Annotated in this window: 51 protein-coding genes and 1 pseudogene (2 of these 52 running past the window's edge); 26 read left to right on the plus strand and 26 right to left on the minus strand. The window is 71.4% G+C overall.

The genetic code is table 11. The annotated features are described in order from the left end of the window. The 4 genes from ACFYRY_RS03410 to ACFYRY_RS03425 form a co-directional block, all read right to left on the minus strand. Positions 1-886, minus strand: partial view of a 2-oxo acid dehydrogenase subunit E2 gene (locus tag ACFYRY_RS03410; protein ID WP_389139485.1) — the 5' portion only. Its footprint begins 596 nt before the window's first position; 886 of the gene's 1,482 nt are visible here — the first part of the coding sequence; the start codon lies at positions 884-886; its stop codon lies off the left edge, out of view. Next, positions 883-1,908, minus strand: coding sequence for an alpha-ketoacid dehydrogenase subunit beta (locus ACFYRY_RS03415; protein WP_389139486.1), 1,026 nt, complete (start codon positions 1,906-1,908; stop codon positions 883-885). Before ACFYRY_RS03415 ends, ACFYRY_RS03410 begins: the two co-directional genes overlap by 4 nt. 4 nt (positions 1,909-1,912) lie before the next feature. Beyond that, on the minus strand, positions 1,913-2,923 hold the full coding sequence (locus ACFYRY_RS03420; RefSeq protein WP_389139488.1) for a thiamine pyrophosphate-dependent dehydrogenase E1 component subunit alpha: 1,011 nt from the start codon (positions 2,921-2,923) through the stop codon (positions 1,913-1,915). Positions 2,924-3,029: 106 nt separating this feature from the next. After that, complete coding sequence (locus ACFYRY_RS03425) at positions 3,030-3,533, minus strand: VOC family protein (protein ID WP_389139490.1); 504 nt, start codon at positions 3,531-3,533, stop codon at positions 3,030-3,032. A gap of 248 nt (positions 3,534-3,781) precedes the next feature. Here ACFYRY_RS03425 and ACFYRY_RS03430 point away from each other — a divergent pair, with 248 nt between their 5' ends. From ACFYRY_RS03430 to ACFYRY_RS03445, 4 genes are all read left to right on the plus strand, one after another. Continuing rightward, entirely contained in the window at positions 3,782-5,056 is a 1,275-nt protein-coding gene (locus ACFYRY_RS03430) for an aromatic ring-hydroxylating dioxygenase subunit alpha (protein ID WP_389139492.1), read from the plus strand. Continuing rightward, a complete protein-coding gene (locus tag ACFYRY_RS03435; protein WP_389139494.1) occupies positions 5,053-5,877 on the plus strand; it encodes an SDR family NAD(P)-dependent oxidoreductase in 825 nt (274 codons plus the stop codon). The genes ACFYRY_RS03430 and ACFYRY_RS03435 overlap by 4 nt, the downstream gene beginning before the upstream one ends. A gap of 121 nt (positions 5,878-5,998) precedes the next feature. Further along, on the plus strand, positions 5,999-7,735 hold the full coding sequence (locus tag ACFYRY_RS03440) for a PEP-utilizing enzyme (RefSeq protein WP_389139496.1): 1,737 nt from the start codon (positions 5,999-6,001) through the stop codon (positions 7,733-7,735). A gap of 89 nt (positions 7,736-7,824) precedes the next feature. Beyond that, a complete protein-coding gene (locus tag ACFYRY_RS03445) occupies positions 7,825-8,175 on the plus strand; it encodes a putative quinol monooxygenase (RefSeq protein WP_389139498.1) in 351 nt (116 codons plus the stop codon). A 118-nt stretch (positions 8,176-8,293) separates the two neighbouring features. Here ACFYRY_RS03445 and ACFYRY_RS03450 read toward each other — a convergent pair whose 3' ends face one another. From ACFYRY_RS03450 to ACFYRY_RS03465, 4 genes are read right to left on the minus strand one after another with little or no spacing between them, the layout of a single operon-like run. Further along, entirely contained in the window at positions 8,294-9,337 is a 1,044-nt protein-coding gene (locus ACFYRY_RS03450; protein ID WP_389139499.1) for an NADP-dependent oxidoreductase, read from the minus strand. Between the two features lie 4 nt (positions 9,338-9,341). Further along, a complete protein-coding gene (locus ACFYRY_RS03455) occupies positions 9,342-9,560 on the minus strand; it encodes a transposase (protein WP_389139501.1) in 219 nt (72 codons plus the stop codon). 3 nt (positions 9,561-9,563) lie between these two features. Further along, complete coding sequence (locus ACFYRY_RS03460) at positions 9,564-9,884, minus strand: 2Fe-2S iron-sulfur cluster-binding protein (RefSeq protein WP_356766770.1); 321 nt, start codon at positions 9,882-9,884, stop codon at positions 9,564-9,566. Continuing rightward, positions 9,881-11,287, minus strand: coding sequence for an SRPBCC family protein (locus ACFYRY_RS03465; protein WP_389139504.1), 1,407 nt, complete (start codon positions 11,285-11,287; stop codon positions 9,881-9,883). Before ACFYRY_RS03465 ends, ACFYRY_RS03460 begins: the two co-directional genes overlap by 4 nt. 438 nt (positions 11,288-11,725) lie before the next feature. On the opposite strand from ACFYRY_RS03465, the gene ACFYRY_RS03470 reads away from it, so the two are divergent. From ACFYRY_RS03470 to ACFYRY_RS03485, 4 genes are all read left to right on the plus strand, one after another. Beyond that, on the plus strand, positions 11,726-12,868 hold the full coding sequence (locus ACFYRY_RS03470) for a substrate-binding domain-containing protein (RefSeq protein WP_389139506.1): 1,143 nt from the start codon (positions 11,726-11,728) through the stop codon (positions 12,866-12,868). Between the two features lie 144 nt (positions 12,869-13,012). Next, on the plus strand, positions 13,013-14,512 hold the full coding sequence (locus ACFYRY_RS03475; protein WP_389139507.1) for a sugar ABC transporter ATP-binding protein: 1,500 nt from the start codon (positions 13,013-13,015) through the stop codon (positions 14,510-14,512). Position 14,513: 1 nt separating this feature from the next. Continuing rightward, positions 14,514-15,662, plus strand: coding sequence for an ABC transporter permease (locus ACFYRY_RS03480; protein WP_389139508.1), 1,149 nt, complete (start codon positions 14,514-14,516; stop codon positions 15,660-15,662). Position 15,663: 1 nt separating this feature from the next. Next, positions 15,664-16,707, plus strand: a complete 1,044-nt coding sequence (locus ACFYRY_RS03485; RefSeq protein WP_389139510.1) for an NAD(P)-dependent alcohol dehydrogenase — start codon at positions 15,664-15,666, stop codon at positions 16,705-16,707. Positions 16,708-16,835: 128 nt separating this feature from the next. Here the strand turns inward: ACFYRY_RS03485 and ACFYRY_RS03490 are convergent, their stop codons facing one another. The 3 genes from ACFYRY_RS03490 to ACFYRY_RS03500 all read right to left on the minus strand — a co-directional run bounded on the left by ACFYRY_RS03490 (position 16,836) and on the right by ACFYRY_RS03500 (position 19,841). Beyond that, complete coding sequence (locus tag ACFYRY_RS03490) at positions 16,836-17,624, minus strand: ThuA domain-containing protein (RefSeq protein WP_389139512.1); 789 nt, start codon at positions 17,622-17,624, stop codon at positions 16,836-16,838. A gap of 3 nt (positions 17,625-17,627) precedes the next feature. Further along, a complete protein-coding gene (locus tag ACFYRY_RS03495) occupies positions 17,628-18,392 on the minus strand; it encodes an SDR family NAD(P)-dependent oxidoreductase (protein ID WP_389139514.1) in 765 nt (254 codons plus the stop codon). A 207-nt stretch (positions 18,393-18,599) separates the two neighbouring features. Continuing rightward, positions 18,600-19,841, minus strand: a complete 1,242-nt coding sequence (locus ACFYRY_RS03500; RefSeq protein WP_389139516.1) for an acyl-CoA dehydrogenase family protein — start codon at positions 19,839-19,841, stop codon at positions 18,600-18,602. 309 nt (positions 19,842-20,150) lie between these two features. Between ACFYRY_RS03500 and ACFYRY_RS03505 the strand changes: the two genes are divergently transcribed. The 4 genes from ACFYRY_RS03505 to ACFYRY_RS03520 all read left to right on the plus strand — a co-directional run bounded on the left by ACFYRY_RS03505 (position 20,151) and on the right by ACFYRY_RS03520 (position 24,673). Further along, on the plus strand, positions 20,151-21,689 hold the full coding sequence (locus ACFYRY_RS03505; protein ID WP_389139518.1) for an AMP-binding protein: 1,539 nt from the start codon (positions 20,151-20,153) through the stop codon (positions 21,687-21,689). A gap of 37 nt (positions 21,690-21,726) precedes the next feature. Continuing rightward, entirely contained in the window at positions 21,727-22,332 is a 606-nt protein-coding gene (locus tag ACFYRY_RS03510) for a histidine phosphatase family protein (protein WP_389139520.1), read from the plus strand. Positions 22,333-22,385: 53 nt separating this feature from the next. Beyond that, complete coding sequence (locus ACFYRY_RS03515) at positions 22,386-23,573, plus strand: acetyl-CoA C-acyltransferase (protein ID WP_389139521.1); 1,188 nt, start codon at positions 22,386-22,388, stop codon at positions 23,571-23,573. Positions 23,574-23,665: 92 nt separating this feature from the next. Continuing rightward, positions 23,666-24,673, plus strand: coding sequence for a PDR/VanB family oxidoreductase (locus tag ACFYRY_RS03520; RefSeq protein ID WP_389139523.1), 1,008 nt, complete (start codon positions 23,666-23,668; stop codon positions 24,671-24,673). A gap of 49 nt (positions 24,674-24,722) precedes the next feature. Here the strand turns inward: ACFYRY_RS03520 and ACFYRY_RS03525 are convergent, their stop codons facing one another. Next, positions 24,723-25,724 (minus strand): LacI family DNA-binding transcriptional regulator, encoded by a 1,002-nt coding sequence (locus ACFYRY_RS03525; RefSeq protein ID WP_389141044.1) that lies wholly within the window; start codon positions 25,722-25,724, stop codon positions 24,723-24,725. Between the two features lie 232 nt (positions 25,725-25,956). Here ACFYRY_RS03525 and ACFYRY_RS03530 point away from each other — a divergent pair. The 5 genes and pseudogenes from ACFYRY_RS03530 to ACFYRY_RS03550 form a co-directional block, all read left to right on the plus strand. Further along, positions 25,957-26,079, plus strand: a pseudogene (locus ACFYRY_RS03530) (2-keto-myo-inositol dehydratase); the annotation flags it as partial. A gap of 105 nt (positions 26,080-26,184) precedes the next feature. Further along, a complete protein-coding gene (locus tag ACFYRY_RS03535) occupies positions 26,185-27,612 on the plus strand; it encodes a sugar porter family MFS transporter (RefSeq protein WP_389139525.1) in 1,428 nt (475 codons plus the stop codon). A gap of 32 nt (positions 27,613-27,644) precedes the next feature. Beyond that, positions 27,645-28,664: a Gfo/Idh/MocA family protein gene (locus ACFYRY_RS03540; RefSeq protein WP_389139527.1), complete on the plus strand. Its 1,020-nt coding sequence runs from the start codon at positions 27,645-27,647 to the stop codon at positions 28,662-28,664. Further along, entirely contained in the window at positions 28,661-29,527 is an 867-nt protein-coding gene (locus tag ACFYRY_RS03545) for a sugar phosphate isomerase/epimerase family protein (RefSeq protein ID WP_389139529.1), read from the plus strand. Before ACFYRY_RS03540 ends, ACFYRY_RS03545 begins: the two co-directional genes overlap by 4 nt. Positions 29,528-29,592: 65 nt before the next feature. Continuing rightward, positions 29,593-30,597, plus strand: coding sequence for a sugar ABC transporter substrate-binding protein (locus tag ACFYRY_RS03550; protein WP_389139531.1), 1,005 nt, complete (start codon positions 29,593-29,595; stop codon positions 30,595-30,597). 68 nt (positions 30,598-30,665) lie between these two features. Here ACFYRY_RS03550 and ACFYRY_RS03555 read toward each other — a convergent pair whose 3' ends face one another. Further along, positions 30,666-31,607 (minus strand): aldo/keto reductase, encoded by a 942-nt coding sequence (locus ACFYRY_RS03555; RefSeq protein WP_389139533.1) that lies wholly within the window; start codon positions 31,605-31,607, stop codon positions 30,666-30,668. 46 nt (positions 31,608-31,653) lie between these two features. Between ACFYRY_RS03555 and ACFYRY_RS03560 the strand changes: the two genes are divergently transcribed. Both ACFYRY_RS03560 and ACFYRY_RS03565 read left to right on the plus strand, forming a co-directional pair. Further along, complete coding sequence (locus ACFYRY_RS03560) at positions 31,654-33,084, plus strand: PLP-dependent aminotransferase family protein (protein WP_389139535.1); 1,431 nt, start codon at positions 31,654-31,656, stop codon at positions 33,082-33,084. Positions 33,085-33,225: 141 nt separating this feature from the next. After that, positions 33,226-34,113 carry a universal stress protein gene (locus ACFYRY_RS03565; RefSeq protein WP_389139537.1) on the plus strand — a complete coding sequence of 296 codons (888 nt, stop codon included), beginning with the start codon at positions 33,226-33,228 and terminating at the stop codon, positions 34,111-34,113. A gap of 55 nt (positions 34,114-34,168) precedes the next feature. Here the strand turns inward: ACFYRY_RS03565 and ACFYRY_RS03570 are convergent, their stop codons facing one another. From ACFYRY_RS03570 to ACFYRY_RS03590, 5 genes are all read right to left on the minus strand, one after another. Beyond that, positions 34,169-35,194, minus strand: a complete 1,026-nt coding sequence (locus tag ACFYRY_RS03570) for a 6-phosphofructokinase (RefSeq protein ID WP_389139538.1) — start codon at positions 35,192-35,194, stop codon at positions 34,169-34,171. Positions 35,195-35,332: 138 nt separating this feature from the next. Next, positions 35,333-35,737 (minus strand): molybdopterin dinucleotide binding domain-containing protein, encoded by a 405-nt coding sequence (locus ACFYRY_RS03575; protein WP_389139540.1) that lies wholly within the window; start codon positions 35,735-35,737, stop codon positions 35,333-35,335. Between the two features lie 91 nt (positions 35,738-35,828). Beyond that, a complete protein-coding gene (locus ACFYRY_RS03580) occupies positions 35,829-36,500 on the minus strand; it encodes an enoyl-CoA hydratase-related protein (RefSeq protein ID WP_389139542.1) in 672 nt (223 codons plus the stop codon). 41 nt (positions 36,501-36,541) lie between these two features. Beyond that, on the minus strand, positions 36,542-37,144 hold the full coding sequence (locus ACFYRY_RS03585) for a TetR/AcrR family transcriptional regulator (RefSeq protein WP_389139544.1): 603 nt from the start codon (positions 37,142-37,144) through the stop codon (positions 36,542-36,544). Between the two features lie 327 nt (positions 37,145-37,471). Further along, positions 37,472-39,115, minus strand: a complete 1,644-nt coding sequence (locus ACFYRY_RS03590; protein ID WP_389139546.1) for an NAD-dependent malic enzyme — start codon at positions 39,113-39,115, stop codon at positions 37,472-37,474. Between the two features lie 198 nt (positions 39,116-39,313). Between ACFYRY_RS03590 and ACFYRY_RS03595 the strand changes: the two genes are divergently transcribed. Then, positions 39,314-41,266, plus strand: coding sequence for an SMI1/KNR4 family protein (locus ACFYRY_RS03595; RefSeq protein WP_389139547.1), 1,953 nt, complete (start codon positions 39,314-39,316; stop codon positions 41,264-41,266). A gap of 365 nt (positions 41,267-41,631) precedes the next feature. Further along, positions 41,632-42,690 (plus strand): PucR family transcriptional regulator, encoded by a 1,059-nt coding sequence (locus ACFYRY_RS03600; protein WP_389139549.1) that lies wholly within the window; start codon positions 41,632-41,634, stop codon positions 42,688-42,690. 132 nt (positions 42,691-42,822) lie between these two features. Here the strand turns inward: ACFYRY_RS03600 and ACFYRY_RS03605 are convergent, their stop codons facing one another. Continuing rightward, the gene (locus tag ACFYRY_RS03605) at positions 42,823-43,413 is read right to left on the minus strand and encodes a TetR/AcrR family transcriptional regulator (RefSeq protein ID WP_389139551.1); all 591 of its coding nucleotides are present in this window, start codon (positions 43,411-43,413) and stop codon (positions 42,823-42,825) included. Between the two features lie 125 nt (positions 43,414-43,538). On the opposite strand from ACFYRY_RS03605, the gene ACFYRY_RS03610 reads away from it, so the two are divergent. From ACFYRY_RS03610 to ACFYRY_RS03620, 3 genes are all read left to right on the plus strand, one after another. After that, positions 43,539-44,186 carry a peroxiredoxin-like family protein gene (locus ACFYRY_RS03610; RefSeq protein WP_389139553.1) on the plus strand — a complete coding sequence of 216 codons (648 nt, stop codon included), beginning with the start codon at positions 43,539-43,541 and terminating at the stop codon, positions 44,184-44,186. 151 nt (positions 44,187-44,337) lie between these two features. After that, on the plus strand, positions 44,338-45,564 hold the full coding sequence (locus ACFYRY_RS03615; protein WP_389139555.1) for a lactonase family protein: 1,227 nt from the start codon (positions 44,338-44,340) through the stop codon (positions 45,562-45,564). 382 nt (positions 45,565-45,946) lie between these two features. Beyond that, entirely contained in the window at positions 45,947-47,329 is a 1,383-nt protein-coding gene (locus ACFYRY_RS03620; protein ID WP_389139556.1) for an MFS transporter, read from the plus strand. Between the two features lie 106 nt (positions 47,330-47,435). On the opposite strand, the gene ACFYRY_RS03625 is transcribed toward ACFYRY_RS03620, so the two are convergent. The 4 genes from ACFYRY_RS03625 to lnt all read right to left on the minus strand — a co-directional run bounded on the left by ACFYRY_RS03625 (position 47,436) and on the right by lnt (position 52,735). Further along, complete coding sequence (locus ACFYRY_RS03625; protein WP_389139558.1) at positions 47,436-49,646, minus strand: GAF domain-containing protein; 2,211 nt, start codon at positions 49,644-49,646, stop codon at positions 47,436-47,438. A gap of 75 nt (positions 49,647-49,721) precedes the next feature. Continuing rightward, complete coding sequence (locus ACFYRY_RS03630; protein ID WP_389139560.1) at positions 49,722-50,522, minus strand: 3-hydroxybutyrate dehydrogenase; 801 nt, start codon at positions 50,520-50,522, stop codon at positions 49,722-49,724. A gap of 54 nt (positions 50,523-50,576) precedes the next feature. Then, positions 50,577-51,056: an NUDIX domain-containing protein gene (locus tag ACFYRY_RS03635; RefSeq protein ID WP_389139561.1), complete on the minus strand. Its 480-nt coding sequence runs from the start codon at positions 51,054-51,056 to the stop codon at positions 50,577-50,579. A gap of 68 nt (positions 51,057-51,124) precedes the next feature. Continuing rightward, the gene (gene lnt / locus ACFYRY_RS03640; protein ID WP_389139563.1) at positions 51,125-52,735 is read right to left on the minus strand and encodes an apolipoprotein N-acyltransferase; all 1,611 of its coding nucleotides are present in this window, start codon (positions 52,733-52,735) and stop codon (positions 51,125-51,127) included. A gap of 226 nt (positions 52,736-52,961) precedes the next feature. Here lnt and ACFYRY_RS03645 point away from each other — a divergent pair, with 226 nt between their 5' ends. Continuing rightward, on the plus strand, positions 52,962-54,038 hold the full coding sequence (locus ACFYRY_RS03645) for an O-antigen ligase family protein (RefSeq protein WP_389139565.1): 1,077 nt from the start codon (positions 52,962-52,964) through the stop codon (positions 54,036-54,038). A 15-nt stretch (positions 54,039-54,053) separates the two neighbouring features. On the opposite strand, the gene ACFYRY_RS03650 is transcribed toward ACFYRY_RS03645, so the two are convergent. After that, positions 54,054-54,590 carry a hypothetical protein gene (locus ACFYRY_RS03650; RefSeq protein WP_389139567.1) on the minus strand — a complete coding sequence of 179 codons (537 nt, stop codon included), beginning with the start codon at positions 54,588-54,590 and terminating at the stop codon, positions 54,054-54,056. A 69-nt stretch (positions 54,591-54,659) separates the two neighbouring features. Beyond that, positions 54,660-55,445 (minus strand): glutamate racemase, encoded by a 786-nt coding sequence (locus ACFYRY_RS03655; protein WP_389139569.1) that lies wholly within the window; start codon positions 55,443-55,445, stop codon positions 54,660-54,662. 16 nt (positions 55,446-55,461) lie between these two features. Here ACFYRY_RS03655 and ACFYRY_RS03660 point away from each other — a divergent pair, with 16 nt between their 5' ends. Next, the gene (locus tag ACFYRY_RS03660; RefSeq protein WP_389139570.1) at positions 55,462-56,682 is read left to right on the plus strand and encodes a glycosyltransferase; all 1,221 of its coding nucleotides are present in this window, start codon (positions 55,462-55,464) and stop codon (positions 56,680-56,682) included. A 4-nt stretch (positions 56,683-56,686) separates the two neighbouring features. Here the strand turns inward: ACFYRY_RS03660 and ACFYRY_RS03665 are convergent, their stop codons facing one another. Further along, positions 56,687-56,736 carry the final stretch of a TerD family protein gene (locus ACFYRY_RS03665; RefSeq protein ID WP_389141046.1) on the minus strand. Its footprint extends 1,216 nt past the window's final position, so the window shows 50 of its 1,266 coding nt (coding positions 1,217-1,266); the start codon falls outside the window, past its right edge; it ends in the stop codon at positions 56,687-56,689.

Here is a 56,736-nt window from a genome sequence, read left to right on the forward strand (position 1 = left end):
AACCGTGCGTCAGCTGCGCCATCTCCTGGAGGCTGGCGTGCATTCGGCGGGCGATGGTGCCCCGCATCCCGGTGAGCGGGATGACGTCCCCGGGCTGCGGCGATGCGGGGGCCTGGCGGGCCTTGGCCGGGGTCGGCGCGGGTGCGGCCGACGGTGTGGCCGTCGGTGTAGTGGCCGTCGGTGTGGCGGCGTCGAGATCGGCCCGGCGGATCCGGCCGCCCGCCCCCGTGCCGCGTACGTCGGCCAGGTCGATGCCACGTTCCTTCGCCAGTTTGCGGACCAGGGGCGAGGCGGGGGTCACCGAGTCCGCCGGCAGGGAGGCGGGCGGCTGTGGCGCCGGGATCAGCAGGTACTCCTCCACGTCCTCGGAGACGATCCGGCCGCCGGGCCCGGTGCCGCGTACGGCGGTGAGGTCCACGCCGGTGTCGGCGGCGACCCGCCGGGCGTTCGGCGAGGCCAGGAGGCGGGCCCCCGAGCCGTTGAGCCCGGTCGCGCCGTTGAGCCCAGTCGTGTTGAGCCCAGCGGTGCCGTTGAGCCCCACCGTGCTGTTGAGCCCCGCCGTGCCGTCGGGTGACGGCGTCACGGAGGGAACGTCCCCAGCGGTGGGCGCCGGTGCGCCCCCCGTGCCGGGCGGCGGTTCGCCTTCGGCCAGCAGCCAGCCGATGAGTGCCCCGGCCGGGACGGTGGCCCCGGCTGCGACCACGGGGTGGAACACTCCCCCGGCCTCCGCCTCGACATCCACGTCGACCTTGTCGGTGGCCAGCCGCAGCAGGGCGTCGCCCTCCGCGACGGCGGCACCGGCCGGCACGAGCCACTCGTCGATCGTGCCTTCCTGCATGGTCAGGCCGATCTTCGGCAGCAGAACCTCGACCGCCACGTCGGTCACGACCTTTCGAGGAGACGGCGGCAGCCCTGCGCGATGCGGGCCCGGTCGGGCACATAGGCCTTCTCAAGGACCGGCGAGAACGGCACCGGGGAGAAGGGGGCGCCGATCCGCAGGACGGGCGCGTCCAGGTAGTCGAAGGCCGCGTCCTGGATCTGTGCGGCGATCTCCGCGCCGAGTCCTCCGAAGGTGACGGCCTCGTGCACGACGAGCACACGGTTGGTGCGTCGCGCGGAGGCGATCATCGTCTCGGTGTCCAGGGGCTGCACGGTACGGGGGTCGATCACCTCCACCTCGATGCCCTCGGCGGCCAGTTCCCCGGCCGCCGCGAGGGCCTCGCCCACCATGCGACCAAGGGCGATGACGGTGACGTCGGAGCCCTGCCGCGCGGTGTGGGCCTGGCCGAGCGGGATGCCGTAGATCTCCTCGGGCACCTCGGCCTTGCTGCCCAGCAGGACCTTGTTGAGCATGACGACGACCGGGTTGTTGTCCCGGATGGCGGAGACGGTCAGGCCCTTGGCGGTGTACGCGTCGCACGGCATCACGACCTTGAGGCCGGGCACGTGCGCGAGCCAGGCCTCAAGGCTCTGGCTGTGCTGGGCGGCGGCGCCGAGACCCGCGCCGGAGGCGGTGGTGATGGTCAGCGGCACCGAGACGGAGCCGCCGAACATGTACTTCATCTTGGCGGCCTGGTTGACGATCTGGTCCAGGCAGACACCGATGAAGTCCATGAACATGAGGTCGACGACGGGGCGCAGGCCCCGGGCGGCGGCGCCCACGCCCAGGCCGACGAGCGCGGCCTCGGAGATCGGGGTGTCGATCATGCGGCGCGGGCCGAACTCGTCGAGCAGGTTGTCGAACATGCGGAAGACACCGCCGTAGCCGGCCACGTCCTCGCCGGCGACGAAGACGTTCTCGTCCTCGCGCATGGCCTGCGCCAGGCCCTCGTTGAAGGCCTTGACGTAGGTGAGCTGGCGGGCCGTGCCGACGGGGGCGACGGGGGGCGCTTCGGAGATGGTGGTCATGCGGTCACCCCGAGTAGACGTTGAGGAGCAGGTCTGCGGTGTCGGGCAGCGGGCTGGCCTCCGCGTACGCGATGGCCTCGGCGATCTCGTCGCGGGTGCGCTGCCAGGTGTCGTCCAGTTCGGCGCGGGTGGCGGTGCCGTCGGCGAGGGCGCGGGCCTCGAGGAGGTCGATCGCGTCGCGAGCCTTCCACTCCTCGACCTCCGCGTCCGAGCGGTAGGGGTGACGCAGTCCCTTGACGCCCTGGTGGTCGTAGTAGCGGTAGGTCTTGGCCTCGATGAACATGGGGCCCTCGCCGGCCCGGGCGCGTTCGACGGCCTCGACGGTGGCCTGGTGGACGGCGACCGCGTCCATGCCGTCGACGATCACGCTGGGCATGCCGTAGGCGGCGGCCCGGTCGGCGACGTCGGTGATCAGCATGTGCTTCGACTGCGGGGTGAACTCGGCGTAGCCGTTGTTCTCGCAGACGAACAGCACCGGCAGGCGCAGTATCGCGGCCATGTTGGCGGCCTCGTGGAAGCTGCCGATGTTGGTGGCGCCGTCACCGAAGAAGGTCACGGCGATGTTGTCCTCGCCCCGGTACTGGGCGGCGAAGGCGGCGCCGACGGCGATCGGGATGCCGGCGCCGACGATGCCGTTGGCGCCGAGCATGCCGAGGGTGACGTCGTTGATGTGCATGCTTCCGCCGCGGCCGAGGCAGGCGCCGGTGACGCGGCCGTACAGCTCGGCGTACATGTGCCGGAAGCTGACGCCCTTGGCCACGGCATGGCCGTGTCCGCGGTGTGTGGAGGTGATCTGGTCGTCGTCGCGGAGGGCCGTCATGACGCCCGCGGCCACGGCCTCCTGACCGACGTAGAGGTGCAGGAAGCCCGGCAGCTTGCCGGCCTCCATGAGTTTTCCCGCCTCGGTCTCGAAGAGGCGGATGCGCACCATGCGTTCATGCAGATCCCTGATGACCTGCGCTGATGCCTGGTTCGCGGCCGGATCGGCCGACTTCTTCGATGCCCTGTGAGCCATCGTCCGCCCCTTCGCCCCGAGCGAGGTGATCCCAGCAGTCCGACTTTCTTGTGCCGGTCTACAGTAACCAGCAGGAGGTCACCTTACTGAAGTCAGTCTCTAATTACTACGTCTCGGACGGACCCGGCTCCCTCTCGTCGCCGCGCTCGTCGACCAGCTCCAGCACATTGCCCTCCGGATCCGCCCAGAAGCTGATCCGGCGACCGCGCGCCCGCACGACGACCGGGTCCGACAGCGACCGGGCGCCACCGGCCGCCAGGGCCGTCACGACCGGACCGAGGTCATCCAGAGGGAAGGTGAGATACGACAGACCCCGGCGCGCCGTCAGCGGTACGACCGAGTCACCGGGCGCCGAGCCGGCCTGAGGCAGGACCAGCTTGACGCGCCCCCCGGCCGGAACCTGAAGCCACACGACGAGCAGCTCCCCGCCCAGCCCGGCCGCGGCGGCGATGGACGCCGGGACGCGGGAGCGGTGCACCTCGACGCAGCCGAGCACCTCGCGGTAGAAGCGCTCCATCCGTTCCAGGTCGCGCACGACGATCCCCGCCTCGAACGGCGCGGTCAGGTGCGCCCGCACATCGGACACCGGGTCCGTCAAACCGCCTGCCATCACACCACCTCCACATCGAGCGTGCGGACATCACACGTCGACAACTGGAGGCGGTCAATAGAAAGATCACTGCCCGCGTCGAGCTTCGTACGCGGCGAAGGTGAGGTGACCTGCGGGGCTTCGAACGGCCGACTTCCGCACTTTCTATTGACAGACAACACTAACCCCTGTTGTCGTGTCGCTCACAGCCCAGCTACCTCAGCAGAAGCCCTTCACCAGCTGACGGCTGGAAGGATTGTGAGGACATCGTGGTCCAGACCAGTTCACCCGAGACCCGGGCGGACGACGCCGAACGTCAGCCGCCCGCGGCGCCGGAATACTCCTCGTGGATCAGCCAGGACCGGTCGAGCGACCCGGCGTCCGTGGCGATGCGCCAGGAGGCCGCCGAGCTCGTCGAGCGCGTCATGGAGCACTACCGAACCAACACGACACACGAGGCGGACGGTCAGTGGACCGAACCCGTCGCGCACTATCTCGACGCCGACCGCTGGCAGCGGGAGATGGACGCCGTCCACCGCACCGTCCCCCTTCCGCTCGCCATGTCGGCCGAGCTTCCGGGGCCGAACACCTACAAGGCGCTGGACGTGCTCGGTCTTCCGGTCCTGATCACCCGGGACCGGCAGGGCGTCGTGCACGCGATGATCAACGCCTGCCGGCACCGCGGTGCCAAGATCGTCGAACCCGGCTGCGGCGTGTCCAAGCGGCTCACCTGCCCGTACCACTCCTGGTCGTACGACCTGGCCGGGGAGCTGCGGGGCGTGTACGCGGAGAAGACCTTCGGCGATGTGCCCCGCGAGGGGCGCGGCCTGGTGCGGCTGCCGGCCGGGGAGCGCGCCGGGATCGTCTTCGTCTCGCTGGACCCGGCGGCGGAACCCGACCTCGACGAGTGGCTCGGTGAGCTGCAGCCGCTCCTGGAGGGGCTGCGCCTCGCGGAGTGCCACCACTACTCGACCAAGGAGCTGACCAGCCCCAACTGGAAGGTCACGCTCGACGGGTACCTGGAGACGTACCACTTCGCCTCGCTGCACCCGAAGACGGTGTTCGAGACGAACCTCTCCAACATGATGGCCCATGACACCTGGGGTCCTCACCAGCGCATCGCCCCCGCTCTGCGCCCCATCGCGCAGGCCATCGAGCTGCCGCCGGACCGGCGCGACCCCGGAGACTGCGTGGGGGCCATCTACTGGCTCTACCCCGGGCTGGCGATCGCCGGGGGCTGGCGACACAAGATCGCTGTCTCCCTCGTCCTCCCCCGGACGGCCACCGAGTCGGTCACCCAGCAGATCATCCTGCTGCGCGAACCGGCGGTCACCGAGGAGGAGCGCGACGCCGCCGACAGGTTCGGCGATTGGTTCTACGAGGTGGTCCGCGACGAGGACTACGCGACCACCTACGGAGTCCAGCAGGGGCTGAAGGCCCTCGACGGGACCGACTTCGTCTTCGGACGCAACGAGCCCGGACTCCAGCACTTCCACCGCACCGTTCATCAGCACCTGGACCAGGACGACAGATCCGCCAGGTGACCGACCGACAAGACGCGCAGGAGAACAACATGGTGGCTACGGGCAGCCTCGACGGACGTGTCGCGGTGATCACGGGTAGCACACGCAGCATCGGACGCGCCATCGCCGAGGCCTTCCTGGCCCAGGGCGCCACGGTCGTCGTCAGCGGCCGTTCCGAACTCAAGGGCAAGCAGGCCCTGGAGGAGATGGACGCCGGGGACCGGGCGGTCTTCCACCCCTGCGACGCCAGCCGCCAGGAGGACATCGAGGAGCTGGCGGACTTCGCCGCGGAGCGCTTCGGCCGGCTCGACATCTGGGTCAACAACGCCGGCGGCAGCACCGGCTTCGCGCCCGTCCACCAGCTCAGCGACGAGGCCTGGCACGACGCCCTCAACCTGAACCTCAACGCCTACTTCTACGGCACCCGCCGGGCGCTGCCGAAGATGCTGGAGGGCGGCTGGGGCCGCATCATCAACATCTCCTCCGTCGAGGGCAAGCAGGCCAACAAGCCGGCGATCAGCCACTACATCACCAACAAGCACGCCATCCACGGCCTGACCAAGGCCACCGCCTTCGAGTACGGCACCCAGGGCATCACCTGCAACGCCATCTGCCCCGGCGCCGTCGACACCGACCTGATGCGGGCCGCCGGCCCCGCCGCGGCCGAGGCCGAGGGCATCAGCTACGAGGTGTGGCTGGGCCGCTTCGCCGAGCACGCCGCCACCAAGCAGATCACCACCGTGGAGCAGATCGCCGCGGTCGCCTCGCTGCTCGCCGGCGACGCGGGTGCGGGCATCACGGGCACGCTGATCAGCGTCGACGGCGGGACGGCACAGTGGTAGGGAGCGGCGCGGTGGTAGGGAGCGGCGCGGTGGCAGAGACCGGCGCAGCCGTCAGGACAGGTGTGGTCGCCAGGACACGCGTGGTCGTCAGCACCGGCACGGACAGCGGGAGAGCCTCGGCATGAAGAGCTGGATCACGGACTGGCAGCGCAGTGAGCGTCTGCCCCACTACACCCGCGCCAACGCGGGCGAGACCCTGCCGGAGCCGGCCAGCCCGCTGGGCTGGTCCCTGGTGTGGGGGCGCGGTCTGCACGGCTGGCGCAACGGCTTCGTCGGTTTCGGCATCTACCGCGAGGAGGAGGTGGCCGGTCCCCGGCCCCCCTTCGTCGGGATGTTCGGCGGCTACTTCTATCTGAACCTGTCGCACATGCGGCTCTTCGGCATCCGGATGGGCCAGACCGCCGACCAGATCGACACCGCCTTCGTCGGCCAGCGCTCCGACACGCCGGTGTACGTCGCGCACCCGGAGGACCAGGACGGCGAACTGACGGCGAAGGCCGGGGCGACGGTCCAGCGGATGCTGGGACAGACCAACTTCCCCGAGGCCGACGCCGATCAGGAGCGGCTGCGCCGTGTCCGCCGCGAACGGCCCGACCTGGGGCTGCTGTCCGACGCGGAGCTGGTGGCGCACGCCCGCTCACTCCTCGACGAGGTCGAGACGACGTTCCAGCGCCATGTCGAGTCGTCGCTGCCCGCCTCCGTGGGACCGGCGATCCTCGGACCGCTGTGCGCGAGCCTGGACCGTCCCGGCGCCATGCTGGACCTCATCGCGGGGCTCGGTGACGTCGACTCCGCCTCCCCCTCCACCGGGCTGTGGAACCTGTCCCGGCAGGTGGTCGCCTCGGCCGAGCTCACCGCGCTGTTCGACCAGGGGCCGGCCGCGGTGCAGCGGGCACTCGCCGGGGCGAGCGGGGACGTGAAGGCGTTCCGTGACTCCTTCGACGAGTTCCTGGCCGACTCCGGCGACCGCGGACCCAACGAGTGGGACATCCACGCACTGTCCTGGGAGGCGGCGCCCGTCCAGGCGCTGGCCCTGGTCGACCGTATCCGGCACAGCACGGACGACGACTCCCCGGCCGAGCGGCACCGCCGGCTGACCGAGCGCCGTACGCGAACGGCGGCGGAGATCCGCTCGGCGCTCCCCGAGGACGCGCGGCCGATGTTCGACGCGGGCATGCACGCCTCGCAGGTGTGGATCCCGGCCCGCGAGCGCACCAAGGCCAACTGCGTGTCCGTCATCAACGAGATCAGGATGGCGCTGCGGGAGCTGGGCCGCCGAGGAGTCGAGGCCGGGCTCTTCACCGCGCCCGAGGACCTGATGATGCTGCTGGACACCGAGCTCGACGACTATGTCGCCGACCCCGCGGGCTTCGCTCCCGTCATCGCCCGGCGGCTGGTGGAGTACGCCGGTCTGCGTGAACTGGAACCGCCGTTCTTCATCGCGGCGGACGCGCAGACCGAGATCGACACGTGGCCGCGACGCAGCGAGGAAACAGCCACGGCCGCCGAGGAGAGCGAGGTGCTGACCGGCGTCGGCGGCAGCCAGGGCGTCTACACCGGCAGGGTGCGGGTGGTCACCGACCCGGCCTCGTGCGAGGCGCTGGAGCCGGGCGAGGTACTGGTGGCCCCGATCACCGACGCCGCCTGGACCCCCCTGTTCCTGGTCGCCGGGGCCGCGGTGGTGGATGTGGGCGCGCTCAACAGCCATGCCGTGGTGGTCTGCCGGGAGCTGGGCATTCCCGCCGTCATCTCGGTCGAAGGCGGTACCCGACGGCTGCGGGACGGCATGGTCATCACGGTCGACGGCAGCAAGGGCACCGTCGTCGTGGACAGCGTCCCGGCGGCACTCGGCATCTAGAACGGCCCCGGGCCCGTCGCTCTTCCTGACAGAGGGCGACGGGCCCGCGGGCATGGCCCCCCACGGGCATGACCTCGGAAAGGACCACCGTGGCAGAGGAACACGCAGGAGACCGCGCGGAGGGAATCGCGGAGGAAATCATCGTCGCCGGCTGGATGGACTACGAGCCGACGGACCGCGACACGATGCTGGGACACCTCGTCGAGGTCGGGAAGCACACCCGTGCCCAGGAGCCCGGCTGCCTGGACTACGCCATGACGGCCGATTCCACCGACGAACGCCGGATCCGGGTGTACGAACGGTGGGTGTCCCAGCAGGCCCTGGACGACCACTTCAGCACGGCGCACATCAAGGACTTCCGCGCGGCCACGACCGGACTGACCCGGGTGGGGGTCTCCCTGGAGACCTTCAGCGTGGCGGCGGCACGTTCCATGCGGTAGGCGTCGGCGCAAGCAAGACACACAATCCGCGCGAGCAAGCCACACGGGAGGGGGGCGTCGGCCAAGGGAATCGCGGCCGACGCCCCCCTCCCGTACGGCCGTACTCGGGCCCCTCGAACTACCCGCGGCTGTACGGGTCTTCGGCCAGCCGGACCAGCATCTTGCCGACGTTGCCTCCGGCCAGCAGGGCCAACAAAGCCTGAGCCGCGTTGTCGAGGCCGTCGGTCACCGTCTCACGGGCGGTGATGCGGCCCGATCGCAGCCAGTCGGCGACCTTGTTCTCGAACTCCGGCCGCAGGTCCTCGTGGTCGCGGACGATGAAGCCGCGCAGGGTCAGCCGCTTGAGAACCGCCTGGATCAGCTGGTTGAGGTCGGCGGTGTGCCGCTCGCCGCCGAACTGCGACATCATGCCGCACAGCGCGACCCGGCCGCCCGGCCGCAACGCGTGCAGGGCGGCGGCGAGTTGCTCGCCGCCGACGTTGTCGAAGTACACGTCGACTCCGTCGGGCGCCAGCCGGGCCAGGGCGTCACGTACCGGCTCGGCGCGATAGTCGGCGGCGGCGTCATAGCCGAACTCCTTCACCAGCAGGGCGCACTTGTCCGGCCCTCCGGCGGTCCCGACGACGCGCTCCGCGCCCAGCAGCCGGGCGAACTGTCCGGCGGCGCTGCCCACCGCCCCGGCCGCCGCCGACACGAGGACGGTGTCCCCCGGGCGCACTCCGGCGATCCGCGTGAGCCCCACGTAGGCGGTGAAACCGGTCTGCCCGAGCAGCCCCAACCACGTGGGCAGCGGGGCGAGTTCGGGGTCGATCCGGCCCGCGGCGTCGGTGTCGGCGGCATCCAGCACGGCCCACTCGCGCCAGCCGAGCTGGTGGCGTACGAACGTGCCCGGCGGCACGGAGGGGCAGCGGCTGTCCTCCACGACGCCGAGCGCCCGGCCGTCGAGCGGCGATCCGGGCGTGAAGTTGTGCGTGTAGTGCTTCTCGGTGCTCTCCAGCCGCCCGCGCATCGACGGGTCGACGCTCATGTAGAGGTTGCGGACGAGCAGCCGGCCCGTGCCGAGCGGTGGGAGCGGGCGCTCCTCCACGGCGAAGTCGCCGGGGGCCGGCTCTCCCTCGGGACGGCGCACCAGGCAGACCACCCGGGTGGTACGGGGCGGCACCGGCTCACTCCTGCGGCGGGCGGACGCTGCGCCGCTGGGCGAGGCGGCCCACCCAGCCGGCCATCTGGAGGTCGGCGTGACGCAGTTCACCGGACTGCCAGCGGGCCTGGAAGTCGAAGACGCCCTGCGCCCCGGTCTTCGGGTCGGTCACCTCCACCATCCCGTCCTCGGTGAGCCGGTACACGTGCCCGGTCAGCGGATGGATCACTTGCTTGGTGCTCACGGCTCACTCCTGCGGTCTGCGGCGCACGCCGCGTTTGGTGACGGTCACCGGGCCGTCGACCCGGAGCCGGCAGGCGAGCCGGGTCAGGCCGTCCACCGGTCTGCGCAGGGCCTCGATGCCCTCGCGCTCCAGCGGGCCCACGGGGGAACAGTTCTCCGCGCCTTCCTCGACCTCCACGAAACAGGTGCGGCAGGTGGCCTTGCCGCCGCAGACGGTGGGCCAGCGGTAGCCGAGCCGCTGGGCGGCGCTGAACAGGTCCTCGCCGTCGCGCACCTCCAGCTCCACGCCGGACGGCCGCACCGCGACCCGGTGGGTCACGGTCACCGGTTCATCCAGTGGTCGAGCGTCTGATTGAAGTGCCGGATGCGGCTCTCCTGGTAGTTGGACAGGGTGATGCCCGGCTTGCGCATCGTCTTCAGGCCCTGCTGGACGTAGGGAAGGTTCTCGCAGTCCTGGTCGAAGACGGGGCCGAGCACACCGAGTTCCGGGATGTCGGCGAAGAGCATGTCCTCGGGCACCCAACGGATCTTGACAGGGGGCGGCATCTCGCCGGGGTTCTTCGGGGCGGACATGAAGATGATCTCGGCGGTGCAGGAGTCGGGGTCGAGGCCGTTGGGCTTGAACCGGTAGATGATGTTGGACTTGGCGCCGCCCCAGGGATTGAAGTTGGGGAACAGCAGGTAGTTGATGGCGTCCAGCAGTTCGGTGTCGGCGGTCTGCGAGAAGTCCTGGTGCGAGGTGGCCGCGAGCTGTGCGCGCATCCGTTCCGCGAGGACCTGGCGGGCGGTGCCGCCGGGCGGGATGGCGGGCAGTTCGTCGCCCTCCCCCATCACCAGGTCACGTCCCTGGGCCGCCGCGTAGAACGCCCGAGAGTCGTAGAACGTCTCCAGCACGTCCTCCTCCGTGACCGAGTCGGCCACATGGGGGCTGGGGGCGCCCTGGATGTTGATCATGCGGTTCCAGTGGGGCTGGTCCGCCATGACGTCGTACTGGGAGTTGGCGTCGGCGAGCCAGGGCAGCATCTGCGGGTGCGTGGCGATCACATGGAAGGACTCGATGAACGCGTCCTGGGCGATCTTCCAGTTGCAGGGCAGCACCTTGGCGATGTGCAGCGACTTGTAGCGGTCCTGGAGCGGCCAGATGTAGTACTCGTCGAAGGTGCCGCGGTAGCTCTCGAAGGACTCCGCGTAGGGGTCCATGGTGATGAAGACGAAGCCGCGCCAGGTGGCCACCTTCGCCTCCGGAAGGGCGAACTTCTCCGGGGTGACATGCGGGAAGTCCCAGGCACAGGGCGGCGTCTGCATGGTTCCGTCGAGGTTCCAGGCGAAGCCGTGGAACGGGCAGCGGAACTCGCCGACGTTGCCGCCGCCGGTGCGCAGTTTGCGGCCGCGGTGCAGACACGCGTTGACGTAGGCGCGGATCTCGTCCGGCGCCGTGCGCACGATGATCAGTGAGTCGTCGCCGATCTCGTAGATCTCGTGGTCGCCGACCTCGGGGATCTCGCTCTCCAGGCAGGCGAACTGCCATGCGCGGCGCCACACCTGCCGCATCTCGCGCTCGGCCCACTCGCGGGAGGTGAAGCGGGTGGTGTCGATGTCCTCGCTGCCGAGGTAGTCGTTGTTGTCGAACCTCAGCGCGGCGGGAACCGGCCGGCTGTCCCGGTCGAGGTAGTCCTGGACGCTGGGCCCGGGGCACCGCGCCGTGCCCGACTCCGACGTTTCGTCCATCTTCTCTCCTCCGGCAGAAACTTTAGATCGAGTGTAGTTACCTGTCCGGTCCGGGAGCAACACTCACGACACCGTCCGGACACCGCGGAACCCGATGAGGCGAGAGATCGGCATACCTCACCATGAATTCGTCGCGCCCAACCCCTCCCCAAGCCCGGAGGAGCGTGTCACACTCCGTCGCACCCGAGGCTGTATAGCCTCACAAGTTTCTCTCCGACCTGGGGTGGTGTCCGACCCCTCTGGGCCACAGTGCCGTCCGATCGCATCGGCGGCCCGCGCCGTACCCCACGACGGCGATCCACTCAGCCCGACCGATCAGCTGTGCGTGCCGTCCCGGACGGGCGGCACAGGATCCGCCTGTAGAGAGCCGGCCGCCGCGAACGCGGGAGCGACGCGGGCCGCGGCAGCGCAGGCGCCACACCACGGGAGTACTCAACGATGAGTTCCAGACCCGGACGCGCGGTCCGTCGCGCGCTCACCGCGCTCGTCCCCGTCACCGCCCTGTTCACCCTGGCGGCCTGCGGCAACGACACGACTCCGGCCGCCGATGCCGCCAAGGCCGCGGCTCCGGACTCCCCCGGCCTGGCCGCGGCCCGCAAGGCGGTGCAGAAGTACTCGGCGCACCCGGACAAGATCCCGGTCACCGAACCGGTGGGGAAGAAGATCCCCGCCGGCAAGAAGATCGACTTCATTCTGTGCGGCGTGCAGTCCTGCCAGGACCTGGCCGACTTCTTCACCGAGGCGGCCAACCAACTCGACTGGAAGGTCAAGGAGCTCGCCACCCAGGGCACACCGGAGTCCGTCCAGGCCGCCTACGACCAGGCGGTGCGCGACAAGCCGGACGCCGTCGTCGCCTCCGGATTCCCGCGCGCGGTGTACGCCAAGCAGCTGGCGCAGCTCAAGGCGGCCGGTATTCCGGTCATCCAGTCGAACGCCGACGACGTGGTCGGCGACGGCATCTCGCTGCTGAAGAACGGGCCCAAGGACGTCGCCGTCCAGGGCGAGATGCTCGCCTCGTGGGTGGTGGCCGACAGCGGCGCCAAGGCCGACACGGTCTACTTCGACCTGCCCGCCTACACCATCCTCAAGCCGGTCAAGGACACCTTCGCGGCCAAGTACAAGGAGTGGTGCGCGGGCTGCGCGCTGGACACCGTCGACGTGCCGATCACCTCGATCGGCAAGGACATGCCGGACCGGGTGGTGTCGTACCTCCGCTCGCACCCGAAGGTGACCCACGTCGTCTTCTCACTGGGGCTGCTCAATGTGGGCGTCCCGGCGGCGCTGAAGACCGCCGGCGTCACCGGCAAGCACATCGCCGTGAACGTCGGTGACGGGCAGAACTACCAGTACATCCAGAGCGGCCTCAGTGACGCCGCGATGGCACTGAACTCGCACGAGACCGCCTGGCTCCAGGTCGACGCGCTGGCCCGCCACTTCACCGGCCAGTCCATGGACGTGGACCAGAAGGCGGTGCTGCCCAACATGCTGATCACCAAGGACAACCTCCCCAAGGTGCTCGGTGACTTCCCCCTCGTCGAGAACTACCAGGCGCAGTTCGAGGCGCTCTGGGGCCTGAACTGACCGACCCCGCGTGCCGCCGGCAGTGTGCCGGCGGCACGTCATTCGACGGATGGAGCAGCGGTGCACGCTGACACGTCAACGGAGAGGACCGGGCCACCCGAGTCAGTGCGCGGGGCGGCCGGGGCCGAGGCGAGGGACCGGCCCGTGCTGCGGGTGTCGGGGCTGTCGAAGCGATTCGGCGGAACCCAGGCGCTGCGGGACGTCGACCTGGACATCGCGCCCGGCGAGATCCACGCACTGATCGGACCCAACGGCTCCGGCAAGTCCACCCTCATCAAGATCCTCGCCGGCTACCACCACGCCGAGCCGGGTGCGGTCGCCGAACTCGACAGTGAGCCCTTCGACCTGGGGCAGGTCACCGGTTCACGGCACGACCTGCTCCGCTTCGTCCATCAGGAGCTGGGGCTGGTCGGCGAGTTGAGCGCCACCGACAACCTCGCTCTCAGCCGCGGCTTCGCCCGTACCGCCTTCGGCAACATCCGCTGGTCGGAGATGGAACGGCGGACGACGGCCCTGGTGGAACGGTTCGGCCTGGGGATCGACGTACGCCGTCCCCTGTCGAGCGCCACTCCCGTGCAGCGGGCGGTGGTGGCCATCGCCGCCGCCCTGCAGGGCTGGGAGGGCCGGCGCGGCGTCCTGGTCCTCGACGAGCCGACCGCCGTGCTGCCGCCGGGGGAAGTGGCTCAGCTCTTCGACATCGTGCGGGAGATCCGCGACGCCGGTGCGGGCGTGCTGTACGTCTCGCACCGCATGGACGAGATCTTCGCGCTGGCCGACCGGGTCACCGTGATCCGCGGCGGACGCCGGATCGCCACCCGTCCGGTCGCCGAACTCACCCCTCGCTCGCTGGCGGAGCTGATGGCGGGCGAGGAGATGGAGACCGAGCACCGTCCACAGCCGTCCTCGGACCCCACCGAGACCGTCCTGGAGGTCCGTGACCTGTGGGCCGGCCCTCTGCGCGGAGTCGGTTTCACGCTGGCCCGGGGCGAGCGACTGGGGATCACCGGCCTGGTCGGCTCCGGCCACGAGGCCGTGCCGTACGCGGTGTGCGGAGCGTACGGCGGTCCCGTGCGCGGCCAGGTGCGGGCACCGGACAGCTCCCGGCGCTGGGTCGAGGCGCGGGACGCGCGCGGTCTGGGCATTCCGCTGGTCCCCGCGGACCGGGCCGCCGAGGGCGTGATCGGTGACTTCTCGGTCGGGGAGAACCTCACCCTCCCCCTGCTCGACCGGCTGCGCGCGCGAGCCGGACGGCTGCAGCGGCGCCGCGAGGCCTCGCTCGCCGAGGAATGGATCCTGCGGGTCGGGGTGCGCACGGCGGGCCGCGGCGCCCGGATCACCACGCTCAGCGGCGGCAACCAGCAGAAGGTCGTCATGGCCCGCTGCCTGGCCCAGCAGCCCGCGGTGCTGGTGCTGTGCGAACCCACGGCGGGCGTCGACATCGCGACCCGCCTCCAGCTGTACGACCTCATCGAGCGTCAGGCCGACGACGGCATGGGCGTGATCGTGTCCTCGTCCGACACCGAGGACCTGCTCGCGCTGTGCACCCGCGTCCTGGTGGTACGGGACGGCCGGATCGTACGGGAGATCAGCGGCCGGGACATCACCGAAGCCGCGCTGCTCCACGCCATGGAAGGAACCGAGTGACATGACATCCACCCCGACCCGGGCCGCGCAGCTCCGGCAGGCCGGACCGGACGAGCCCGCGGGCCCCGCCGTGGGGACACCGGGCGCGCTCGGCCGGCGGGCGGTGGCCGCGCTGTCCTTCCGCAACATCGGCGCCGTCTACGTGTGGCTGCTGATCGCCGTAATCTTCTCCGTGTGGGCCCCGGACACGTTCCCGACCGTCACCACGGTCAAGCAGGTCCTGAACGGCAACGCCGTGGCCGGGCTGGTGGCGCTCAGTGTCGTACTGCCGCTCGCCGCCCGCGTGTTCGACCTGTCGGTCGCCTACACCATGTCCCTCACCAGTGTGCTGACCGCCCACTTCCTGGTCTCCACAGGCCTGGGACCCTGGACGGCGATCGCCCTGGCGATGGCCGCGGCCCTGCTCGTCGGGGTGGTCAACGGACTCGTGGTGGTGGTGCTGAGGGTCGACTCGTTCATCGCCACCCTGGCGACCGGCGCACTGATCCAGTCACTGATCACCATGGTCACCAACGACAGCTCGATCACCGGCGTGCAACTGCTGGCCAAGCCGTTCTCGAGCATCGCCCAACTGGACGCCGACGGCATCACCCTGCCGGTGCTGTATCTGCTCCTCGCCGCCATCGCCATCTGGTTCCTGCTGGAACACACCGCGACCGGGCGGCGGTTGTACGCGACCGGCTTCAACGCCGACGCGGCACGTCTGCAGGGGGTGCGCACCGACCGGCTGCGCTTCCTGACGCTGGTGACGTCCGCGCTGCTGGCGGGTTTCGCCGGAGTCGTCTTCGCCTCCTCGGTGGGATCCGGGTCGCCCAGCGCCGGCACGCCGTATCTGCTCTCCGCCTACGCGGCGGCCTTCGTCGGAGCGACCCAGCTGCGCGCGGGCCGCTTCAATGCCTGGGGCACGGTGATCGCGGTCCTTCTGCTCGGCACAGGCATCACCGGGCTCGGGCTCGCCACCAGCGCGCAGTGGGCCGCGAGCCTGTTCACCGGCTCGGTGCTGATCGTCGCGCTCGTCCTCACCGGCGGGCGGATCGCCCTGCCGACCGTGCTGCGGCGCCGGAGACCGCCCCAGCACGGCGCCGGTCCCGCGACGGACGGCTCTGTTCCTGTGCCCGTACCCGTACCCGTACCCGACAAGGAGGCCTGACGTGAAGGCGGTTCAGTATCGCAAGGTGGGCGCCGCGCCGGAGGTCGTCGAGGTTCCGGTGCCCGAGCCGGGTCCGGGCCAGGTACTGCTGAAGGTGACGGCGGCGGGGCTGTGCCACTCGGACCTGGCGGTCATGAGCTGGCCCGAGGAACAGTTCCCGTATCCGCTGCCCCTGACGCTCGGTCACGAGGGTGTCGGCACCGTCGTCGCGCTGGGCAGCGGCGCCACGGACGTGGCGGAGGGCGACGAGGTGGCGGTGTACGGCCCGTGGGGCTGTGGCCGCTGCCGCAAGTGCGCGGAGGGCAAGGAGAACTGCTGCCCGCACGCCGCCGGGCTCGGCATCATGCCGCCCGGCCTGGGTTCTCCGGGCGCTCTCGCCGAGTACATGCTGGTGGACTCCTCCCGCCATCTGGTGCCGCTGAACGGACTGGACCCGGTGCAGGCCGCCCCGCTCACCGACGCCGGGCTGACTCCGTACCACGCGATCCGCACCTCGCTGCCCAAGCTCGTGCCGGGCGCCACGGCGGTCGTGATCGGCGTCGGCGGCCTGGGCCATCTCGCCGTACAGCTGCTGCGCGCCCTGACCTCGGTCCGGGTGGTCGCCCTCGATGTGAGCGCGGAGAAGCTGGAACTCGCACGCGCCGTCGGCGCCCATGAGACGGTGCTCTCCGACGGCGCCGCCGCGTCCCGAGTGCGCGAGCTGACAGGCGGCACGGGTGCCGAGGTGGTGCTGGACTTCGTGGGCGCCGAGGCGACCCTCGCGGTGGCCGCCGCGTCGGTGGCGACGGAGGGCGATGTGTCCGTCGTCGGCATCGGCGGCGGCACCCTCCAGGTCGGCTTCGGCGGCGGTCTGCCCTTCGAGGTGTCCGCCTCGGCCCCCTACTGGGGCAGCCGCCGGGAGCTCATCGACGTGATCGACCTGGCACGAGCGGGCCTTGTCTCCTCCCACGTCGAGACCTTCTCGATCGAGGACGCGCCGCTGGCGTACGAACGCCTGCACGCCGGGGAGATCAACGGCCGCGCGGTGGTGCTGCCGCACGGCTGAGCGGGGACGCCGGCTGTATGTATTCAGCCCCTCCGGCGTTTGAGGAGCGGGGTCTGGGGCGGAGCCCCAGAAGGACGGGACGGGTAGGGGCGGCGGGGGCGAAACCCCCCGCGGCACCCGGTGTTCACTCAGCTGCTGCCCGCCGGACTCCGTACACCCACGACCCTCTCCACACACCGCCGCAGCACCGTCAGGAACTCCGGCGTCTCCCAAGGCCCCCGGTCCACGCGCCCGGTGTCGTCCACACCCAGGTCCTGCACGTCGTACCGGCCCCGGCAGTGGCCGAGGGTGAAGTAGCAGACCTCGCCCAGACCACGCCGCTTGAGGTACAGCACGGGACGGGGCGCGTCGTCGAGCGCCGCCGTGTCACCCTCGGCGAACCCGCGGCACGGCCCCGTGTACTCGGCGTGCAGCAGCACCTCCAGCGCCCCGTGCAGCTCACACACGTACAACTCGTCGGCCACCGTGAACGGTTGGATGCCCTCGACGAGCGGATGGTCCGGCCGGGTCACCCGTACCTCGTACGGTTCGATCGGCGGGTGCGCCAGGAACTGGCTGCCGAGCACCCCCGCCAGGTCCCCGAGCAGCCGCGGGGTGGTGAACACCCGTGGCCGGCCGGCGGCCGGCGCCTCGATCACCGAGTTGGTGCCGTGCAGGGCGAGCCAGCGCCCGCCCCGCTCCACGAACCGTGTCAGCGCGGCCCGTTGGGACGGGCGGGGCCGCACGTCGCAGGTGTAGGTGACCAGCAGGTCGGCCCGCTCCAGGTCGGGCAGGCAGTCGTAGTCCTGGTGGACGGTGGTGCGGACATGGGGATGGCCGCCCAGCAGGTCCAGCAGACGCAGCCGCGCGAAGTCGAAGTCGTGCCATCTGCCGCCGCAGACCAGTACGGCGTCCAGGCGGCCGGCCGGGCCCGCCACGGCTCAGTACTGGACGCGGGTCAACAGCCCGCCGTCCACCACGAGGTTGACACCGACGCAGAAGGATCCGGTCACGCCCAGCAGGAACGCCACCGCCGCGGCCACGTCCTCCGCGGTGCCGTAGCGGCCGATCGGCAGCTTGGCGAGCACCTCCTCGTACACCTCCGGACGGCTGCTGCGGATGGTCTCCCAGGCGCCGCCGGGGAAGTCGATCGGGCCGGGCGAGACCGTGTTGACCCGGATGCCCTTCGGGGCGAGGGCGTGCGCGAGGGCGGAGGCGTGCTGGACGACGGCGGCCTTCATGGCGGAGTACGAGTTGGCTCCGGCCGGGCGGGCGGTGTCGGAGGCGTTGGTGGTGCCGATGGCCACGACCGCGGCCCGCTCGGAGGCCTCCAGGTACGGCAGGGCCGCCTCGACGAGTCCCGCGAACGGGATCAGGTCGCCGCGCAGGCTGGCCTCCCACGACTCGGGCCCCTTGACGTTGCCCGCCGACACGTTGGACACCAGCAGGTCCAGGCCGCCGAGTTCACCGGCCGCCCGCTCCACGAAGCCCGCGAGCGCGGCCGGGTCGGTGACGTCGACCGGCTCGGCGAACACGGTCGCGCCCTCGCCGCGCAGCTCCGCGGCGGCCTTGGCGAGGGCCTCCTCGCCGCGGGCGCACAGGGCCAGTGCGCAGCCCTCGGCGGCCAGGGTCGTGGCGATCGCCCGGCCGATGCCCCGGCTCCCACCGGTCACCAGCGCCTTCGCGCCTGTCAGTCCCAGATCCATCGTTTCTCTCCTCAGTGCTTTGGTTGTGCGGGGTGCTCAGTGCCTCTGCTGTGCGGGGCGTTCAGTGCCTCTGCTGTGCGGGTGCTCCGTGCCTCTGCTGCACGGAGGCTCAGTGCTTCTGGTGCGGGCGGGATCGATGCCTCCGGTGTCGGAGTGTGTCCGGAGCCGGGAGTGCGTCCCGTGTCGGGAGTGCGTCAGGAGTCGCGTTCAGTTGCCGGACAGTTCGGAGAACGGCACCCGGTCGACCCGCGGCTCCCCCGGCAGCTTCAGCACCCGCTCGCCGATCAGATTGCGCTGGATCTGGTCGGTGCCGCCGGCCAACCGGTAGCCGGGGGCCCCGAGCAGGTGTTCCGTCCACGCGAAGGTGCCCGGCTCCCCGGTGTCGGCGCCGATCCGGGCGCCCATCAACTCCGCGGCGACCTGCCCGGTTCGGGTGAGCAGATCGGATGCCATGAGCTTGGTCAGCGAGGCCTCGGGACCCGGCCGCCCGCCGGCCGCACTCGCCCGGGCGACACGGTCCACGGTGGCCGCCCGCAGCACGCCGCGTACGTACAGGTCCGCGAGCCGCTGGCGTACCAGGGGATCCCCATTCCGGTGCAGCGAGCGGGCGACGGCGAGTACGTCGTCGAAGGTGCCGCCCTTGCGCCGGTTCCCGGAGCCGGAGGCGGTGCGCTCGAAGGCGAGGGTGGCGTTGGCGACCTCCCAGCCCTGGCCGGGGCGTCCGATCCGTAGCTCGTCGGGGACGCGGACGCCGCTGAGGAAGACCTCGTTGAAGGAGGCGCCGCCGCTCATCTGGCGGATGGGCCGGATCTCCACTCCCGGGCTGTCCATCGGAACCAGGAAGGCGGTGATGCCGGCCTGCTTGACGACGTCGGGATCGGTGCGGGCGAGCAGCAGGCCGTGGTCGGCGAACTGGGCGCCCGACGTCCACACCTTCTGGCCGTCGATCACCCAGTTCTCGCCGTCCGGCCGCGCGCGGGTGCGCAGCGCGGCCAGGTCGGACCCGGCGCCGGGTTCGCTGAAGAGCTGGCAGGCCAGCAGATCCGTACGGAGGAAGGCGCGGGCGTAGGTCCCGCGCTGCTCGGGTGTCCCGAAGAGGGAGACGGCCATGGCGACCAGCCGCACCGTGACACTGATCAGCTCGGTGGAGGGCGGTACGTCGAACGCCGCCTCCTCCTGGGCGAAGACGGCAGCGTGGGCTGCGGTCAGGCCCTGGCCGCCGTTCTCCTTCGGGAGGGTGAGGGCCTGGTAGCCGGCGTCGTGCCGGGCTCGCTGGTAGGCGCGGCAGCGGTCGAGCAGCCGTCGTTCCTCGTCGTCCGGGAGGTTGTGGAAGACGGCGAGATCGGCGGCGGTGTGCCCGGTGGTCGCGGCGGGTTGCCGGTGTTCCAGCACGGTGGCCAGCCACTGGCGGACCTCGTCCCGCCACTCGTCCACCTTCGGTTGGGACATGGCGACCTCCTCGGCACACGTGTCCGAACTCATCGGACGGAACGCATCGAACGGCACTCAGAACGGCACTGATCAGCGGACCCCGAGCAGAGGCCACTTACCAGATCGCCGCTTCAGTAACACGAGCCCTACATGGAGGCCCGCACCTGTTCAACAAGGGAGAGTGCCTCCGACTCGGATCAGAGTGTTCCGTACTTTCTTGATAAACGCTACAGTCTTGGCGTCGACTCTCCCACCCGTCGGCCGATGGGCAGACGGGTGGCCCGCTGGAGCCGGGGAGAGGACGAAACGAGGAGCGCCGGAGGATCGATGTCCCTACAGCCACTCGACGTGCGTGCCCGCGAGCTGCCGGACGCGAGCGCCCTGGCCGACGACACGGAGAGCCTGTCCTGGTCCGGGCTGGCCGATCAGATGGCCCGCCTGACCGGCCGGCTGCTGGAGGTCGCGCCCGGGCCGCAGGACCGCGTCGCCGTCCTCGGCGACAACGCCGTGGCGACGATGGTGGCCCATCTCGCCGGGCTGCGGGCCGGCGTCGGCACGGTGGCCGCGTCCCGGCAGCTGACCGCCCGCGAGCTGGTCGACCTGCTGGCCGACGCGGGCGCCAGGGCGGTGATCAGCGGCCCGGCGGGCGAGTCGGCCGCCCGGCAGGCCGGCGCCGAACTCGGTCTCCCGGTCGTGGTGCACGGGACGCCCGCCAAGGACGACGCCCTCGACTGGGCCCAGTGGCTGGCGGGCGCCGAGCCGGTACCGGTGCCCGTCGGCCGCCCGGCCCGGCCGCCGCTCGTCTACACCTCGGGCACCACGGGACGGGCCCGCGGCACGGAGGTGCGCTGGGTGCGGGGCCCGGTGACTGACAGCGCCGCCTACCTGGAGGCGGTGGCCGCCCGCCCCGGCTTCCCGCCGGGTCCCCATCTGGTGTGCGGGCCGCTCCAGCACAACGGGCCCCTCACCGCGCTGCGCCACCTCGCGGCGGGCCGACCGGTGGTGATCCTCGGCCGGTTCGACGCGGAGACGTTCCTGCACCAGGTGGAGCGCCGGCGGGTGACCTCGTCGGTGATGGTGCCGACCCACTTCACCCGGCTGCTCGCCCTGCCGGAGGAGACACGCGCCCGCTACGACGTCTCCAGCCTGATGCAGGTCGCGCACACCGGTTCCGCCTGCCCGCCGGAGGTCAAGAGGGCGATGATCGACTGGTTCGGTCCGGTGCTGACCGAGTCGTACGGGGCCAGCGAGGCGGGCACGGTGGCGCGCATCGACAGCACCGAGTGGCTCGAGCACCCCGGTTCGGTGGGGCGCGTCCAGCCGCCCTTCGACGTCCTGGTGACCGGCGACGACGGTCGTCCGCTGCCCGCCGGGGAACTCGGACTGCTGGCCTTCCGGGCGCCGGAGGGCCGCGGCGTGCGCTACCACGCGGACGAGGAGAAGACCAAGGCCGCCTACGTCGCGCCGGGCGTCTTCACCCTCGGCGACATCGGCTACGTCGACCCGGACGGCTACATCTTCATCACCGACAGGGCCTCGGACGTCGTGGTCTCCGGCGGGGTGAACCTGTACCCGGCGGAGAGCGAGGCGGTGCTGGGTGAGCACCCGGCCGTGGCCGAGGTGGCGGTCATCGGCGTGCCCGACCGGGACTTCGGCGAGTCGCTGCGGGCCCTGGTCGTGGTGACCGACGGGAGCGCGCCGACCCACGAGGAACTGGACGCGTTCTGCCGCGAGCGGCTGGCCGCGTACAAGTGCCCGAAGTCGTACGAGGTCGTCCCCGAACTCGTCCGCAACGCCATGGGCAAGCTCGACAAGCGCGCGATGCGCCGCCCCTACTGGAACTCCGACCGGACGATCGCCGGCTGAGTCCGGCCCGCCCGTCCTCCCCTGCGAAGGATCATCCATGACGGAACTTCTGCTCGTCCGGCACGGCCTGCCCGTCGCCGGCGTGTTCGACCCGGGACTGTCGCCCGAGGGCACCGCCCAGGCCGAGCGCCTCGCCCCGTGGCTGGCGGACGAGGGCCTCGACGCCCTCTACACCAGCCCGTTCCAGCGGGCCCGACAGACGGCGGCGCCGCTCGAACGACTGACGGGCATGACGGCGACCGTGCTTGACGACCTGCGTGAGTGGGACACCGACGTCTCGCACCCCTACACACCGCCGGAGCAGATCAACGCGGACGACCCCCGGTCGGTGGCGCTCTCCGAGGGGCGGTACGAGGACTTCGTACCGGACCTGGACTGGGACGCCTTCCGGGGCCGGGCGGTGCGGGCCATGAACACCATGCTGGACGCCCATCCGGGGCAGCGGATCGCGGCCGTGTGCCACGGCGGCATCACCAACACCTATCTGGCGACGGTGCTCGAGATCCCCCGGATGTTCTGGTTCCACCCCGGCTACACCTCGGTCAGCAGGGTGCGCCGCATGCCCGGCGGACGGATCGTGCTGCACTCCGTGAACGAGACGGCCCACATGGTCGCGGTGCGCGCCGTCGACCCGGTCGGCTGACCTCCCGTTCCCGCCGCCCCTTCCCCATCGACACCCTTCAGGAGGCACCGGACATGCCCGGTTCCGTCATCGTCGCCGGAGCGAGAACGCCCATCGGCAAGCTCCTGGGCGGGCTGAGCAGCCTGTCCGCCGCCGACCTCGGCGCCCACGCCATCGGCGCCGCGCTGGCCGCTGCGCGGCTCGACCCGGCTGCCGTGGAGGCCGTCGTGATGGGCCATGTCGTCCAGGCCGGCGCCGGTCCCAACACCGCCCGGCAGGCCGCCGTGAGCGCCGGCATCCCGTTCGCGGTACCGGCGAGCACCGTCAACAAGCTGTGTCTGTCCGGGCTGCACGCCATCGCACTGGCCGACCTGATGGTCGCCTCCGGACGCCACGAGGTGGTCGTGGCGGGCGGGATGGAGTCCATGTCCGGCGCCCCGCACCTGCTGCGCGGGTCCCGCACCGGCTGGAAGTACGGGGCGGCGACCATGGAGGACGCCCTCGACCGGGACGCCCTGATCTGCGCCTTCGACGGGGTGTCCATGGGCGCGGCCACCGAGCGCTACCAGCGGCCCTTCGCGCTCAGCCGTGCGGAGCAGGACGAATACAGCGCCCTGTCGCACCGGCGGGCCCAACTCGCCCAGGAGTCGGGCGCGTTCGCCGCCGAGATCGCGCCGGTCACGGTGGCCGGGCGCCGGGGCGAGACGGTGGTGGAGGCCGACGAGGGCATCCGGCCGCAGAGCACCGCGGAGAGCCTGGGCCGGTTGGCGCCCGCCTTCTCGGCCGAGGGCACGATCACCGCGGGCAACGCCTCGCAGCTGTCCGACGGGGCCGCGGCCGTCGTGGTGATGAGCGCGGACCGTGCCCGCCGGGAGGGGCTGACCCCGCTCGCGGAGATCGGCGCCTACGGCACCGTGGCGGGCCCCGACCCCTCGCTGCTCGTCCAGCCGGCCGGTGCGGTGCGTGACGCGCTGGCACGCGACGGCCGCCTGAAGGCAGCCGACCTCGACCTCTTCGAGATCAACGAGGCGTTCGCCGGTGTGGCCCTGGCCTCCATGCGGGAACTCGGCGTCCCGCTGGAGAAGGTGAACGTCAACGGCGGCGCGATCGCCCTGGGCCATCCGGTCGGCATGACCGGCGCCCGGCTCGTCCTGACCCTCGCCCAGGAACTGCTCAGGCGCGGGGGCGGCACCGGCGCGGCCGCCCTGTGCGGCGGCGGCGGTCAGGGCGACGCGCTCCTGCTGCACGTACCGCGCGTCTGAGCGGCCCCGGCTCCGCGCACGCCGCGCCGGCCGGCCACCACCGCGGCGACCGCCGCCCACATCCCACCCGTACGAGACTCAGGTTGACGCACATGACCAGCCAGCCGCTCCAGGCCCCCCGGGCCGTTGACGTTCCCCGGTCCACCCCGACGGACCGCGACGAGGCAACCCTCGTCGTGGACGCCCGCGTTCAGGCCGCCGACGGTGTCGTGTCCCTGGTACTGCGCCGCCCTGACGGCGGCCCGCTGCCGGCCTGGACGCCGGGCGCACACATCGACCTGCTGCTGGACAACGGCCTCGTCCGCCAGTACTCCCTGTGCGGAAATCCCACCGACCCCGCGGTCTGGCAGATCGCCGTGCTGCGTGAACCGGAGAGCCGCGGCGGTTCCTCGTACGTCCACGATCGTCTCGTGGAGGGCTCGGCCCTGCGGGTGCGCGGGCCGCGCAACACCTTCCCGCTGCGCGCGGCCGAGCGTCATCTCTTCATCGCGGGCGGGGTCGGCATCACCCCGATCCTGGCGATGGTGGAGGCCGCCGAAGCGGCGGGAGCGGACTGGCGACTGCTGTACGGCGGGCGCACCCGCCGTTCCATGGCGTTCCTGGACCGCCTCACGCCCTACCAGGACCGGGTGCTGATCCGCCCGCAGGACGAGTACGGCCTGCTGGATCTCGCCACCTTCATCGGGGCGCCCCGCGACGGCACGCTGGTGCATGCCTGTGGTCCCGAGCCGCTGCTGCGTGCCACGCAGGAGCAGTGCGCCGGCTGGCCCACCGGGACGCTGGGCGTCGAGCGGTTCGCCCCGGCCCCGCCGACGTCCGAAGGCTCCCCGTCGAACGCCTTCGACGTGGTGCTCGCCCGGTCGGGACGTACGCTCACCGTGCCGGCGGACCGGTCGGTGCTCGAAGTGGTGGAGGACGCCGGTGTCCCGGTTCTGTTCTCCTGCCGGGAGGGCACCTGCGGCACCTGTGAGACGGACGTGCTGGACGGTACGCCGGACCACCGGGACTCGTTGCTCGACGAGGACGAGCGGGCCGCCGGTGACACCATGCTGATCTGCGTCTCGCGTTCCTGCGGCCCCCGGCTGGTGCTCGACCTGTGACCACGGACTGATCCCACGGCCGTGTTAGCACCACGCGGCTGAGAGGTCCTCAGGCCTGGGACTCCCGGGCAGGACCGCTGGTTCCCCTGACCACCAGTTTCGGGTCCAGCACGGCCTCCCGCGGTGCCGTGTCCCCGCCTTCCAGCCGCTCCACGGCGAAGCGCACCGCGTGCTCCGCCATGAGGAACGCGTCCTGGCGCACCGTGGTCAGGCCGATCGGCATCAGGTGGGACAGATGACTGTCGTCGTAGCCGACCACCGACATGTCCCGGGGAACGTCCACCCCCGCCCGCGTCAGCGACATCAACAGGCCCCACGCACACCGGTCGTTGCCCGCGAGGACCGCGGTCGGCAGGGGTTGCCCGCGGTCACGCTCCGCCAACAGCGCCTGACCCGTCTCGATACCCGACTGCTCGGTGTGGTCACCGGGGATGACCCGCGCCTCGGACTCCAGCCCGTGGCGGCGCATCGCGGCCCGGTAGGCACGCCGCCGCTCGGCCGACCCGGGGCCCCGGCCGCCGTCGACGTGCACGATCCGACGGTGCCCCAGCTCGACCAGGTGGTCCATGGCCTGCCGCACACCCTTGCCCTCGGCGGAGTGCACGAAGTCGACGTGGGCGTGGGGCACTCGGCGACTGACCGACACGGTGACCGTGCGGCGCCCCAGCCCGTCGAGGTAGGCGGCCTCCGCGTCGGGGCCGAGCAGGATCACCGCCTCACACCGGTGGCCGAGGAGTGCCTCGATCGCCTTGGCCTCCTCCCGGCTGTGGGTCGCCGCCGAGAGCAGGACGTCGTATCCGAGCCGTTCGGCCTCGGGGTAGATGCCGGCGATGAGGTCCGAGTGGAAGGTCTGGTGCACGGTGAACATCACGCCGAGCGTGCGGCTGCGGCCCCGGGCGAGCAGGCGGGCGGCGTTGTCGGGGTGGTAGCCGATCTCGTCGGCCACCCGCAGGACCCGTTCGCGGGTCTCCTGGCTGGCCCCCGGCCGGTCACGGAAAACGATCGACACGAGTGCCCTGGACACGCCCGCCTTCGCGGCGACGTCCGCCATCGTGGGCCGTTGCTTGGCTGACACATCCACCAGTGACCCTCACCCTTCGACGCGCCCCACCTTACGGCCGACCGCGAAATCCCCCGGCAACAAGCTATTGACATGACATTTGGACAGGGCTCATCGTACTTGCCTAGAGCGCGCTAGTAGAGCGCGCCAGGGCAGAAACACCCTCCTCCCACTGAAGCCACGTCCGACTGAAGTCCCCGCCCCTCCTGGCAAAGGACACACCATGGCAACGGCGCCATCCTCCCTCCGCACCATCGCGGGCAACCTGTGCCTGGGCTCCGCCCCCGACTCCTGGGGCGTCTGGTTCCCCGAGGACGAGCACCAGGTGTCGTACACCCGGTTCCTCGCTCCCGGTGTGCCGCTTCCCATCGCGGTCAGCACCCGTGAGCACCTGGTCAGCCGCGGGCTGACGGGTACCCGACGCCCGACTCTCGACCGCTAGGAGGCGCCCATGGATGTCAGGGACGACACGACTTCGGCCCGTACCACTTCCGCACCCGATGACACCCCGCCGGCGGTCTCCCGGCGGCTACGCCTCATCACCGTCATCGCCACCTTCGGCGGGCTCCTGTTCGGCTACGACACCGGCGTCATCAACGGCGCCCTGCCGTACATGACCGACGACCTCGGTCTGACCCCCGTCACCGAGGGCATGGTCACCAGCTCCCTCCTCCTCGGCGCGGCCCTGGGCGCGGTCACCGGTGGGCGGCTCTCGGACGCGCGCGGACGGCGTCGTACGATCCTCGTCCTCGCCGTGGTCTTCTTCGTCGGCGCGCTCGGCTGCACGCTGGCGCCGAACACGGCGGTCATGGTGGTGGCCCGCTTCGTGCTGGGTCTCGCGGTCGGCGGTGCCTCGGTGACCGTGCCCGTCTACCTCGCCGAGGTCTCCCCCGCCGAGCGGCGCGGCGCACTGGTGACCCGTAACGAACTCATGATTGTCAGCGGCCAGTTGCTCGCCTTCACCTCCAACGCGATCATCGCCCGGATCGGCGGCGAGTCCGGCGGTGTATGGCGCTGGATGCTCGTCCTCGCCACCGTCCCGGCCGTCGTGCTCTGGTTCGGCATGCTGGTGATGCCGGAGAGCCCGCGCTGGCTGGCTTCGCAGATCCGCTACGGCGAGGCCCTCGACGTCCTGCGGCAGGTCCGGTCCCGGCAGCGGGCCGAGGCCGAGATCGCCGAGGTGTCCGCGCTCGCCGTCAAGGAAGGGCGGGAGAAACTCGGCGGCTGGCAGGACCTGAGGACCACGCCGTGGCTGCGCAGGCTGATGTTCGTCGGTTTCGGGATCGCCATCGTGCAGCAGATCACCGGCGTCAACACGATCATGTACTACGGCACCCAGATCCTCACCGACGCCGGTTTCGCCGCCGACAGTGCCCTCACCGCGAACATCGCCAACGGCGTCATCTCGGTGCTCGCCACCTTCGTCGGCATCTGGCTGCTGGGCCGCGTCAACCGCCGACCGATGCTGATGACCGGTCAGATCGGTACGACCAGCGCCCTGTTGCTGATCGGAGTCTTCTCCCTGGTACTGCCCTCAGGTGACGGCCGCGCCTACGCCGTGCTCGCCATGACGGTCACCTTCCTCGCCTTCCAGCAGGGCGCGATCTCACCGGTGACCTGGCTGATGCTCTCGGAGATCTTCCCGATGCGGATGCGCGGCTTCGGGATGGGCGTCGCGGCCGTGGTGCTGTGGCTGACCAACTTCGCGATCGGGCTGGTCTTCCCGTCCCTGGTGTCCGGTATCGGGATCTCCAACACGTTCTTCCTGTTCGTCCTGGCGGGCGTCGTCGCCCTGACCTTCGTCAACCGCTGCGTCCCGGAGACCAGGGGCCGCTCCCTGGAAACCCTCGAAGCCGAACTCCGCGCCCGTTTCTCCTGATTCTCCTGATTCTCCTTCCCCAAGGATTCGACATGACCGTACGTGTAGGTGTCATCGGCGCCGGAATGATCGGCCAGGACCACATACGACGACTCACCGACGTCGTCACCGGGGCCACCGTCACCGCGGTGACCGACATCGACCAGGCCCGCGCCGCCGAGGTCGCCGCCCACGTCGGCGCCGCCGCCCCGCCGACCGGGGACGACCTGATCGGCTCCCCCGACGTGGACGCCGTCCTGGTCACCTCGTGGGGCCCCACCCACGCCGGACACGTGCTCACCGCCGTCGCCGCCGGCAAGCCCGTCTTCTGCGAGAAACCCCTCGCCACCACCGCCGAGGACTGCCTGCGCGTCGTCGAGGCCGAACGCGCCCGCGGCCGCCGCCTGGTCCAGGTCGGCTTCATGCGCCGCTTCGACACCGGCTACCGCCAGATGAAGGAGGTCCTCGCCTCCGGCGCCCTCGGCAACCCGCTGATCGTCCACTGCGCGCACCGCAACCCCACCGTCCCGGACACGTACACCTCACGGATGGCCGCGCAGGACACAGCCGTGCACGAGATCGACGTGCTGCGCTGGCTGCTCGACGACGAGATCGTCTCCGCCCAGGTGATCGCCCCGCGTGCGACCCGCAAACGGTTCGAGCACCTCCAGGACCCGCAACTGATGTACTTCGAGACCGCGAACGGCGTCCGCATCGACCTCGAGGTCTTCGTCAACTGCCAGTACGGCTACGACATCCAGTGCGAGACCGTCGGCGAGGAAGGCCTGGTGCGGCTGCCCGACCCGGCCACCGTCGCGGTCCGCGGCGCCGGACGTCACGGCACCGCCGTGCCGCAGGACTGGAAGGCCCGCTTCGTCGACGCCTTCGACACCGAGTTCCGCGAGTGGATCGCCTCCGTCGAGGCAGGCGCCGAGCCCACCGGCCCCTCCGCCTGGGACGGCTACGCCGCCACCGTCATCACCGACGCCGCCGTCCGCTCCCTGGAGTCCGACGGCACCGTCGTCACCGTCGACATGAAGCCCCGACCCGCCCTGTACGGAGGCACCGCGTGAAGATCGCCCTCGACCCCTTCATGTTCCGCGCCCTGCCCATCGACGCGATGGTGCGCACCGTCGCCGAACTCGGCTACGAGTACATCGAGTTGTCGCCCCGCGACGACTTCATGCCGTTCTTCCTGCACCCGCGCGCGGACGACGAGCGGATCGCCGAGCTGAAGACCGCCCTGCGCACCCACGGCGTCACACTGTCCTCCGTCCTGCCGCTGTACAAATGGTCCTCCCCCGACGAGACCGAGCGGCAGGCCGCCGTCCGCTACTGGACGCGCATGATCGAGATCGCCGCCGACCTCGGATGTCCGCTGATGAACTCGGAGTTCAACGGCCGCCCCGAGCGAGCCGCCGAGAGCGAGGCCGCGTTCTGGCGCTCGATGGAGGAGCTGCTGCCGCTGTTCGAGCGCGAGGGCATCGCCCTCAACCTGGAGGCCCACCCGGACGACTTCTGCGAGGAGAACACCCCGGCCGTGGACCTCGTCCGCGCGATCAACAGGCCCTGGGTCAACTACCTCTACTGCGCCCCGCACTCCTTCCACCTCTCCGGAGCGGATCCGACGGCGGACATCGCGGCGATGATGCGCTACGCGGGCGACAAGCTCCAGCACGTGCACATCGCCGACTCCTTCAACCACAAGGGTTCCTCCGGCCTGCGGTACATCCTCAACCCGCCCGGCACCACCGCCCGTATCCACCAGCATCTGGACATCGGCCAGGGCGAGGTCGACTGGGACGCCTTCTTCGGCACCCTGCGCGAGCTGCGCTTCGACGGCGTCGCCACCGCCTGTGTCTTCGCCTGGGAGGAACGCGCCCGCGAGTCCTCCGCTTTCATGCGCGACCGCATCACCAAGGAACTGGCCGCCTGACCTGGACGCCGTTCCACCCCATCCAGCACTGACCACCCTGACCAGCACAGTGAGGTGCGAGGGACATGCACAGACACCACAGATCCGTCACCCTGTCCGCGGTCGTCGTCGCCGGCGTCCTGCTCGCCACCGGCTGCTCCAGCAGCTCCGGCGGGAAGAAGTCCGAGGACGGCGGAGCCGCCGCTTCAGCGGGCAGGGCCTCCACTCCCCGCATGACCGTGGCCATGGTCACCCACGCCTCCCCCGGCGACACCTTCTGGGACCTCATCCGCAAGGGCGCCCAGGCCGCCGCCGCCAAGGACAACATCAAGCTCGTGTACTCCAGCGATCCCAACGCCGGAAACCAGGCCAACCTCGTGCAGAACGCCATCGACCAGAAGGTCGACGGCATCGCGCTCACCGCCGCCAAGCCGGACGCCATGAAGGACGTGGTCGCCAAGGCGAAGGCGGCCGGCATCCCGGTGGTCGGTTTCAACTCCGGGGTGGACGACTGGAAGAAGCTCGGCATGCTCGAGTACTTCGGCCAGGACGAGAACATCGCGGGCCAGGTCTTCGGTGAACGCCTCAACAAGCTGGGCGCCAAGCACGCCCTGTGCGTGATCCAGGAGCAGGGTCAGGTCGCCCTGGAGGCCCGCTGCGCCGGCCTGAAGAAGGGCTTCAGCGGCAGGACCGACATCCTCTACGTCAACGGCACCGACATGCCGTCCGTGAAGTCGACGATCACCGCCAAGCTCACCCAGGACTCCTCCATCGACCAGGTGGTCACCCTCGGCGCACCGATCGCGCTCACCGCCCTGCAGTCCCTGTCCGACTCGGGCAGCAAGGCCGAAGTCGCGACCTTCGACCTGAACAGGGAGCTGGTCAAGGCCGTCCAGGACGGCACCATCGAGTTCGCCGTCGACCAGCAGCCCTACCTCCAGGGCTACCTCGCCGTCGACTCCCTCTGGCTCTACCGGAGCAACGGCAACGTCAGCGGCGGCGGCACCGCACCCGTCCTCACCGGTCCGGCCTTCATCACGAAGGACAACGCCGCCAGCGTCGCCGAGTTCGCCGCGAAGGGCACCCGGTGACGAGTGTGACCAGCCAGACCTGGCCGGCGGTGACCTCACCGCCGGCCAGAGGTAGGTGGGTGGACCGGTCAGGCCGCGGAGTCGAGCCGTTCGCGCTGCTCGGCGGTCAACTCCAGTGACACTCCCGCGATCGCCTCGTCCAGCTGCTGGACCGTGCTGACGCCGACGATCGGCGTGGCAGCCGGGTTCCCCCCGGTCAGCCACGCCAGCACCACCCGGTTGCGGTTGGTGCCGGTCTCGGCGGCGATCTCGTCGAGCGCCGCGAGGCGACGGGCGGTGCCGGGGTGGTCGTACTCCGTCGGCAGGGGCTTGTCCACGCGGGTGTAGCGGCCGCTCAGCAGCGGTGTGTAGGCCCACAGAGCCATGTCGGGGTGGTGCTCCAGATAGTGGAGCACCTCGTCGGTGACCGCACCGAACCGGTGCACCACGGTGGGCCGGGTCTCGGGGCGCGGTCGCAGGTAGGTGTGGTGCTGCTGCACCGCGGTGAAGCCGGCGCCGCCCTGGGCCCGCGCGATCTGACGGGCCCGCTCGATCTGCCAGACAGGGTAGTTGGAGCAGCCGAGGCGGCCCACGGTGCCCGCGGACACCAACTCGTCGAGGGCGGCGACCGTCTCGTCCAGCGGTACGGCCGGATCCGGCTTGTGGGCCCAGTACAACTCGACGTGGTCCGTGCCGAGTCGGCGCAGGCTGCCCTCGATCCCGCTCTTGACGGCCCCGGCCGACAGACCTTCCGCCGTCTCCGGGAACCGGCCGGCCTCGGTCGGCTCGCAGCCCACCTTGGTGCTGATCCTGACGCGGTCACGGACACCCGGACGGCTCGCCAGCCAGCGCCCGAGCAACATCTCGCTCTGCCCACCGAAACCGGTCGGGTCCGCCCAGAACGAATAGCAGTTGGCGGTGTCGATCCAGACGCCTCCGGCGTCCACGAAACGGTCGAGGAGCTCGTACGATCGGCGCTCGTCCTGAACCGTGCCGAACAGCATGGCGCCAAGAACCAGGTTTTCCTTCATGCGCCTCACGGTATGCGGATTCGGATTGGCGGTACGCTCCAATCCCGTGGCTGATTCCCAGACCAATCTCGCGTGGGCGACACTGCTGGACGTCAGTCCGCCGGAGCGCGGCCGACGGCGCCTGCACGATCGTCTGGCTCACGCGCTGCGGACCTCGATCCGTGACGGCCGGCTGGCGGAGGGCGCCGCCGTGCCGCCGAGCCGGGCGCTCGCCGAGGAGCTCGGCTGTTCCCGTTGGGTCGTGACGGAGGCGTACGGGCAGCTCATCGCGGAGGGCTACCTCAGTGCCCGAGTGGGCTCGGCCACGCGTGTCTCGTGGTCACCGGAGACCGCGCCGCAGCACTCTCGGGTACGGCCCGCACCGGCGCGGGCACCGGTCCGGTACGACCTCGCGCCCGGCCTGCCGGACCTGCGGGCGTTTCCGCGCCGCCGCTGGGCGGACGCCGTCAGAACGGTCACCGGCTCGGCCGTCCACTACGACCTCGGCCTGCCCGACCCCACCGGACACGTGGTGCTGCGTACCACCGTCGCGCAGTACCTGCGGCGCTCACGCGGCGCGGACACGCACACCGAGTCCGTGTCGGTGTGCGCCGGCGTCACCGACGGTCTGGTACGCGCCTGCCGAGCGCTGCGTGCCGAGGGGATCGCCGATCTGGCCGTGGAGGAACCGGGCTGGGGGCGGCTGCGGACCGCCGCGACGAGCGCCGGCCTGCGCGTGCACCCGGTGCCGGTGGACCACGACGGCCTCCGCGTCGACGACCTGGCCCGTACGCCGGCCCGGGCCGTCGTCGTCGGCGCGGCGCACCAGTTCCCCACCGGCACGGTCCTGTCCCCGGCACGCAGGGCACGTCTGGTGCGCTGGGCCCGCGAGGTGGACGGCTTCGTCATCGAGGACGACTACGACGCCGAGTTCCGCTACGACCACCACCCGGTCGCGGTCATGCAGGGGATGGATCCGAGCCGCGTCCTGCTCCTCGGTTCGGTCAGCAAGACACTGTCGCCGGCCCTCGGACTGGGCTGGCTGGTCGCTCCTGCCGCGATGACCGCGGCGCTGCGGGCAGCGAACCCCGTCGCCACCGCGCCACCGGTGCTGGACCAGCTCGCGCTCGCCACCTTCATCGACCGCGGGTGGTACGACGCCCACCTGCGCGCGTCGCGACGGCGGTTCCGCTCCCGCCGCGACCTGCTGGTGCGGACGCTCTGCGCCCAGGTTCCGCAGGGCCGGGTCTCCGGCACCGCCGCCGGGTTGCACATCGTGCTCCATCTGCCGGACGTCACCGACACCCGCGAGGCGGTCCGGTCCGCGACCGCCGTCGGGCTGCGCCTGGCGGACCTCGACGACTACCGCACCGAGCCGTCGGAGAAGCGCGCGCTCGTCCTCGGGTACGGCAACATCAGCGACACGGAGATCCCCCCGGCCGTGGCGCTGCTCGGTGAGGCGTTGCGTTCTGCCGCGGGTAAGCGGGTCAGCGGCTGAGCGGGTGAGCGGGCGATTGCGGTCGGGTCCTGGCAGCCGCGTCCTCTCCGGGCGCCGGAACGGTCCTGGTGGAACAGTGGGAGACGGGAGCGACGGGCCGTGTGGCGCCCCCGAGGTTCGGGCCGGGCGAAGGAGGCCGCGATGAGTCAACCTGTGCTGGCAGGTGTGGACGGGTCCGAACGCAGCTCGGCGGCGGCCGACTGGGCGGCCCATGAGGCCGTCCTGCGTGGGGTTCCGCTGCTGCTGTTCCACGCCTCGGTGGCGCTTCCCGGGAACACCGTGCCGGGCCCGGCCCTGGACAGGCTGCGTCACGTGGGTGCCCGGATCCTCCAGCGGACGGTCGCCGATCTCTGCGAGCGCCACCCGCACCTCGACGTGCGGGCCGAGCAGGCCGACGACGCCCCGGTCGCGGCTCTCCTCGGCGCGGCTCGCGAGGCAGGGCTCCTGGTCGTAGGTATGCGCGGAACGGGCGGTTTCCCGGGTCTCGCGGTCGGCTCGGTGGCCCTGCGGATGGCGGCCGCGGCCCCGTGCCCGGTCGTGCTGGTCCCCCACCGGCCCGGCACCTTCGGAGCGGGAACCCGCACGGCACGCGACACCGCCCAGGTCGTGCTGGGGTTCGACGCACATCGTCCGGTCGGTGAGGCCGCGGACTTCGCGTTCTGGGAGGCCGAGACACACACGGCGGGTCTGCGCGTGGTCCAGGCATGGGTCGTGCCCGCCGAGTCGGTGTCACCGCGGATCCTGGTGGTGACCGAAGAGGACCGCGCGACATGGGAGGACCAGGAGGTTCTGCGGCTCTCCGACGCCCTGCGCGGGTGGCAGGACAAATACCCCCGTGTGACGGTCCGCACCGATGTCATGCTGCTTCACCCCGCGGAAGCGCTCCTGAACACGTCCCGGAGTGCGGACCTGCTCGTCGTGGGCCGCCGCACCGACCCCCGGGCGACCGAAGGGCGGCTGGGCCCGGTCACGCACGCCGTCCTGCATCATGCCCGCTGCCCGGTGGCGGTCGTCCCCCATGCCGGCTGACGGCTGCCCTGGTCAAAGGCCGGGTGGGTGGCCCGGTGACCACCGTCGGCCCCGGTCAGCCGAAGAACACCTCGAACTCGTCGTACAGCGCCGGATCCACCACCTTGTTCTCCGCGGTGGCATCGGCGAGGGGGTACCGGACGATCCGGGTGCTCTGCAGGGCGACCATGACGCCGAAGTCACCGTCCTTGACCGCGTCGATGGCGTGCAGCCCGAAGCGTGTGGCCAGCCAGCGGTCGAAGGCGCTCGGGGTGCCGCCGCGCTGGACGTGCCCGAGGACCGTGGTGCGGGCGTCCTTGCCGGTACGGTCCGAGATCTCCCGGGCCAGCCATTCACCGATGCCGGACAGCCGCACATGCCCGTACTCGTCCAGCGACTGGTCCTTGACGACCATCTGTCCCTCCTTGGGAACGGCCCCCTCGGCCACCACCACGATCGGCGCATAATTGATCTTGAACCGGCTCTTCACCTGCTCACAGACCTGATCGATGTCGAACGGCCGCTCCGGGATGAGGATCACGTTGGCGCCGCCCGCGATACCGGCGTGCAGGGCGATCCATCCGGAGTGCCGCCCCATCACCTCCACCACCAGGCTGCGCATGTGTGACTCGGCCGTGGTGTGGAGCCGGTCGATGGCCTCGGTGGCGATGCCGACGGCGGTGTCGAAGCCGAAGGTGTAGTCGGTGCCCGAGACGTCGTTGTCGATGGTCTTCGGCACGCCGACCAGGCGGATCCCGTGCCTGCTCAGCTCGGTGGCCACGCCCAGCGTGTCCTCGCCGCCGATCACGACGAGCGCGTCCACGTCGTGCGAGGCGAGGGTGTCCCGCACGCGGCGCAGTCCGTCCTCGTGCTTGAACGGGTTGGTGCGGGAGGAACCGAGGATGGTCCCGCCTCGCGGGAGGATCCCCCGCACGCCGGCGATGTCCAGCGGCCTGACGTCGTTCTGGAGCAGACCGAGCCAGCCGTCCCGCACGCCGACGAAGTCGAAGCCGTACTCCTGGACGCCTTTGCGTACGACGCTGCGGATCACGGCGTTGAGGCCGGGACAGTCACCGCCACCGGTCAGCACTCCGACCTTCATGGGCTTCCTCCCATCCGCTGAACGCCCCGCGTGCCTCCAGCGTCCCTCGGTTCCAACCGCAGTGGCCACTCGGCGGTCCGCGGCCCGGCGCCCCGCCGCCGGGGGCTTCGCGGCGCGGTCAGTCCCTGAGGGCCTCGATCAGTCCCTGAGGGCCTCTATGCGGGCAGGCACGTGCTTGTGCCACGGGGTGCCGGCGATCGGGTCGCGCCAGCGCAGGTCGGTGAGGGTGTTCAGGGCGACGCCGGTACGTTCGGTGGTGCCGTCCGCGGTGGGGAGGTCCAGGCCGAGGCCGTTGGGCAGGGCGGCGTGTCCGGGCTGCATACGGTCGTCGACCTCGACGGTGGCCTGGGCAGTGCCACGCCCGGTGGTGATCTGCGCCCGGGCGCCGTCGGTCAGGCCGAGTTGCTCGGCGTCGTGCGGGCTGATCCGCAGGGCGCCGTCGGGGTCGCGCTTGCGCCAGGTGTTGTCGCGGAAGATGGCGTTCGCGGTGAACGCCCGGCGCTGTCCGGCGGCCAGCACAAAGGTCCGGGGCGGGTGCGTCATCTGCTCGTCCTCCTCATCGACAGCCGTGTGGCTGTGTCGACAACCGTCCGGCTGTGCTGGTCGGTCCCGCTTGCGCACGCGCCGGACGGAGTCAGCCGAGAGAGGTGTCCGCGTCCCGCAAGGCGTCCAGAGCGGGTGCGTACATACGGGCCTTGATGGTGCCGAGGGTGTCGCCGGCCTTTCCGACCTGGGCCTGGGCGATCTCGACGGCGGTCCGGCGTACGGCGTCCTCGTCCACCGCGCGGTCGACGAGGGCTGCGGCGAGGGCGTCCTGGCCTCCGTAGCGGCTGGCCGTGGTCATGGCCTCGTGCGCGGTCTGCGGGGTCAGCCGGGACTGGATCAGCGCGGACATTCCCGGGGTGAAGGGGATGTTGATGTCGGCCTCGGGCAGGCACCAGTAGCCGCGGTCGGCCCGCATCACACGGAAGTCGTGTGCGAGGGAGAACATCGCGCCCGCCGCGAAGGTGTGCCCCTGCAGGGCGGCCACGGTGATCACGGGCAGCGACAGCATCCGCGCGAGGAGCGCGTGGACGTCGGCGACATACTCTTTCTGCTGGTCGGCGTGGGCGAACAGCCATTCCAGATCAAGGCCGTTGGAGTAGAACTTCCCGGTGGCGGCGGTCACCAGAGCACGCGGCCCGTCCGCCTTCTCCACCTCGTCCAGCGCGGCATCGACGGCGGTGAGCCAGTCGGGGTGGAAGCGGTTCTCGCCATCTCCGAGGTCGAGGATGAAGACGTTGTCCTGGCGGTCGAGTGTGGGCATCGCCGTTCCTTGTGGTGTCAGGGTGATCGAGTGACAGGTGGTCAAGGCCGTGGAGCCGGGCCGGTGTCGAGCAGGGCATGGGTCAACAGGTCATGGATTTCGGTGGCGGCCGCCTCCAGCGGGGCGGCGCTCCGTTCGGCCCGGCACATGATCACCGCGCCTTCGACCGCGGCGATGACAAAGGCGGCCAGCCGCTTGCCCCGCGCCTCGGGCAATCCGTGCCGGACGAACATGGTGGCGAGCGCCTCCTGCCAGCGTCCGAAGACCGCGGCTGCGGAACGGGCCAACTGGGGAGCCTCGTCGTTGGTTTCCACGGCCACCGCCACGATCGGGCAGCCGGCCCGGAACTCGCTGTCGACGAGCTGCTCGCGCCACATGGAGAAGAAGGCGTCGATCGCCTCCACCGGGTCGTCGGCCTGCGTCATGTTCTCGATCAGACCGCCTATGAAGTCACCGGCGAACGCCACTGCCTCATCGAGCAACTGCGCCCGTCCGCCGGGAAAGTGGTGGTAGACCGAGCCGCGCGGGGCACCACTGTGCCCGAGCACGCGATCGATGCTGGTCGCGCTCGCCCCGTGCTCACGCAGCAGCAGCGCGGCACTGAGCACCATTCGATCGCGGCTGCCGCCCTTGCGCGGGCTCATACGCCCGACACCCCGTCGACTGCGTACCCGACGAGCGCGCGCCCGGACAGCGGACTGTCGCCCATGTTGTGCGCCTTCCTTGCACGAATGAACTGCACCATGAAGCTACCAAGCGGTAACTTATGCTATATGGCATAGGTCATGCAAGGGCTCGGCGGCACGCCCGCGGAAGGGTTCGGCAGCACGTCCGGGGAAGGGGTTCGGCGGCACGTCCGCGTCGGTGCCTCCTCCGCGGAACGGGCCGGATTCGCCCCGGATCGGCGACCGGACGAAGTCCGGGCACCGATCACTGGGGGAATGTCCGCGCGCGGACGGCAGGTCTGGCAGTCACTGTCCGTACCTGGGGCTCCATTGGGCCGCCTCGACAGCCGCGCGCAGTTCCTCCTGCGTGGCCTTCGGGGCGACGCCGTCCTCCACCGCCGCCGTCGCCGCGGCCAGCGCGATCTCCCGGGCCGCGTCCCGCATGTGCCGCAGGGGCGGCAGCAGCGGCGCGGGGACATCACTGTCATCCGGCACGAACCGGGCTGCGCAGTCACCCACCGCGCGGGCGGCGGCCACCATCATCCGGTCCGTGACCCGGGTGGCCCGGCACGCGGTGACCGCCAGGCCGATGGCAGGAAACACGTACACGTTGTTCGCCTGCGCGACCGGCACCTCGCGGCCGTCGACCGTGACGGGCGGGAACGGGGAGCCGGCGGCGACCAACACCTTGCCGTCCGTCCAGCGCACCAAGTCGGCAGGGTCGGCCTCGGCGTGGGAGGTCGGGTTGGAGAGCGGGAAGATCACCGGGCGGTCGCAGGAGGACGCCATCCGCCGCACGATCTCCTCCGTGAAGGCGCCGTGCGCGGTGGACAGCCCGATCAGCACGGTCGGCTCCACCCGGTCCACCACCTCGGCCAGGCTGTACGACTCCTGCTCGTCGTCGCGGGCGTACACCCGCTGCTCGTCGGTCAGTCCGTCACGATTACCGGTCAGCAGCCCGTCGATGTCCACGAACCAGAAGCGGGAGACGGCCTCCTCCTCCGGCACGCCGTCGTCGACCAGAGCGATGCGGATCATGTCGGCCACACCGACCGCGGCGGAGCCCGCGCCGAGGATCACGATCCGCTGGTCGGCCAGCCGGGTCCCCGCCACCCTCGTCGCCGTGGTCAGCGCACCGAGCGCGACGGCGGCGGTGCCCTGGATGTCGTCGTTGAAGGTCAGCAGCCGGTCGCGGTAGCGGGTGAGAATGCGCCGGGCGTGCGCCGTCGCGAAGTCCTCCCACTGCAGCAGCGTCCCCGGCAGCTCAGCCTCCACGGCCGCCACCAGCGCCTCCACCAGCTCGTCGTACTCGGCCCCGGTGACCCGGCGCTCGCGGCGGCCCAGGTAGTGCGGGTTGTTCAGCAGCTCCTCGTTGTCCGTCCCGGCGTCCAGCAGGATCGGCAGCGTACGAGCGGGATGGATGCCGCCGATCGCCGAGTAGAGGCTGAGCTTGCCGATGGGAATGCCCATGCCGCCCACCCCCTGATCACCCAGGCCCAGGATGCGCTGGCCATCGGTGACGACGATCACGTCCACGTCGTCCTGCGGGCGGTTGCGCAGGATCTCCCGGAAGCGGTGCCGGTCCTCGTACGAGAGGAACAGTCCGCGTGGGCGGCGGTAGATCTCGCTGAAGCGGCGGCACGCCTCGCCGACGGTCGGGGTGTAGACGACCGGCAGCATCTCCTCCAGGTGGCGGGTGACCAGCCGGTGGAACAGCACCTCGTTGGTGTCCTGGAGCTGGCGCAGGTAGATGTGCCGGTTCAGCGGCTTGTCGTAGCCGAGGAACGCCGCGTACGCCCTGTCGGCCTGGTCGTCCAGGGTCTCCACGGCAGGCGGCAGCAGCCCGTCGAGACCGAGCTCTGCCCGCTCCGCCGCGCTGAACGCGGTCCCCTTGTTGCGCAGAGGGTCATACAGAAGTGCGGTGCCTTGGCGGGATTCGTTCACTGTCATGCCGTCTCGCCTGCCCCGCATGCGGTGGCGCTCACGCCAAGCCATGTGCAAGGCATCGGCAAGGAACGGTCACCCTGCCGCCACCCTCTGCCGGACGCGGGCCCGGCCCCTCAGCACCCGCGCCGCCTCCCGCACATCGACCCGTTGGCGGCGGCAAGCGGAGGAGCGCTGTCAGTGGCGGGTGGCAGCATCGGACGCATGACGGACACCACGGCATTCGACTGGCGGTCCTTCCTGCTCAGGTGGAGCGAGGAGTGGGCGGATTCCCTGCCGGACGGCGAGACGCAGGCTGAGGACGACGAGGCCGCACGGCGGGCACGGTGGCTGGGGTTCCCGTCCGCGTCCGAGGAGCGGATCGCAGCCATGGAGGAGCGCCTCGGTCTGCGGATGCCCCCGTCGTACCGGGAGTTCCTCAAGGTCAGCGACGGGTGGCGGCACGCGGGCGGGTTCGTGTGGCTGCTGGCGGGGACAGAGGACGCGCGCTGGCACAACGACGAGTCGGGGCTCGGGGTCATGTTCGAGGAGTACCTGGACGAGGATGCCGGGCCCGAGGAGCGGCGGGAGGCGGACATCTGGCGGCGCGGACTTCAGCTCGACGTCGAGTCCGACGCCACATACGTCCTGATGGACCCCGAGGACGTGGACGAGGACGGCGAGTGGGCCGTGTACACGTGGGCGAGCTGGCGGGCGGCGCCACCCGAGCGGCACGCGAACTTCCTCGAGTTCATGCGGGACATGCACCGGGAATTCCACAGCCTGCGGGCGCACCGGAGCGACGGGGAGCCGGCGTTCGCCAACGACACGACGCGGAAGCTGGACGCCCAGGTGGAGGAGGCCCGGCTGGAGGCGCTGCGCGGCAGCTGGGAACGGTCCGTCAAGGCGCTGGACGAGGCCAAGGAGTACGGCCGGCCGCGGGCAGCCGGGCTGGGCGACCAGATACGCCGCCTGCTCGGACAGACCTACATGGTCTACTTCGGCGGCCTGGTGTCGGACCCGCGGTACGTGCCGGAGCTGCTGCCGCCGCTGGTCGCCGAGCACGCGGCGCACTCGTACCGGGACGACTCCACGCTGAAGTTCCATCTGAGGGGCGCTGACGACGACCTGTTGACACTGGCTCACGCGACACTGGATCAGGTCAGGGACGGCACGTACCGGTACACCGCGGCCGGACCGTTCGGGGAAGCGGTCGAGCGGGCGCGTGAGCTGGCGCGGTGGGGAGACACCGACGGGGCGTGGCGGACGCTGATGAATGCTCTGCCCCTGTGGAAGCCGCTGGGGCCGGATCACCTGGCGCCGCTGGGGTGGGTGGCCGACCCGGTGCTCGGGCCGCTGCTCACCCCGGAACGGGGCCGCGAGCTGCTGTCCACGCCCAGAGGCGGGCAGGTGGGCGACGCACCGAGGCCGACGGCCGGGCTCGACCCGGGCGACCTGGCGTGGCTCGCGGAGCCGGACCCGGGCAACAACCGCACGTCCTACCGGTTTGTCCTGGTGGAGGGGGTGGAGCCGACGGAACTGCCCCGACGTCTCGCGGACGCGGACGGCGCCGTACTCAACGAACCCATGACCTTCTGGCAGGCGCGCCACGAATCGCCGTACCACCACAGGGAGTTCTCGTCCTACGAGGACAGGTCCCACATGGCGGTCGGCCGGGCCGGCACCTCCTGGAGCTTCGCCTTCGAGGGCGATCCCGCCCCGTTCGACCGGCGGCGGTTCGTCTCCCCGGCCGCGGCCGCCAGCGCGGGCACCCGCGCGGTGGTGGTGTGGTGCGGCCTGAGGACATGGCACGGGGAACCGTTCTTCCACCTGTCGGTGGCGCGGGACGGTGCCGAGCAGTACGCCTTCACGTACGCGGACGGGGAAGTCCGGCAGAGCGGGGAGATGCCACGGGCGTTGGACCCGAGTCGGTTCTTCGGCGACCTGGAGGACAGCGCCGCAGCAGAACGGTCCCTGCTGGAAGCGGTGACCGGGGAGTTCGGTGCCCGCCTGCCGCGACACGCCATCTTGAACGGGCGGCTGCACACATTCACCACCCGTTCCTGGACGCGGCCGCCGAGGGACGGCGAGACGTACGCGGTGATCCGCATGCACCGGGCCGCCCCACGCCCGGCGGACGGCGAGCGGACTGGAGACAACGGGCCGGGAAGCAGGTAGAGATCGGCCAGGCCGCGATGCACCCACGGCGGCCAGGAGCCAGAAGCAGACGACCACGCCGAGCGCGGCGGTCAGCAGGATCGTGGGCAGGCCCGTGGCCGCTACCAGAAATGTCGGCATCTCCTGATCCCCCCTCTCCACGCGCGGCGCGTCAGTTGTCTCCGACGCCGCACGGTCGTTCCGGGCCCGGTGCCGGGCACCTGCCGATGTCCGGCACCGGAACCATCCGCCGTGCTCCCCGCGAGCCATGCTGCACTGTGCGACCCGGGCCGCGCATTGCCGGTTCCCGGCAGTGTTCACTAGGGTCTGCATGCCGGTGGTCTCTCAGGAGCCGTCACCGGCGCGTCGAGCATCCGGGGGACGACGTGACAGACCGGGAACTTCCCGAGCAGTTTCTGGACGGTTACGCCGAGATCCTTGCCGAGGTGTCGGCCACCGGGCGCCGCCTCACCCGGGACGAGATCTCCTCCCGCCGCGCCCTGGGCGAGCAGGCCGCCGAAGCCGGCCACGGGCTGCGCGCCCTCGTCAGCGCGCATCTGACCGCCGCCCGCATGGCCTGGCCCGGTTCGCCCGGCTCCGCGGACGGCGCGCTTGCCGCCGTGCAGCAGGTCATCGACGCCTTCGCCGAAGGCTACGAACGCGCCCAACTTGTCGCCGTACGCCAGGAAGAGGCCGCCCGCCGGGAGTTCATCGACGACCTCCTCTACGGCCGCAGCGACCTCGGCCGACTCGCCGAACGCGCGGAACGCTTCGGCCTGCGCCTGTCCCACGCGCACGCCGTCGCCGTCGCGCAGGGCCCCGCCGCCTACGACGAGGGCGATCCGGTGCCCCAGCAGGTGGAACGGGCGCTCATCTCCCGCTTCGGCGACCGCAGCGTCCTGCTCACCACCAAGGACGGCCGCCTGCTGTGCATCGCCCCCGGCCACCAGGCCGAGGTCCTCGCCTACTTCGCCAAGCAGGCGCACGCCGCCACCGACGGCGGCCGGGTGGCCATCGGCCGGCCCCAACCCGGCCCCGGAGGCGTCGTCCAGTCCTACGAGGAGGCTCTGGGCGTCCTGGAACTCGCCGAGCGCCTCGACCTCGACGACCCCGTCCTGCGCGCCGCCGACCTGCTGGTCTACCCCGTCCTCACCCGCGACCGCCAGGCCATGGCCGACCTCGTCGCCAACGCCTTGGGCCCGCTCACCGCCGCCCGCGGCGGAGCCCAGCCCCTCCTGGACACCCTCACCGCGTACTTCGACTCGGGCTGCGTGGCCGCCGAGGCCGCCCGTCGCCTCACGCTCAGCGTGCGCGCCCTGACCTACCGCCTGGAACGCATCCACAAACTCACCGGCGCCAACCCCGCCGACCCGACCCACCGCTACATGCTCCAGACGGCCGTGATCGGCGCCCGGCTTCTGGACTGGCCGGACAAAGCCGTCTGACACACCCCGCCGCCACGACCGGCCGGGCCGACAGCGCGTACGACTCCCACAGCCGTCCCCACGCCCTCGATGCGCCCGCGTCCACTCACCTCGAGTTCGGCCCCCGCTGAAACAGCATGCCGCACGGCCCGGCTACGCGGCCCCCAGCGCGTCAAGGGCGCCGGTCACGGTCCTCGTCAGCTCCCCGGCATCGGCGCGTGCGCGGGAGCGCAGATTGACTCCGTAGGCCAGCAGGGCCAGCAGGTCGGCCGCAGCTGCGGGATCGGTGCCGGGTTTGAGCTGCCCCTTGGCCGCGCCGGCGACGAGCGCCGTGCGCAGCGCCTCCCGTAGCTCCGCGTGATGCCGTTCGAGGGCGGCCCGGATGTCGGGGTCACCATGTGCGCCGCCGGCGTGAGCGTTGGAGACCATGCAGCCCCAGCGGGCGTACGCGCCTGAGCAACGGGCCTCGATCAGCGCTGCGAAGAAGTCGTGAACGGCAGGCAGGCCGCGGCCGTCTCCCGCCAGGCGGCTGAACGCCGGCCGGGAGCGTTGCTCGATGTAACGGCGCAGGGCGGCGCGGTACAGCTCCTGCTTGCCTCCGAAGGTGGCGTAGAGGCTGGAGCGGTTCAGGCCGGTCGCCGTCACGACGTCCTGGATCCCGGTCGCCTCCACGCCCTGGCGCCAGAACAGCCGCATCACCGCGTCCAGGGCCGTGTCGGGATCGAAGTGTTTGACGTCCGGCATGTCTCAGTCCTCAGCATCTTGAAATGAGGGTTCCAAGATACCGCCCCACCCCGCTATCTTGGAACGGTCGTTCCGAGATAGCGGAACGCACGACACGACCGGCGCCCCCAGGAGGAACCTTTCCGATGACCCTCAACGCCCAGCTGCAGGCCTTCTACACAGTCCGCCAGCAGCAGATCCCCGCCGACATACGGCAGATCATGCAGCGCGCCGGCCAGGAACTCGCCGAGTCCGGTCAGTCCGACCGCGCACTCTCCGCCGGCGGACGGGCCCCCGACTTCCGCCTGCCGTCCGCGACCGGCGAGCGACTGAGCCTCGCCGATCTGCTCGCGACCGGCCCCGTCGTCCTGACCTTCTACCGGGGCGCCTGGTGCCCCTACTGCAACATCGCCCTGCGCGCCCTCCAGCAGCACCACGACGAGATCACCGCACGCGGCGCACGCCTCGTCGCCGTCTCCCCGCAAGTCCCCGACGAGTCCCTCTCCCTGGCCGAGAAGCACCAGCTCGCCTTCAGCGTCCTCAGCGACGTCGGCTCCGACACCGCCAAGCAGTACGGCCTCGCCTTCGACCTCCCCGACGACCTCGCGACCGTCTACGACAAGCTCGGCTTCGACCTCCAGCGCGTCAACGGAGGACACCCGCGAACCCTGCCGCTGCCCGCTGCCTACGTCATCGACCGCGAGAGTGTCATCCGCTGGGCCTTCGTCGACACGGACTACACCAAGCGCGCCGAACCCGCCGACATCCTGGCCGCCCTCGATGCCCTGGCCTGAGTGCCGGTCCGAGCCGCCGCGCGGACAGTCCATCTCAGTTCTTACGAGAAACTGACGCGGGACCGAAACACCTTCATCCCACCCGCCCCACAGGCAACTCTGGCTCTGCACGTCACCGACGGCGGTGGCGGCGAGGTACGAGGAGTCAGGCGTGAGCAGGCATACCAGGCGCAGGTCGAAGTCGCAGGTCCGGATGACCATTGCCGGGGCCGGCATCCTCGCATCGGCAGCGGTCGTGACGACGGTGGCCATCGCCTCGGCGGGGGAAGTCCCCCGCGCACACGTAGGCGCGACGACGAAGAGCGCCAAGGCGGGAGCCAACCACGCCGTCTTCGTGCAGGGCAACGAGCTCGCCGGAAACACCATCCACGTCTTCCAGCGCGGCGAGGACGGAAAGCTCACCGCCGCAGGCGCCTACGCGACCGGCGGCAAGGGCGGCGACCAGGTCGACGCTCCCACCGACTCGCTCGCCTCTCAGGGCTCACTCGTCTACGACCGCGGCTCGCATCTTCTGCTGGCAGTCAACGCGGGCAGCGGCACCGTGACCTCGTTCCGGGTCGAGGGACAGAAACTGACGGACCGGCGGGTGGTGCGCTCGGGCGGGGACTTCCCCTCGTCCATCGCGGTGTCCGGCAACCTCGCCTACGTCATGAACGCGGGAGGCGCGGGCAGCGTCCAGGGCTTCCAGATCACGGCCAACGGACTGCAGCCGCTGGGCGGTTCGTATCGCTCCCTGGGGCTGAAGAACGACAAGGTGCCGTTGTTCAGCAGCTCGCCCGGCCAGGTCGCGTTCACCCCGGGTGGCCGTGAGCTGGTCGTCACCACGAAATCGGCCAACACCATCGAGGTGTTCCCGATGCGGCGCGACGGACGCCCCGCGCACCGGGCGAAGGTCAACGACTCCGCCGGCGGCGTGCCGTTCGCGATCACCTTCGACAAGGCGGGCCGGATGCTGGTCGCCGAAGCCGAGAAATCGACGGTCAGTACGTACAAGGTGCGCGCCGACGGCAGCCTCAAGGTCGTCCAGAAGCCCCTGGCCAACGGTCAGAACACGCTGTGCTGGCTGGAGCGCGCCGGCGACTTCTTCTACGGCGGCAACACCGGCAACTCAACCGTCACCGGCTACCGCACCGACCGGCACGGCCGTCTCGCGCTCACCAACGAGATCGGCATCGCCACACCACCGTCAGCCATGTCCCAGGGCGTCATCGACCTGGCGGTGACGCAGGACGAGAAGTTCCTGTACGTCCAGAACGCGACCTCCGGCACCATCGACGGCTTCCGCGTCGGCAGGAACGGCTCCCTCACCAAGGTCACCACGGCCACCGGACTGCCCCCCTTCGCCGACTCCGGCATGGAGGGCATGGCCGCGGTGTAAAGAAGCGGCCACCGCGGCCCGGCGCCTTCGAGAGACTCCTCTCGGGGGCGCCGAACCCGTTCCGAGGCGGTAAGGAGTGCGCGACGCCGGTCACCGAGCCCGCGCGGCACGCAGATGTCCGAGTTCAACGGAGCGTGGTCAGCACCAAGTCTGCACGGGAATCAGCACCGCACCATCAAATCGCCGCGAACCACGCGTCCCGGACGGCGTTCGTTTCGACCGTCTTCGAGCCTCTGAGCCGCCCTTCCACGAGCTGGCATGGTGGCCGCACGCATAGCCAGCCCCCGAACTATGTCGCCCCGCCACATGTGCGCCTGACCTGCGTGTTTCTACCGTGTGCCGACACGTACCCGTCCCCACCGCACCCGAGGAAGTGGCGTCCATGGCCTCCGCAGCACCCGCTCCCCCACCCCCCGCCAGCCTCAAACGCATCGTCGCCGCCAGCCTCATCGGCACCACCATCGAGTGGTACGACTTCTTCCTCTACGGCTCCGCGGCCGCCCTCGTCTTCAACAAACTGTTCTTCCCGGACTCGGATCCGCTGGTCGGCACGCTTCTGTCGTTTCTGACGTACGCCGTCGGGTTCGCCGCCCGTCCGCTGGGCGCGCTGGTCTTCGGGCACTACGGCGACCGGCTGGGCCGGAAGAAACTGCTGGTGCTGAGCCTGCTGCTGATGGGCGGGGCGACCTTCGCGATCGGGCTGCTGCCGACGCACGCCACGGTCGGCACCGCCGCTCCCGTGCTGCTGACCGTGCTGCGGCTGGTGCAGGGCTTCGCGCTGGGCGGCGAGTGGGGCGGAGCGGTGCTGCTGGTGTCCGAGCACGGGGACGCGCGGCGACGCGGCTTCTGGGCCTCCTGGCCGCAGACCGGCGCGCCCGCGGGGCAACTCCTCGCCACCGGCGTGCTGTCCCTGCTGACCGCGGTGCTGTCGGACGACGCGTTCGGCAGTTGGGGCTGGCGCATCCCGTTCCTGCTCTCCGGTGTGCTGGTGCTCGTCGGTTTGTGGATTCGTCTGTCTGTCGATGAATCGCCGGTCTTCAAGCAGGCGTTGGCGCAGGCCGAGGCCCGCAAGGCGACGCGTGCGGAGGCCGAGAAACTGCCGCTCGTCTCCGTGTTGAAGCACCACTGGCGTGATGTGCTGGTGGCGATGGGCGCACGCATGGCGGAGAACATCAGCTACTACGTCATCACCGCGTTCATCCTGGTCTACGCCACCACGTCGGCCGGCGTGTCCAAGCAGACCGCGCTCAACGCCGTGTTGATCGCGTCGGCCGTGCACTTCGCGGTGATCCCGGCCTGGGGCGCCCTGTCGGACCGGGTGGGCCGCCGTCCCGTCTACCTGCTGGGCGCGGTCGGTATCGGCCTGTGGATGTTCCCGTTCTTCTCGCTCATCGACACCGGCGGCTTCGGCAACCTGATCCTCGCGGTGACCGTCGGCCTGGTGCTGCACGGGGCGATGTACGCGCCCCAGGCCGCCTTCTTCTCGGAGATGTTCGCGACCCGGATGCGCTACTCCGGGGCTTCCATCGGCGCCCAGTTCGCCTCGGTCGCGGCCGGAGCACCCGCGCCCCTGATCGCCACCGCGCTGCTCGCCGACTACGACAGCTCCACCCCCATCGCGCTGTACGTCATCGCCGCGGCCGTCCTCACGGTCGTCGCCGTGGGCGTGGCCAAGGAGACCCGTCACCGGGACCTGACCGATGTGGAGCCCTCCGCAGACCCAGAGCCCGCCACCACCAAGGCAGCGGACACTCCCGCGCTCTGACTCCCGCCGCCTCCACCGGGCTCGACCGGCGAGTCCGAGCCGGGCAGGGCGGGTGCGAGCCCGGCAGGTCCGATCCCCGGCCCCCGTACGTCCGTGTGTACGGGGGTCAGCGTCGTGCCGCACCCGACAACCGGTGGAGTCTCAGGGCGAGTTGTATCTCCAGGGCCCGGGCGGGGCTCTGCCAGTCGTCACCGAGGAGGCGGGCGACCCGCTCCAACCGCTGAGCGACCGTGTTCACATGGACGTGCAGGTCGTCCTTGGTGCGGGCCGGGCTCATCCCGCACGCGAAGTAGGCGTCGAGGGTACGCACCAGGTCGGTGCCGCGCCGTTCGTCGTACCCGACGACCCGGCCGATCGTACGGTCGACGAAGCCCGCGATGTCCCGGTCCCCGGCCAGCAGGAGGCCCAGGAAGCCGAAGTCCTCGGCGGCGGCCCCGTCACCGGAGCGGCCGAGCAGTCGTAGGGCGTCGAGACAGCGTCGGCCCTCCTCGTAGGCGGCGGCCACGGCGTCCGGGTGGGTGGCGAGTTCCTCGACGGGGGCGGAGGCTCCGACGGTGACCGACTCGTGCACGGCGGCGCCGAGGTGGCGGGCCGTGTGGCGGGCCACCTCCGCCGCGGTGTCGCCGGGCTCCAGGGGCAGCAGCAGGACGGTGCCGCCGTCGCGGGCGGCGGCCAGGCCGTGCCGGGTCGCGGCGAGGTGGGACGCGGCGGACCACAGACGCCGGCGGGCGGCCGCCTCCTGGTCGGCGTCGGCCGCGCTACCGTCCAGGCGCGCGGCGAGCACCACATGGGTGGCGTCGAGATCGGCGGACAACCGGGAGGCCCGCTCGCGCAGCAACCGTGGGTCGCGGTCCCGGGCGTCCAGCAGGTCGTCCAACAGCTCGCCGCGCACCCGCTGTTCGGCCTCGGCGGCGGAACGTCGGGCCAGCAGCAGCAGTGAGGTGACCATGGCCGCGCGCTCCAGGGTGCGTTGGTCGACGGGGTCCAGTCCCGGGTGGCCGCGCAGCACCAGCGCGCCGAGCAGTTCGCCGCCGGCGGACACCGCGGCGATCCAGTCGTCCGCGTGCCGCACCGCGTGTCCCTCGGCGCGGGACACCTCCACGGCCCGGGCGGGTGCCGCGACGGGCTCGGTGAACTCGACGGTGCCGTCCAGGATTTCGGAGACGGCGGCGGCCACGTCGTGGACTCCGCCGCCGCGCAGGACGAGTTCGGCGAGCCGGTCGTGAACGTCCGAGGCCCGCTCGATGACCCCGCTGCGGTCCCTGATGATCTCGTTGGCGCGCTCCAGGTCCCCGAGGGCGGAACGGGTCTCGGTGAGGAGGTTCGCGGTGTCGATGGCGGCGGCCGCCAGCGCCGCGAAGGATCCGAGCAGAGCGATCTGCTCCCGCTCGAAGACCCGGGCCCGCCGGTCCGCCGCGAACAGGACCCCGATCACATGAGGCCCGAGCGTCAGCGGCACTCCGAGGATGGCGACCAGTCCCTCGTCGCGCACGCCGGCGTCGATGACGAGGGTGTGCTGGAAGCGCTCGTCCTTGAAGTAGTCGTCGGTGACGTACGGCCGGGCCGTCTGGGCGACGAGGCCGCCGAGTCCCTCCCCCATCCCCAGGCGCAACTGCTGGAAGCGGGCCGCGACGGAGCCTTCGGTGACCCGCATGTAGGTGTCACCGCGCGCCGGGTCGTTGAGACTGAGGTACGCGACGTCCGTGCCGAGCAGCGAGCGGGCGCGCTGCACGATCGCCCGCAGGACCGCGTCCAGGTCGCGCAGCCCGGCCAGGTCGTGGGCGGTCTCGAAGAGCGCGGACAGCTCGGCCTCCCGTCGACGTCTGCCCTCCAGCTCCGAGCGGACGCGCAGCGCGAGTGGTTTGACGGCCTCCAGGGCGGCGATCTCCGGGGCGGGCCGCCCCTCGGCGCGGGCGATCAGCACCGGCTGCTCATAGGCGTCGGCGGACGCGCCCCGGGCGAGCAGCTCCAGGAACGGCGCTTCGGCGCTGCCTGGCGCGCACGCGTCGCCGCTGTCGGACACGGGCGACGCGCCGCTGTCGGACACCGGCAACTCGCCTCCGCTGGTCACCGGCGCGGCGGCGTCCACGCCGTCGAGGCCCGGCGCCCCGGGACCGGCGCTCGGCGCGCTCCCGCCCGGCCCGCTGTCGCCGCGCCCACTCTCGCCGGGCCCGCCGTCGGCCGACGCATGGGCGGCCGACCCAGGGGCAACCGGCCCATCGGGAGCGGGCTCAGAGGGGGCGGGCGCGACGGCGGCCGGCGCGGCGGCACTGCCGGTACCGGTGCGTTCGACTGACTGCACGTGATCGCGGGACATGGTCACAGGATTCCCCATCGTCCGGCCGTCCGTTCCGCCCTGTGGAAAACTCCGCGGGCGACCGGGCCGGACAGCTCAGTGGGCGGTCCAGCCACCGTCGAGGACGAGCGAGGTGCCGGTCACGAAGGAGGCGTGCGGGCCGCACAGGTATGCCACCGCCTCGGCGACCTCCTCCGGCTCGATCAGTCGCTTGACGGCGCTGTCCTGCAGCAGCACCTCGGACAGCACGCGTTCCTCGGGGATGCCGTGTGCCCGGGCCTGGTCGGCGAGCTGGGTCTCGACCAGCGGTGTGCGCACATAGGCCGGGTTCACACAGTTCGAGGTGACACCATGGGGTGCGCCCTCCAGGGCGGCCGTCTTGGACAGCCCCTCCAGACCGTGCTTGGCGATCACGTAGGCCGACTTGTAGGCCGAGGCACGCAGACCGTGCACGGAGGACACGTTCACGATGCGGCCCCACCCCTGCCCGTACATGTGGGGCAGGGCACCGCGGATGAGCCGGAAGGGCGCCTCCAGCATCACGGTGAGCATGGTGTGGAAGACCTCGGGCGGGAACTCCTCGATGGGCCGCACCAGTTGCAGACCGGCGTTGTTGACGAGGACGTCGGTGCCCGCGGCGACGAGCTCGGCGGCGTCCAGGTCGACGAGGTCCAGCACATGCGCCTCCACGGTGCCCGCGAGGTCCCGGCTCTGGGCGGCGAGCGCCTCCAGACCGGCGCCGTCCCGGTCGACCGCTCTCACCTTCGCCCCGGCGGCGGCGAGCCGCAAGGCGCAGGCGCGGCCGATGCCGCCGGCCGCACCGGTGACGAGGGCGGTGCGGCCGCCGAGGTCGAGCGAGGAGGAGTGGAGTCCCGGAAGGGCACTACGAGCGGTCATGGCCCGACCCTAGACAGCGCCACCCTCCCGCCCCATATGGTCACCACCCATACTTCACTCGGAACTCGTAGGGTCGAACCATGTGGGGTCGTCCGACTGGGCCTGCTTGATCCTCTGCAGCGCGAACCCGTTCAGCTCGGGCAGGGCGTCCACGGCGAACCAGCCCACGTCCAGCGACTCGTCGTCGTTGACCCGAGCCTCCCCGCTGACGGCACGACAGCGGAAGGCGGTGTCCATGTACTGGCACACGTCGCCGTTGTCGTAGGTGACCGGCTTGAGCGCCTGCACGACAAGCACCCGTTCCACCACACAGACAACACCCGTCTCCTCCTCGACCTCCCGCACGGCACACGCCGCGGGCTGCTCGCCCGGCTCCGGGATACCGCCGATCAGCGCCCATCTGCCGGTGTCCGAGCGGCGGTTGAGCAGCACTCGGCCGTCGTCGTCGAAGACGACGGCGCTGACACCCGGCAGCCAGAGCAACTGGTGGCCGATGGAGGTCCGGAGCGTACGGATGAAGTCAGGAGTAGCCATGGACCCGACCCTAACGGGCCGGTCGCGTCACTTCGATGATCTTCACTGGGCGTGCGCCGGGCGTACGGCTACACCTCACCGGCGCGCCGACGGCGCACACCGGCGCCGATCGCCCAGCCGAGTCCACCGGCGGCGACCAGCACCAGGGCGATCTCCGGCAGGATGCCCAGCCGTGTGGCGGGCGTCTGCGAGGAGCGCAGCGGAACCTTCTGGACCAGTGAGTCGGCCACGAACATGCCGGTCTTCTGGGTGATCCTGCCGTCCGGCATGATGATCGCGCTGACCCCGCTGGTCACCGGGACGGTGACGGTCCGGCTGTGCTCGACGGCGCGCACCCGGGACATGGCGAGCTGCTGGTAGGTCATCTCGCTGCGGTCGAAGGTGGCGTTGTTGCTGGGGACGGAGATCATCTGTGCGCCGTCGGTGACCTCGGAGCGCACGGCCCAGTCGAAGGCGGCCTCATAGCAGGTGACCAGGCCGACCTTGGCGCCGTCCATGTCGAACACGCCCGGTTCGCTGCCCCGGCTGAAGTCCTGGCGGACCATGGAGGTCCAGTTCTTGTTGATCGCCCCGATGAGCGGGCGCAGCGGCAGGTACTCGCCGAAGGGCTGGATCTGCCGCTTGTCGTACGTGTCGCCGGGCCCCTTCACCGGGTCCCACAGGATCTGCTCGTTGTAGAGCTTGCCGTCGCGTTCGACGACTCCGCCGACCGAGATCGGTACGCCGATCGCCTTCGCGGCCTGGTCGATGACGGCGGCCGCGTCAGGGTTGGCGAAGGGGTCGATGTCGGAGGAGTTCTCCGGCCACAGGACGAAGTCGGGCCGGGCCACCTTGCCGGCCTTGACCTCGGCGGCCAGCCGTTCCGTCTCGCGCGCGTGATGGTCGAGCACGGCCCGCCGCTGGGCGTTGAACTCCAGCCCGGCGCGGGGCACGTTGCCCTGGATGACGGCGACGGTCGTGCTGCCGTCCTCGGCCTTGTCGCTGACCAGGGGCCGGGCGGCCACCGCGGCCAGCACCGGCACCGCGACGCTCAGCACGGCGACGGCCGCCGCCGACCGGCGGACCACCCTCGTACGCCGTGCCACCATCGCCAGCCGCACGATCTCGTAGAGGCCGAAGCCGCACAGGACGACGGCGAAGCCGAGGACCGGGGTGCCGCCCACGGCGGCGAGCGGCAGGAACACGCCGTCCGCCTGACCGAACGCGACCTTGCCCCAGGGGAAGCCGTGGAAGGGCACGCGCGCGCGTGCCGCCTCTCCGGCGATCCACACCGCGGACGCCCACAGGGGCCAGCCGGGCAGCTTCGACACCGCTGCGACGCCCGCGCCGACCAGCGCGACGAAGACCGCCTCGATGACCACCAGCGCGAGCCAGGGACCGGGGCCGACCTCCACGCCGGTCCACACCAGCAGCGGCAGCAGGAAGCCGAGGCCGAAGAGGTAGCCGAGGCCCAGGCCCGCCTTCCAACCGCGCCCGCGCAGCACCCACCCGAAGACGGCGAAGGCCGGCAGGGCCAGCCACCACAGGGTGCGCGGCGGGAAACTGACGTAGAGCAGCACTCCGGAGAGCGCGGCGGCGGCGGCCGGAACGAGTCGCAGCAGTCGCGCCCCGAGTGATGCGGGCGCGGTCTGCGGCCTTACCTGGTCCGACTCGTCCACGGAGGTTGCGGTGACGGTCACTGTGGGAGTCTACGGCGGCCGGACTCGGCGCCGACAGCGCGGTCCGCCCCCGCTCGCGGCAGCGAAACGTTCCCGCGTAAATCGGTCCCACTTGTCCACAAACCGCCCATCAGCGGTTACGGTGTGCCCCAGTCCTTGTTCGTACGGGCCGGTAACGCCCGGCACGGCCGAGGACGACGCAGGTCGGGGGCGACCGGGTTCGGGGGGCGGGGTGTATTCCACGGGGATGACGTCTGCGGTCGGTCCGCAGTCGGCGACGGGCGAGATCGACAGACGAAACGGCTCCGACGCGGTGGGCGTCGTGATCCTGGGAGCCTGTGCGGCCTGGGCCCTGATCACGGCGGCCGTCCACGACGGCCGGCCGGAGGGGGTGCTGCTCGCGACCCTGGCGGTGGCCGCCGGATACGCCGCGGGGCGGATCTGCGGGGCGCTGCTGCCGGTCGCCGCGCCGAGTGCGTGGGCCCTGGCCGCGCTCGGCCTGACGGTGGGGCTGCCGCACCTCTCCCCCGGCCCCGAGATCATCACGCCGCTCGGGGACGCGGGTGGCGTCGCCGCGCTGCTGGCCCTGTCCACCGGTGCCGCGTGCTGTGCCGCCTGGGCCACCGAGACCCTCGCCCCGCGGGTGGCCCTGCGGGCGCTGGCGGCAGGGATCGCGGTGGTCGCGGCCGTGCTCGGCTCGGTCGGCGGGTTCGCCGCCTGCGTCGCGGTGCTGCTGTGCTCACTCGTCGCGGGCCGGATCCGTCACCGCGGTCCCGCTCTCGTCTGCCTGGCCCTGTCCGCGTTCCTGGTGGCGGGCCTGACCTGGGCGGTCGCCGGTGGCGCGGTGCCGGGCGGGTCCGGCGGCGCGCTGGAGAGCCGACTGACCCCGCACCGGGTCGGGTTGTGGCACGACGCCCTGGACATGGCGCGCGGGCAGGCGGCTGTCGGGGTGGGCCCGGGTCGTTTCGGCGAGCTCAGCGGGACGGCGACCCGGACGCTGCTGTCCGACGGCAAGCCGCACTCGGCGCCGTTGCAGCAGGCGGCCGAACAGGGAGTCGTGGGCGTGACGCTGTTGGCCGCGGCCTTCTGCTGGATGCTGTACGCACTGTGGCGCACCCGGCGTCCCACACCGGTCGCGCTGACCGCGGGGGCCGCGCTGACGGCGGTGGCGGCGATCGCCTGCCTGGGCAACGCGCTGAGCTTCACCACGGTGACGGTAGCGGCGGGGCTGTTGGCGGGACTGGCCACGGCCCGTCCGCTGGCTGACGAGTCGGTTCGGCATGAGGCGGACGCCCGCCCTCACGGTGACCGGCCGACCCCGTGAACCGGGTGCGTGCGCTCAGCGCGCGGCGCTGGACCGTAGCCGGTCCTTGATGACGCGTACCGCCGCTTCGGCGTCGTCCACGGTGACCGTGAACGTGTGGCCGTCCCACAGTTGCAGCACCACGCCCTCGCCCCGGCGTACGACGACCGCGGTGCCCTTCTCGGGACGCCAGCGGTAACCCCAGCCTCCCCAGTGGCGGGGAGTGACGTGCGGGTCGAACTCGGCGCCGGTGACATGCGCCAGCGGGATCCGGCGGCGCGGCACACCGATGTGGCCGCAGCGCACTTCCAGGGAATCCGTGTCGACCTTCAGAGCGACGTGCACGAAGGCGAGAGTGCCGAAGAGAACCAGCAGTCCGGCCGCGATGCAGCCGACGACGGACATCACGAGCGGGGCGATACCGGACGTCCACTTGGAGTCGACGGCCAGTTCGATGCCGAGCGCCAGACAGGCGGCGCCGCCGAGCGCCAGCAGCCACTGGAACCGGTTGGAGGCGCGCCCGGTCCAGACGTCGGGGTGTGGGGTGTGCTCACCGTGGGGGTGGTCCCTCATGGCTATGAGAGTACTCAGGTTTCGCTGCGCCGCCAGCTCGTCGCTCAGAGTTATCGGGCGGGGCGGGCGTCAGCGCGCGGGGCTGACCGACGTGAGGAGCCGGCCTTCCGCGTAGGCGAGAGCAGGCTCGGGAAGGACGCCCTCACGGCCGCTGAGCAGCACCGTCAACGTGCCGTCGGCGGTGGCCTGCGGGGCGGGCTGCTCACCCAGTCGGCGCAGCGCCTGGGCGGCGACCGCCCCGGCGGATCCGTGCAGGACGAGCGGGGGGAAGCCGGGGCGCTGCACGGCCGCGCGGATGCGCTCGGTCACCAGCTCGTAGTGGGTGCACCCGAGGACGACGGTCGTCACGTCATCGGGGGTCAGCGCCGCGGCCGCGGCGACGGCGGCTTCGATGGCCGCCTCGTCCGCGTGCTCCACCGCTTCCGCCAGGCCGTAGCAGGGCACCTCGGTGACCGGCACGCCGTCGGCGAAGTCCTCGATGAGTCCGCGCTGGTAGGGGCTGCCGGTGGTGGCGGGCGTCGCCCAGATCGCGAAGGGGCCGCCGCCGGCCGCGGCCGGCTTGATCGCGGGGACCGTGCCGATGACGGGTATCTCGGGTTCGAGCAGGGCCCGCAGAGCCGGCAGGGCGTGCACGGTGGCGGTGTTGCAGCCGACGATCAGGGCGTCGGGACGCCGCGCGGCGGCGGCCTCGGCGACGGCCACGGCCCGCCGGGTGAGGTCCTCCGGGGTCCGCGGGCCCCAGGGCATTCCGTCGGGATCGAGGGAGAGGACCAGATCGGCGTCGGGCCGTAGACGTTGTACCGCGGCCGTGGCCGCCAGCAGACCGATTCCGGAGTCCATGAGCGCGATCTTCACCCCGCCACGATAGACGATGCCCGCTGTGCGGGCCGGGCCGGTGGGGCAGACTGCGCGGGTGAGCGCCATCGTGTGGATCGCCGCCGGATCACTCGCCGCCTGGCTGTGGTTGCTGCTCGGCCAGGGCTTCTTCTGGCGTACGGACGTCAGGCTGCCACCCGGGCGGGAACCGGAGGTCTGGCCGTCCGTCTGCGTCATCGTTCCCGCCCGTGACGAGGCCGCGGTGCTGCCGGCGAGCCTGCCGTCGCTGCTGGCGCAGGACTATCCCGGGCCGGCCGAGGTCTTCCTCGTCGACGACGGCAGCACGGACGGCACCGGAGAGCTGGCGCTCGAGCTGGCACGGCGGCACGGCGGACTCCCGCTGACCGTGACCGCCCCTGGCGAGCCGCCCGCGGGCTGGACCGGGAAGCTGTGGGCGGTGCGCCACGGTATCGGCCTGGCACGTGTTCGTGGCCCCGAGTACCTCCTGCTGACGGACGCCGACATCGCGCACGCGCCGGACAGTCTGCGGCAGTTGGTCGCGGCGGCCGGCCCGGGCGGCTTCGACGTCGTCTCACAGATGGCGCGGCTGCGGGTGGAGAGCCTGTGGGAACGGCTGGTGGTGCCGGCCTTCGTGTACTTCTTCGCGCAGCTGTATCCCTTCCGCCGCATCGGCCGGAAGCGGGGGCGGACGGCGGCCGCGGCGGGCGGCTGTGTGCTGCTGCGCGCCGAGGCCGCCGAGCGGGCCCGGATCCCGGAGGCGATCCGGCACGCCGTCATCGACGACGTGGCGCTGGCGCGGGCCGTCAAGGGCGGCGGAGGTCACATCTGGCTGGGGCTGGCTGAGCGGGTGGACAGCGTCCGCCCGTATCCGCGGTTGCGTGACCTGTGGCGGATGGTCTCGCGCAGCGCGTACGCGCAGTTGCGGCACAACCCGCTGCTGCTCGCCGGTACGGTGGCCGGGCTCGCGCTGGTGTACCTGGTGCCGCCCATGGCCCTGGTCGTGGGGGCGGCCACGGGGTGGACGGCGGTCGCGGTGCTGGGCGGCCTCGCCTGGTCGGTGATGACCGGGACGTACGTCCCGATGCTCCGTCACTACCGGCAGCCGCTGTGGCTCGCTCCGCTGCTGCCGTTCACCGCGTTCCTCTATCTCCTGATGACGGTGGATTCAGCGGTGCGGCACTACCGGGGACGCGGCGCGGCCTGGAAGGGCCGCACCTACTCGCGTCCAGAGACTGTCGTCGGCGACGAGAGCTGAGCGCTCACTTGCGTCCCGGTGTCCAGTTCATGCCCCACCCGTAGGCACGGTCGA

Source organism: Streptomyces sp. NPDC005263 (genome assembly GCF_042872365.1).
In the GTDB taxonomy this organism is placed as follows: Bacteria; Actinomycetota; Actinomycetes; order Streptomycetales; family Streptomycetaceae; genus Streptomyces.

Coding starts and splice junctions, on each gene's coding strand:
- ACFYRY_RS03415 (WP_389139486.1), bottom strand. CDS start 1,908: ATGACCACCATCTCCGAAGCGCCCCCCGTCGCCCCCGTCGGCACGGCC.
- ACFYRY_RS03420 (WP_389139488.1), bottom strand. CDS start 2,923: ATGGCTCACAGGGCATCGAAGAAGTCGGCCGATCCGGCCGCGAACCAG.
- ACFYRY_RS03425 (WP_389139490.1), bottom strand. CDS start 3,533: ATGGCAGGCGGTTTGACGGACCCGGTGTCCGATGTGCGGGCGCACCTG.
- ACFYRY_RS03440 (WP_389139496.1), top strand. CDS start 5,999: ATGAAGAGCTGGATCACGGACTGGCAGCGCAGTGAGCGTCTGCCCCAC.
- ACFYRY_RS03465 (WP_389139504.1), bottom strand. CDS start 11,287: ATGGACGAAACGTCGGAGTCGGGCACGGCGCGGTGCCCCGGGCCCAGC.
- ACFYRY_RS03470 (WP_389139506.1), top strand. CDS start 11,726: ATGAGTTCCAGACCCGGACGCGCGGTCCGTCGCGCGCTCACCGCGCTC.
- ACFYRY_RS03480 (WP_389139508.1), top strand. CDS start 14,514: ATGACATCCACCCCGACCCGGGCCGCGCAGCTCCGGCAGGCCGGACCG.
- ACFYRY_RS03495 (WP_389139514.1), bottom strand. CDS start 18,392: ATGGATCTGGGACTGACAGGCGCGAAGGCGCTGGTGACCGGTGGGAGC.
- ACFYRY_RS03500 (WP_389139516.1), bottom strand. CDS start 19,841: ATGTCCCAACCGAAGGTGGACGAGTGGCGGGACGAGGTCCGCCAGTGG.
- ACFYRY_RS03505 (WP_389139518.1), top strand. CDS start 20,151: ATGTCCCTACAGCCACTCGACGTGCGTGCCCGCGAGCTGCCGGACGCG.
- ACFYRY_RS03510 (WP_389139520.1), top strand. CDS start 21,727: ATGACGGAACTTCTGCTCGTCCGGCACGGCCTGCCCGTCGCCGGCGTG.
- ACFYRY_RS03515 (WP_389139521.1), top strand. CDS start 22,386: ATGCCCGGTTCCGTCATCGTCGCCGGAGCGAGAACGCCCATCGGCAAG.
- ACFYRY_RS03520 (WP_389139523.1), top strand. CDS start 23,666: ATGACCAGCCAGCCGCTCCAGGCCCCCCGGGCCGTTGACGTTCCCCGG.
- ACFYRY_RS03525 (WP_389141044.1), bottom strand. CDS start 25,724: ATGGCGGACGTCGCCGCGAAGGCGGGCGTGTCCAGGGCACTCGTGTCG.
- ACFYRY_RS03535 (WP_389139525.1), top strand. CDS start 26,185: ATGGATGTCAGGGACGACACGACTTCGGCCCGTACCACTTCCGCACCC.
- ACFYRY_RS03540 (WP_389139527.1), top strand. CDS start 27,645: ATGACCGTACGTGTAGGTGTCATCGGCGCCGGAATGATCGGCCAGGAC.
- ACFYRY_RS03550 (WP_389139531.1), top strand. CDS start 29,593: ATGCACAGACACCACAGATCCGTCACCCTGTCCGCGGTCGTCGTCGCC.
- ACFYRY_RS03555 (WP_389139533.1), bottom strand. CDS start 31,607: ATGAAGGAAAACCTGGTTCTTGGCGCCATGCTGTTCGGCACGGTTCAG.
- ACFYRY_RS03565 (WP_389139537.1), top strand. CDS start 33,226: ATGAGTCAACCTGTGCTGGCAGGTGTGGACGGGTCCGAACGCAGCTCG.
- ACFYRY_RS03570 (WP_389139538.1), bottom strand. CDS start 35,194: ATGAAGGTCGGAGTGCTGACCGGTGGCGGTGACTGTCCCGGCCTCAAC.
- ACFYRY_RS03575 (WP_389139540.1), bottom strand. CDS start 35,737: ATGACGCACCCGCCCCGGACCTTTGTGCTGGCCGCCGGACAGCGCCGG.
- ACFYRY_RS03580 (WP_389139542.1), bottom strand. CDS start 36,500: ATGCCCACACTCGACCGCCAGGACAACGTCTTCATCCTCGACCTCGGA.
- ACFYRY_RS03585 (WP_389139544.1), bottom strand. CDS start 37,144: ATGAGCCCGCGCAAGGGCGGCAGCCGCGATCGAATGGTGCTCAGTGCC.
- ACFYRY_RS03590 (WP_389139546.1), bottom strand. CDS start 39,115: ATGACAGTGAACGAATCCCGCCAAGGCACCGCACTTCTGTATGACCCT.
- ACFYRY_RS03595 (WP_389139547.1), top strand. CDS start 39,314: ATGACGGACACCACGGCATTCGACTGGCGGTCCTTCCTGCTCAGGTGG.
- ACFYRY_RS03605 (WP_389139551.1), bottom strand. CDS start 43,413: ATGCCGGACGTCAAACACTTCGATCCCGACACGGCCCTGGACGCGGTG.
- ACFYRY_RS03610 (WP_389139553.1), top strand. CDS start 43,539: ATGACCCTCAACGCCCAGCTGCAGGCCTTCTACACAGTCCGCCAGCAG.
- ACFYRY_RS03620 (WP_389139556.1), top strand. CDS start 45,947: ATGGCCTCCGCAGCACCCGCTCCCCCACCCCCCGCCAGCCTCAAACGC.
- ACFYRY_RS03625 (WP_389139558.1), bottom strand. CDS start 49,646: ATGTCCCGCGATCACGTGCAGTCAGTCGAACGCACCGGTACCGGCAGT.
- ACFYRY_RS03630 (WP_389139560.1), bottom strand. CDS start 50,522: ATGACCGCTCGTAGTGCCCTTCCGGGACTCCACTCCTCCTCGCTCGAC.
- ACFYRY_RS03635 (WP_389139561.1), bottom strand. CDS start 51,056: ATGGCTACTCCTGACTTCATCCGTACGCTCCGGACCTCCATCGGCCAC.
- ACFYRY_RS03645 (WP_389139565.1), top strand. CDS start 52,962: ATGACGTCTGCGGTCGGTCCGCAGTCGGCGACGGGCGAGATCGACAGA.
- ACFYRY_RS03650 (WP_389139567.1), bottom strand. CDS start 54,590: ATGAGGGACCACCCCCACGGTGAGCACACCCCACACCCCGACGTCTGG.
- ACFYRY_RS03660 (WP_389139570.1), top strand. CDS start 55,462: ATGCCCGCTGTGCGGGCCGGGCCGGTGGGGCAGACTGCGCGGGTGAGC.